The sequence below is a fragment of the Caldicoprobacter faecalis genome (assembly GCF_900115765.1).
GTDB classification, from domain to species: Bacteria; Bacillota; Clostridia; order Caldicoprobacterales; family Caldicoprobacteraceae; genus Caldicoprobacter; species Caldicoprobacter oshimai.
This window is the reverse complement of record NZ_FOXR01000008.1, coordinates 1-57671: the sequence shown is the minus strand read 5'-3', so window position 1 is coordinate 57671 and position 57671 is coordinate 1. Positions and strand designations below refer to the sequence as shown.

The 57671-nt window shown below is 43.0% G+C and carries 42 protein-coding genes, 3 tRNA genes, 1 pseudogene, 1 CRISPR repeat array and 1 other annotated feature (1 of these 48 running past the window's edge); of the genes and pseudogenes, 37 read left to right on the top strand and 9 right to left on the bottom strand.

Features of this window, described 5'->3' with window-relative positions; genetic code table 11:
- From ispD to BM241_RS13110, 8 genes and pseudogenes are all read left to right on the top strand, one after another.
- Nucleotides 1-230, top strand: the 3' end of a protein-coding gene (ispD, locus tag BM241_RS05000; RefSeq protein ID WP_025748547.1) for a 2-C-methyl-D-erythritol 4-phosphate cytidylyltransferase. 475 nt of this gene lie to the left of the window's left edge; 230 of the gene's 705 nt are visible here — the last part of the coding sequence; its start codon lies off the left edge, out of view; the stop codon is at nucleotides 228-230.
- On the top strand, nucleotides 227-694 hold the full coding sequence (ispF, locus tag BM241_RS04995; protein WP_025748546.1) for a 2-C-methyl-D-erythritol 2,4-cyclodiphosphate synthase: 468 nt from the start codon (nucleotides 227-229) through the stop codon (nucleotides 692-694). The genes ispD and ispF overlap by 4 nt, the downstream gene beginning before the upstream one ends.
- Nucleotides 695-875: 181 nt before the next feature.
- Nucleotides 876-1754 carry a DUF1002 domain-containing protein gene (locus tag BM241_RS04990; protein ID WP_025748545.1) on the top strand — a complete coding sequence of 293 codons (879 nt, stop codon included), beginning with the start codon at nucleotides 876-878 and terminating at the stop codon, nucleotides 1752-1754.
- A gap of 283 nt (nucleotides 1755-2037) precedes the next feature.
- Nucleotides 2038-2274 (top strand) — a binding site (T-box leader).
- 50 nt (nucleotides 2275-2324) lie between these two features.
- A pseudogene (gene cysE / locus BM241_RS04985) lies at nucleotides 2325-3005 on the top strand (serine O-acetyltransferase); the annotation flags it as partial.
- Nucleotides 2992-4398: a cysteine--tRNA ligase gene (gene cysS, locus BM241_RS04980; protein WP_092282185.1), complete on the top strand. Its 1407-nt coding sequence runs from the start codon at nucleotides 2992-2994 to the stop codon at nucleotides 4396-4398. The pseudogene cysE and the gene cysS, both read left to right, overlap by 14 nt.
- A gap of 300 nt (nucleotides 4399-4698) precedes the next feature.
- Entirely contained in the window at nucleotides 4699-6486 is a 1788-nt protein-coding gene (locus BM241_RS04975) for a bifunctional homocysteine S-methyltransferase/methylenetetrahydrofolate reductase (protein ID WP_092282184.1), read from the top strand.
- Nucleotides 6487-6560: 74 nt separating this feature from the next.
- A complete protein-coding gene (locus BM241_RS04970; RefSeq protein WP_025748542.1) occupies nucleotides 6561-9224 on the top strand; it encodes a homocysteine S-methyltransferase family protein in 2664 nt (887 codons plus the stop codon).
- Between the two features lie 125 nt (nucleotides 9225-9349).
- Nucleotides 9350-9496 (top strand): glycoside hydrolase family 30 beta sandwich domain-containing protein, encoded by a 147-nt coding sequence (locus tag BM241_RS13110; protein WP_169729765.1) that lies wholly within the window; start codon nucleotides 9350-9352, stop codon nucleotides 9494-9496.
- A gap of 41 nt (nucleotides 9497-9537) precedes the next feature.
- Here the strand turns inward: BM241_RS13110 and BM241_RS04960 are convergent, their stop codons facing one another.
- Nucleotides 9538-9966 carry a GNAT family N-acetyltransferase gene (locus tag BM241_RS04960; RefSeq protein ID WP_092282183.1) on the bottom strand — a complete coding sequence of 143 codons (429 nt, stop codon included), beginning with the start codon at nucleotides 9964-9966 and terminating at the stop codon, nucleotides 9538-9540.
- Between the two features lie 314 nt (nucleotides 9967-10280).
- Between BM241_RS04960 and BM241_RS04955 the strand changes: the two genes are divergently transcribed.
- The 8 genes from BM241_RS04955 (at nucleotide 10281) to BM241_RS04920 (ending at nucleotide 19008) form a co-directional block, all read left to right on the top strand.
- Nucleotides 10281-10766 carry an acyl-CoA thioesterase gene (locus BM241_RS04955; protein ID WP_242948256.1) on the top strand — a complete coding sequence of 162 codons (486 nt, stop codon included), beginning with the start codon at nucleotides 10281-10283 and terminating at the stop codon, nucleotides 10764-10766.
- A 46-nt stretch (nucleotides 10767-10812) separates the two neighbouring features.
- Nucleotides 10813-11424: a hypothetical protein gene (locus tag BM241_RS04950; protein ID WP_092282182.1), complete on the top strand. Its 612-nt coding sequence runs from the start codon at nucleotides 10813-10815 to the stop codon at nucleotides 11422-11424.
- Nucleotides 11425-11467: 43 nt separating this feature from the next.
- Entirely contained in the window at nucleotides 11468-12661 is a 1194-nt protein-coding gene (locus tag BM241_RS04945) for an MFS transporter (protein ID WP_025748538.1), read from the top strand.
- A 248-nt stretch (nucleotides 12662-12909) separates the two neighbouring features.
- Complete coding sequence (gene gcvT, locus BM241_RS04940) at nucleotides 12910-14004, top strand: glycine cleavage system aminomethyltransferase GcvT (protein WP_092282181.1); 1095 nt, start codon at nucleotides 12910-12912, stop codon at nucleotides 14002-14004.
- A gap of 181 nt (nucleotides 14005-14185) precedes the next feature.
- The gene (gene gcvH, locus BM241_RS04935; protein ID WP_025748536.1) at nucleotides 14186-14569 is read left to right on the top strand and encodes a glycine cleavage system protein GcvH; all 384 of its coding nucleotides are present in this window, start codon (nucleotides 14186-14188) and stop codon (nucleotides 14567-14569) included.
- Between the two features lie 2 nt (nucleotides 14570-14571).
- Nucleotides 14572-15912 (top strand): aminomethyl-transferring glycine dehydrogenase subunit GcvPA, encoded by a 1341-nt coding sequence (gene gcvPA / locus BM241_RS04930; RefSeq protein ID WP_092282180.1) that lies wholly within the window; start codon nucleotides 14572-14574, stop codon nucleotides 15910-15912.
- Between the two features lie 23 nt (nucleotides 15913-15935).
- Complete coding sequence (gene gcvPB, locus BM241_RS04925) at nucleotides 15936-17360, top strand: aminomethyl-transferring glycine dehydrogenase subunit GcvPB (RefSeq protein ID WP_035147394.1); 1425 nt, start codon at nucleotides 15936-15938, stop codon at nucleotides 17358-17360.
- A gap of 475 nt (nucleotides 17361-17835) precedes the next feature.
- The gene (locus tag BM241_RS04920) at nucleotides 17836-19008 is read left to right on the top strand and encodes a THUMP domain-containing class I SAM-dependent RNA methyltransferase (protein ID WP_092282179.1); all 1173 of its coding nucleotides are present in this window, start codon (nucleotides 17836-17838) and stop codon (nucleotides 19006-19008) included.
- Nucleotides 19009-19210: 202 nt separating this feature from the next.
- Here BM241_RS04920 and BM241_RS04915 read toward each other — a convergent pair whose 3' ends face one another.
- Both BM241_RS04915 and BM241_RS04910 read right to left on the bottom strand, forming a co-directional pair.
- Nucleotides 19211-21013, bottom strand: a complete 1803-nt coding sequence (locus BM241_RS04915; protein WP_092282178.1) for a phosphoenolpyruvate carboxykinase (GTP) — start codon at nucleotides 21011-21013, stop codon at nucleotides 19211-19213.
- 361 nt (nucleotides 21014-21374) lie between these two features.
- Nucleotides 21375-22166, bottom strand: coding sequence for a polysaccharide deacetylase family protein (locus tag BM241_RS04910; RefSeq protein ID WP_177206098.1), 792 nt, complete (start codon nucleotides 22164-22166; stop codon nucleotides 21375-21377).
- Between the two features lie 482 nt (nucleotides 22167-22648).
- On the opposite strand from BM241_RS04910, the gene BM241_RS04905 reads away from it, so the two are divergent.
- The 4 genes from BM241_RS04905 to BM241_RS04890 all read left to right on the top strand — a co-directional run bounded on the left by BM241_RS04905 (nucleotide 22649) and on the right by BM241_RS04890 (nucleotide 25107).
- Nucleotides 22649-23170, top strand: coding sequence for a transcription repressor NadR (locus BM241_RS04905; protein ID WP_025748532.1), 522 nt, complete (start codon nucleotides 22649-22651; stop codon nucleotides 23168-23170).
- A gap of 185 nt (nucleotides 23171-23355) precedes the next feature.
- Nucleotides 23356-24630 carry a serine--tRNA ligase gene (gene serS, locus BM241_RS04900; protein WP_025748531.1) on the top strand — a complete coding sequence of 425 codons (1275 nt, stop codon included), beginning with the start codon at nucleotides 23356-23358 and terminating at the stop codon, nucleotides 24628-24630.
- A 283-nt stretch (nucleotides 24631-24913) separates the two neighbouring features.
- Nucleotides 24914-25002: transfer RNA gene (locus tag BM241_RS04895), tRNA-Ser, on the top strand.
- A gap of 11 nt (nucleotides 25003-25013) precedes the next feature.
- A tRNA-Ser gene (locus tag BM241_RS04890) sits at nucleotides 25014-25107 on the top strand.
- A gap of 234 nt (nucleotides 25108-25341) precedes the next feature.
- Here the strand turns inward: BM241_RS04890 and BM241_RS04885 are convergent.
- On the bottom strand, nucleotides 25342-25632 hold the full coding sequence (locus BM241_RS04885; RefSeq protein WP_092282177.1) for a hypothetical protein: 291 nt from the start codon (nucleotides 25630-25632) through the stop codon (nucleotides 25342-25344).
- Complete coding sequence (locus BM241_RS04880) at nucleotides 25610-25834, bottom strand: helix-turn-helix transcriptional regulator (protein WP_025748529.1); 225 nt, start codon at nucleotides 25832-25834, stop codon at nucleotides 25610-25612. Before BM241_RS04880 ends, BM241_RS04885 begins: the two co-directional genes overlap by 23 nt.
- A gap of 173 nt (nucleotides 25835-26007) precedes the next feature.
- Here BM241_RS04880 and BM241_RS12195 point away from each other — a divergent pair, with 173 nt between their 5' ends.
- Nucleotides 26008-26166 (top strand): hydrogenase maturation nickel metallochaperone HypA, encoded by a 159-nt coding sequence (locus tag BM241_RS12195; protein WP_143094054.1) that lies wholly within the window; start codon nucleotides 26008-26010, stop codon nucleotides 26164-26166.
- A 69-nt stretch (nucleotides 26167-26235) separates the two neighbouring features.
- Here BM241_RS12195 and BM241_RS04875 read toward each other — a convergent pair whose 3' ends face one another.
- Complete coding sequence (locus BM241_RS04875) at nucleotides 26236-27420, bottom strand: MFS transporter (protein WP_092282176.1); 1185 nt, start codon at nucleotides 27418-27420, stop codon at nucleotides 26236-26238.
- Nucleotides 27421-27570: 150 nt separating this feature from the next.
- Between BM241_RS04875 and BM241_RS04870 the strand changes: the two genes are divergently transcribed.
- The 4 genes from BM241_RS04870 to BM241_RS04860 all read left to right on the top strand — a co-directional run bounded on the left by BM241_RS04870 (nucleotide 27571) and on the right by BM241_RS04860 (nucleotide 40068).
- On the top strand, nucleotides 27571-28665 hold the full coding sequence (locus tag BM241_RS04870) for an IS30 family transposase (protein ID WP_092282175.1): 1095 nt from the start codon (nucleotides 27571-27573) through the stop codon (nucleotides 28663-28665).
- Nucleotides 28666-29163: 498 nt separating this feature from the next.
- A CRISPR array of direct repeats spans nucleotides 29164-39006; the repeat unit is 30 nt; unit sequence GTTTTTAGTCTACCTATAAGGGATTGAAAC.
- Nucleotides 39007-39049: 43 nt separating this feature from the next.
- Complete coding sequence (locus tag BM241_RS12190; protein WP_025748527.1) at nucleotides 39050-39406, top strand: hypothetical protein; 357 nt, start codon at nucleotides 39050-39052, stop codon at nucleotides 39404-39406.
- The gene (locus BM241_RS04865; RefSeq protein WP_025748526.1) at nucleotides 39403-39657 is read left to right on the top strand and encodes a hypothetical protein; all 255 of its coding nucleotides are present in this window, start codon (nucleotides 39403-39405) and stop codon (nucleotides 39655-39657) included. The genes BM241_RS12190 and BM241_RS04865 overlap by 4 nt, the downstream gene beginning before the upstream one ends.
- 66 nt (nucleotides 39658-39723) lie before the next feature.
- A complete protein-coding gene (locus BM241_RS04860) occupies nucleotides 39724-40068 on the top strand; it encodes a hypothetical protein (protein ID WP_025748525.1) in 345 nt (114 codons plus the stop codon).
- Between the two features lie 75 nt (nucleotides 40069-40143).
- On the opposite strand, the gene BM241_RS04855 is transcribed toward BM241_RS04860, so the two are convergent.
- Nucleotides 40144-40220, bottom strand: a tRNA-Arg gene (locus BM241_RS04855).
- A gap of 170 nt (nucleotides 40221-40390) precedes the next feature.
- Here BM241_RS04855 and BM241_RS04850 point away from each other — a divergent pair.
- Nucleotides 40391-41185 (top strand): alpha/beta hydrolase, encoded by a 795-nt coding sequence (locus BM241_RS04850; RefSeq protein WP_092282174.1) that lies wholly within the window; start codon nucleotides 40391-40393, stop codon nucleotides 41183-41185.
- Between the two features lie 60 nt (nucleotides 41186-41245).
- On the opposite strand, the gene BM241_RS04845 is transcribed toward BM241_RS04850, so the two are convergent.
- Nucleotides 41246-41494 (bottom strand): spore coat protein, encoded by a 249-nt coding sequence (locus BM241_RS04845; protein WP_092282173.1) that lies wholly within the window; start codon nucleotides 41492-41494, stop codon nucleotides 41246-41248.
- 13 nt (nucleotides 41495-41507) lie between these two features.
- Nucleotides 41508-41711, bottom strand: coding sequence for a hypothetical protein (locus BM241_RS04840; protein ID WP_177206097.1), 204 nt, complete (start codon nucleotides 41709-41711; stop codon nucleotides 41508-41510).
- A gap of 134 nt (nucleotides 41712-41845) precedes the next feature.
- Here BM241_RS04840 and BM241_RS04835 point away from each other — a divergent pair, with 134 nt between their 5' ends.
- The 11 genes from BM241_RS04835 (at nucleotide 41846) to BM241_RS04785 (ending at nucleotide 57419) form a co-directional block, all read left to right on the top strand.
- Entirely contained in the window at nucleotides 41846-43144 is a 1299-nt protein-coding gene (locus BM241_RS04835) for a serpin family protein (RefSeq protein ID WP_092282171.1), read from the top strand.
- Between the two features lie 591 nt (nucleotides 43145-43735).
- Nucleotides 43736-45937, top strand: a complete 2202-nt coding sequence (locus BM241_RS04830) for a glycoside hydrolase family 3 C-terminal domain-containing protein (RefSeq protein WP_051456403.1) — start codon at nucleotides 43736-43738, stop codon at nucleotides 45935-45937.
- 243 nt (nucleotides 45938-46180) lie between these two features.
- A complete protein-coding gene (locus BM241_RS04825) occupies nucleotides 46181-47140 on the top strand; it encodes an ABC transporter permease (RefSeq protein ID WP_025748520.1) in 960 nt (319 codons plus the stop codon).
- Nucleotides 47141-47156: 16 nt separating this feature from the next.
- Complete coding sequence (locus BM241_RS04820; RefSeq protein WP_025748519.1) at nucleotides 47157-48029, top strand: carbohydrate ABC transporter permease; 873 nt, start codon at nucleotides 47157-47159, stop codon at nucleotides 48027-48029.
- 20 nt (nucleotides 48030-48049) lie between these two features.
- Nucleotides 48050-49612 carry an extracellular solute-binding protein gene (locus BM241_RS04815; RefSeq protein WP_025748518.1) on the top strand — a complete coding sequence of 521 codons (1563 nt, stop codon included), beginning with the start codon at nucleotides 48050-48052 and terminating at the stop codon, nucleotides 49610-49612.
- Nucleotides 49613-49691: 79 nt separating this feature from the next.
- Nucleotides 49692-50957: an FAD-dependent oxidoreductase gene (locus BM241_RS04810; RefSeq protein WP_025748517.1), complete on the top strand. Its 1266-nt coding sequence runs from the start codon at nucleotides 49692-49694 to the stop codon at nucleotides 50955-50957.
- A 455-nt stretch (nucleotides 50958-51412) separates the two neighbouring features.
- Nucleotides 51413-53680: a helix-turn-helix domain-containing protein gene (locus BM241_RS04805; RefSeq protein WP_092282170.1), complete on the top strand. Its 2268-nt coding sequence runs from the start codon at nucleotides 51413-51415 to the stop codon at nucleotides 53678-53680.
- A gap of 186 nt (nucleotides 53681-53866) precedes the next feature.
- Nucleotides 53867-54859: a glycoside hydrolase family 130 protein gene (locus BM241_RS04800; RefSeq protein WP_025748515.1), complete on the top strand. Its 993-nt coding sequence runs from the start codon at nucleotides 53867-53869 to the stop codon at nucleotides 54857-54859.
- A 217-nt stretch (nucleotides 54860-55076) separates the two neighbouring features.
- Nucleotides 55077-56237, top strand: coding sequence for a homocysteine biosynthesis protein (locus BM241_RS04795; protein WP_092282169.1), 1161 nt, complete (start codon nucleotides 55077-55079; stop codon nucleotides 56235-56237).
- Nucleotides 56238-56657, top strand: a complete 420-nt coding sequence (locus tag BM241_RS04790) for an NIL domain-containing protein (protein ID WP_242948252.1) — start codon at nucleotides 56238-56240, stop codon at nucleotides 56655-56657. It abuts the gene before it with no gap.
- A 39-nt stretch (nucleotides 56658-56696) separates the two neighbouring features.
- Nucleotides 56697-57419, top strand: a complete 723-nt coding sequence (locus tag BM241_RS04785; RefSeq protein WP_025748512.1) for a UPF0280 family protein — start codon at nucleotides 56697-56699, stop codon at nucleotides 57417-57419.
- The last annotated feature ends 252 nt before the right edge of the window (nucleotides 57420-57671 follow it).

Below are 57671 nucleotides of genomic sequence, written 5' to 3'. Positions count from 1 at the left end.
GGAGCGAGCTGTGGCAGGTGCAGACGCCCCAGGCTTTTAAATATCACCTCATATGGGAGGCCCATGAGAAGGCCCTACAGGATGGATTTTGTGGGACCGATGACGCGATACTGGTGGAACGGCTGGGGCATCCGGTTAAAATGGTGATGGGCAGCTATTGCAATATAAAGATTACGACGCGGGAGGATTTGATTTTGGCACGTGAATTTATTGCTGGAGGGTTGGTATGAGGATAGGAATGGGTTATGACGTGCATCCCCTGGTAGAAGGCAGGGATTTGATTCTGGGCGGGGTTTTTATCCCCTTTGAAAAAGGGCTCAAAGGCCATTCAGATGCCGACGTCCTGGTCCATGCCGTAATGGATGCTTTGCTTGGCGCGGCAGCAATGGGGGACATAGGCAAGCTGTTTCCGGATACCGATGAAAGATACAGGGGGATATCTAGCCTGGTTTTGCTGCGCTTGGTGGGCGAGCTCATAGCGCAAAGGTCATACCGTATAGAAAATATCGACTCGGTTGTGGTGGCTCAGAGGCCCAGGATAGCACCCTATATTGAACAGATGAGGGAGAATATAGCTCGCGAGCTTAACATTCAGCCCGACAGGGTCAGTGTTAAAGCGACTACCACAGAGGGATTGGGGTTTATAGGCGCCGGGGATGGCATAGCTGCCTATGCTGTGGTTCTGCTGGCTTAAATCCTCTTCAATATTGAGCTGAATTATTTCGCCTTCCGACTCGTATAATATTTGTAAGCACATATCAGGTGGGTTTGTCTGGGTATTAAAACAGGTTCGGTTTGAATATGCGGGCCAATATGCTTTGCGTGTTACATGCTGTCCGGGTATATTCTCAATAATGCCGATGGGAGGGTTTTAGATGAAAAAGTGGATAACGGCGTGCTTTTGTGCTGTGGCTTTGCTGATTGGCCAGTTGGCTTGTGTGCAGGCTCAAGTGGAAGAAGTGGTGAGCCTGGGGGCTGATTTAAACGAAAAACAGCAGGAGCAGATGCTGGAGCTGTTCGGCGTAAAGGCCGATGAGGTAAAGATAATAAAGGTGACCAACCAGGAGGAGCGGGACTATTTGGAAGGGCTTGTCTCGGACGATAAGATAGGAACCAGGGCTATATCCTGTGCCTATGTCAAGCCTTTGCCAGAGGGAGAAGGTCTGATGGTGGAGACCTACAACATAAGCTGGGTCACAAAGGAGATGTACGCCAATGCCATGGCCACAGCCGGGGTGGAGAACGCCCGGGTAGTGGCTGCGGCCCCGTTTATGGTGTCAGGCACCGCGGCGCTCACCGGCATAATGAAGGCTTTTGAAGAGGTATCGGGCAAAGAGCTGGATGAAGAGGCCAAGAAGGTTGCAAACGAAGAGCTGGTAACTACCGGCGAGCTGGGTGAGGACATCGGTAAGGATAAGGCTGCGGCTCTCATCAAGGAGATAAAGGAAAGAGTAATTCGGGAGAGGGTCAAAAATCCCGAAGACATCAAGAAGATAGTGTTGCAGATTGCCAAAGATCTCAATATAGAGCTCACTGAGGAACAGATCAATAGGATTATTGAGCTCATGGAAAAGATAAGCAAGCTGGATTTGGATATCGACAGGATAACCACACAGCTGGAAAACATCACACAGCGTTTGGACGACATACGGAGGACTGTGGAGGAAAACAAGGGATTGCTTCAGCGCATATGGGACGTTATCAGCCGGTTTATAAATTGGCTTCAAAGTCTCATTGAAAGGCTAGGGGTGTAGCCGTTATGTCATATATAGTGGAATTTGTGATTTTGCTGTAAAAAGTCTATTTTGCTGCTTAAAATGAGATCCGCAATTTTGAAGCCAAGATAACAGTAAGCGAAAGATTGAAAATTAAGCGCTGTTTTATCAAGTGAATATGCTGTCAGTGAGGTTTTTGCAGCAAAGTCAATTGTTGGGCAGATAGATGCCACCATTGACTTGTTTAGGGGAAATGTAATATAATGAATTACCACGATAAAAATAGTTTTAAGTAGATGAGGTGTGGTATAAATAAAAAAAGATAACGGCTGTGAACGGGAAGAGTAGGCATGTCAAATCCACAGAGAGGGGCAATGGCTGCGCTGAGAGTTGCCCTGGATACAGGACGTGCTGAAAGTGCGCCCGGGAGCTGTATCCCCGAAAGCGTCGTAGCCGAGTAGGGGGTACCGTTTGTGCCACGTTACGGCGATAGAGGTGGGGTATTGCTTGAAGGAGCATGCCCAATCAGAGTGGAACCGCGGAAGCCTTCGTCTCTGAATCCAGGGATGAAGGCTTTTATTTTTAACGGTAAAAGATTCCGCAAAAGGGGGGAGAATCATGTTTGACCGAATTCGCAAGGACATACAAGCTGTACTTGAAAGGGACCCTGCAGCCAGGAACGCTCTGGAGGTTATATTGTGTTATCCGGGATTTCATGCTATCCTATTGCATAGAATAGCGCACTGGTTTTATGGCAAGGGTTTTAAGCTTATAGCGCGGCTCATCTCGCAGTTTAACAGATTTATCACCGGTATAGAAATACATCCCGCCGCAAAAATTGGCGAGGGGTTGTTTATAGACCACGGAATGGGCGTGGTGATCGGGGAAACGGCTGAGATAGGGAATAATGTGACTATATATCAGGGTGCCACTTTGGGTGGGACTGGCAAGGAGACCGGAAAGCGCCATCCCACCATAGGGAACAACGTGGTGATAAGCGCCGGAGCCAAGGTTTTAGGACCTTTTAAGGTAGGCGATAATTCAAAGATTGGGGCCAATGCCGTGGTGCTAAGCGAGGTACCGCCAAATTGTACGGTGGTAGGTGTGCCGGGAAGGATAGTTAAAAAGGATAACAAGCGCGTTGCATCCGCCAGAGATGAGATTGACCTGGATCAGGTACGCCTGCCTGACCCGGTGGCTGAGCAGATTAAAGAAATATTGAATAGAATCAGTGCATTGGAAAAGAAAATAGAGGAATTGGAGGGTAGGTGGAAAAATGAGGTTGTATAATACGCTTACAAAGCGAAAAGAGGAATTTGTTCCCTTACATGAAGGGGAAGTGCGCATGTATTCCTGTGGGCCGACGGTGTACGACTATTTCCACATAGGCAACGCTCGCCCTTTCATCATATTTGATACCTTGAGAAGGTATTTGGAATACAAGGGCTATAAGGTGCTGTTTGTGCAAAACTTTACCGATATAGACGATAAGATGATCAAGCGCGCCAATGAAGAGGGCATTACCGTAAAGGAGCTGGGAGACCGGTTTATCAATGAGTACTTCAAAGATGCCGATGCCCTGGGCATAAAGAGGGCAACCTTCCATCCCAGGGCTACCCAGCACATTGGCGATATGATAGCTTTGATCAGGAAGTTGATTGAAAAGGGTGTGGCCTATGAGGTAAACGGCAACGTATATTTCGATACATCAGCTTTCCCGGAGTACGGTAAGCTGTCGGGTCAGAAGCTGGAGGAATTGGAAGCAGGAGCGCGCGTGGAGGTGGAAGAGGGCAAGAGAAATCCCATGGATTTTGCGCTGTGGAAGGCCCAGAAGCCGGGCGAGCCCGCGTGGGATAGCCCGTGGGGCAAGGGAAGGCCGGGCTGGCACATAGAGTGCTCGGTGATGGCCATGAAGTACCTGGGGCAGACCATTGACATACACGCCGGCGGCCAGGACCTCATATTCCCCCATCATGAAAACGAGATCGCTCAGAGCGAGGCGGCTACCGGCAAGCCTTTTGCAAGGTACTGGCTGCACAACGGATATATCAATGTAAATAACCAGAAAATGTCCAAGTCGCTGGGCAACTTCTTCACTGTTCGTGATATACTCAAGCAGTTTGATCCGGAAGTGGTGCGATTCTTCATGCTTTCGGCCCATTACCGCAATCCTATAAACTTTAGTGAGGATATGCTTAGGCAGGCACAGAGCGCCTTGGAACGCCTGTACAACTGCAAGGCCAATCTCTTGCATATGATGGAAAACGCTGTTGAAAGGGAGCTTTCGGAAGAAGAGATAGATTTCATCCAAAGGCTTGCAGGTTATAAGGTTAAATTCGAAGAGGCAATGGATGATGACATAAATACCGCTGATGCCTTGGCTGCCATCTTTGATATGGTAAGGGATATAAACTCTCAGCTGAGTGCCAGCAGTTCAAAGCAGGCTGTGGAGAGGGCCTATGCGCTTTTGGATGAGCTGACAGGCGTCCTGGGTCTTTTGCGAAAGGATCCCCGGCAGGAGCTTGACCCGGAGATTAAGGCTTTGATTGAAAAGAGACAGCAGGCACGCAAGGAAAAGAACTGGGCACTGGCTGATCAGATACGGGATGAACTTAGGGCCCGTGGAATTATACTTGAGGATACGCCGCAAGGAGTCAGGGTGCTTTTTAAGTATAAGGATTAACCCGTAAGGAGATATAATGAGAAGGAGTAACTGGGTAAATTGAGCAAAAACTTTGTCGAATTTTGGAACCCCTTTGCATTTATTGCAAAGAGGTTTATTCTTTATAATGTGGTAATAGTGGCATATAGGTCGTTTTATGATGTTCTCCAAAGGGTTAATTTTACTTGCTAACAATCTCGTCCTGGTTTAAACGGGGGTTGATGAGGAATAGGATTTTTGTACTTGTATTTGTCAAAGCATTTAAGGTAAAATGGATAATAATATCTGCTGGATGTAATGGTGATAAAGGAGTATTAAACCATGATAAAGGAGTACTTGCAGGACAATATACTATTGGCCGACGGTGCCATGGGGACCTATTACTCGCAGATAACCGGTGAGGATGCCGCTTTTTCGGAGCTGGCCAATGAGACAGAGCCAGAGGTCGTCAAGGCTATCCATGCTGAATATATCCAGGCGGGAGCAAGGCTAATAAGGACTAATACTTTTTCTGCAAATACCTTGGCACTGGATGTTTCCAGAGATCAAGTAAAGCGGATCATAGCAAAGGGTTATGAGATTGCACTGCAGGCTGCACGGGGCAGAGAGGTATTTGTTGCAGCAGATATGGGACCTATACCCGAGATGACGGCCGATAAAAAGGAAGTGGACCCCGAATTCATTTTGGATGAATACCGCTTCATAGTAGATGCCTTTATTGAAGCGGGAGCCGATATATTTGTATTGGAAACCCTGAGCAGTACCGATTATTTACGTGAGGTTACCGAGTATATAAAGAGCAAAAACAGTCAGGCTTTTATTTTGGTTCAGTTTGCCACAACGGTTGACGGCTATACCAGAAAGGGCATAAGCATTTCCAGGATCATTAAAGAGGTAAAGGCCATACCGTATATTGATGCGTACGGTTTTAACTGCGGTGCCGGGCCGGCGCACCTTTATCAAAACATAAGGGCTTTTGACTTTTCGGGGGATATAGTATCGGTTATGCCCAATGCCGGCTATCCCGAAATTGTTCATCAAAGAACGGTGTATACCCGTAATCCCGAGTATTTTTCAAACATCATGATGGATGTGGCCAGGCTGGGCGTAAAGATAGTAGGCGGCTGTTGCGGGACCACGCCGCTGCACATAAGCAAGATGCGGGACAAGCTGGCCGAGTTTGCGGGGGAGAAGCGTAGGGCATCTGCACCTGTACGCAAGGTCTGGCATATTACTATGGGAAAAAATGATTTTTACACCAAGCTTGTTGAGGGAAAATTCCCGGTTGTGGTCGAGCTTGACCCGCCTTTTGATGTGAGTGTGGAAAAGATTATGGAAGGGGCCGCGGTTTTAAAGCAAAACGGCGTCGATGCAGTTACCGTGGCCGATTCGCCTCTGGCTCGACCCCGACTGAATTCCATGATGCTGGCGGCCAAGATAAAGAGGGAAGTGGGCATAGAAGTAATACCCCATCTGTGCTGCAGGGACCATAATCTAATTGGCCTCAAGTCGTTGCTACTTGCGGGGTATGTGGAAGGGATACGTAATTTGCTGGTTGTGACCGGCGATCCCATACCGGGTGCCGAAAAGAGCTCTGTAAAAAGCGTGTTTGATTTGAACTCGTTCAAGCTCATGGCCCTTATACAGGAGATGAACAACGAGCTTTTCAGCCAGGATCCTTATATAGTAGGCGGGGCGTTGAATCTCAATGTTCAAAACAGGGATGCCGAGATATCTAGAATGGAGCGCAAAATGGAAAATGGGGCCCGGTTTTTCCTCACGCAACCCGTCTTTGCTTCTGAGGTCATAGAGTATCTGGCCAGGCTCAAGGCCAGGGAAAAGGTTAAAATCCTGGGTGGGGTTATGCCCATTGTGAGCTACAAAAATGCTCTGTTTTTGAACAACGAGATACCGGGGATATCCATACCTTCCCATTATATTGAGCGTTTTAGGCCGGATATGGACAGGCAGGAAGCTGAAGAGGTGGGGATCGAGATAGCGGTTGAGCTGATAAATAATATAAAGCAGCATGTTGACGGTCTATACTTGATAACGCCCTTCAACAGGGTGAATATGGTGGTCAGGGTTTTAAAGGGAAGCTTACTTTAAGAAGCCTAAAGAGGATACGGAGATGCTAGAATCAAAATTGAATGCCAGATGGATTAAAGAAAGGTTGGATGAGTATGAACTGGACGACTTTGAAGCAGTTGATGAATGAAAGGGTTATAGTGCTGGACGGGGCTATGGGTACCGAGCTTCAGAAAAAAGGGATGCCGCCGGGGATGTGCCCCGAGCTGTGGGCTTTGGAGCATCCTGATGTCCTGTTGGCTATACAGAAGGGTTATGTTGAAGCCGGTGCCCGTGTGCTATATACAGCTACCTTTGGTGCCAACCGCATAAAGCTGGAGGAATTTGGGCTGGGGGATAAAGTAATAGATATAAACCGCCAGCTGGCCCGGCTGTCCAGGCAGGCGGCTGGGGGGCATGCTCTTGTTGCTGGAGATATATCAAGTACAGGGCGGTATATTCATCCTATTGGTGACCTTTCGTTTGAAGAGGCGGTAGAGGTTTACAAGGAACAGGTAAGGGGATTGCTCGAGGGAGGAGTTGACCTGTTTATTATAGAGACCATGACCGACATTCAGGAAGCCAGGGCGGCTTTGCTGGCGGTGAAGGAAAGTTGCGGCCTTCCAGTATGGGTCACCATGACGTTTGAGGAAGGGGAGAGGACACTGACTGGTACTGATCCGGTCACGGCACTTATTACCCTTCAAAGCCTGGGTGCGGATGTGGTGGGGTGTAACTGTTCCACTGGCCCTGACAAGATGGTGAGCATTATAGAGCATATGAAGCCTTATGCTAAAGTGCCATTGCTAGCAAAACCTAATGCAGGGCTGCCAAAGCTGGCGAATGGCGTGACGGTATTTGAGATGGGGCCAGAAGAGTTTGGACGGTATGCCAGCCTGTTGGCACAGGTGGGGGCCAATTTGATAGGCGGATGCTGTGGCACCTCGGCGGAGTATGTGGTCGAGGTTGCGAGAAATGTAGAGGGGATAAAGCCGCTGCCTCCATCAAAACATCAAGGTTCACCGGTCACATCGGCCAGGAAGACGGTATTCATTGGAGCAGGTAATCCCTTTGTTGTGGTGGGCGAGAGGATAAATCCCACAGGAAAGCCGTCGCTGCAGGAGGCTTTAAAGCAAAAGCGCTATGCGTACGTCCGCCAGCTTGCAGTAGAACAGGTTGAAAAAGGGGCCGATATGCTGGATGTCAACGTAGGCATGCCGGGCATTGATGAGGCAAGTGCGATGGTGGACGTCATAGATACCTTGGTTACAGCGGTAGATGCGCCGCTGTGCCTGGATTCTTCCAATATTGAAGCGCTGGAGAGGGGGCTCAGAATCTATCCAGGTAGGGCCCTTGTCAATTCCATATCCCTTGAAAAGGACAAGATAGAGAAGCTATTGCCCGTTGCAGCCAAATACGGCGCCATGTTCATACTCCTGCCGCTTACCGATGAAGGCGTGCCATTGACGGCTCGTGAGAGGCAAAAGGTAGTAGAAGAAGTATTTGAACGTGCTGCACTGCTAGGGTATCAAAAGGAAGACATAGTGGTTGACGGGCTGGTGATGGCGGTTTCATCCAACCAGGGGCAGGCAGTTGAGACCTTGAGTTTAATAGACTGGTGCAGCAACAGATTTGGATGCAATACGATAGTGGGCCTATCCAATGTGTCCTTTGGGCTGCCCGAAAGGGGATGGCTGAATGCGGCTTTTCTGGCCATGGCGATGGGCAAGGGGCTTACCATGGCTATAGTCAATCCCTTGAACCAGCCGGTGATGAACGTTAAAATGGCCTCTGAAGTGCTGCTGGGTAGAGACGTGTACAGCCAGAAATATATAAAGTATTTCACACAGGCCGTCAGGGAACGAGGCGATAGTCGGATAAAGGTGCGAGATGACAGGCCGAGATCAGTGGAGTATAACGCCGAGAAGGGTAGGTCGCAGTATCAGGACGGCGCTGCTGGAGGTGCTGATGAAGGCGGCCGAGATGGCCAAAAAACTGTTAAACAAGGTGTTGATGGTAGCGCTGCCCACACTACTGAGGGTGTATTGGGGGGTATATTGAAAGAGACAGAAAGTAGGGCTGCCGGTAGGGATGATGTTGTCAAGGGCACGCTGAACGAAGCTGCAGAGAAGGAAAAAGCCGCGCAACAGGTTTTTGATGCCGTGGTTAAGGGCGACCATCACGGCATTGTGTCCATAGTAGAGGATGCTTTGGCCCGCGACATATCTCCGCGGATCCTGATGGATGAATATCTTATACCCGCCATAACCCATGTAGGTGAGCTGTTTGAGAGGAAAGAGTACTTCCTTCCACAGTTGCTTATGAGCGCTGAGGCTATGAAAAAGGCCTTTGAGCACATTGAACCCCTGCTCCAGGAAGAGGCTGCCGGTGCTTCTACAAAGGCAAAAAAGACAAAGGTGATACTGGCCACTGTCAAGGGTGATATACATGACATAGGGAAGAACATAGTGGCGCTCATGCTCAGGAATCATGGATTTGAAGTCATTGACCTTGGTAAAGATGTAAGCGCTGAGACCATAATCGAGAAGGCCAAGGAAACCGGCGCTCAGATCATTGGGCTGTCAGCCCTCATGACCACAACCATGGTTTATATGAAAGAAGTGATAGAACTGGCCAGGAAGGAAGGGCTCAAGTGCAAGTTCATGGTGGGTGGAGCGGCGGTCACCCGGCAGTTTGCCGATGAAATAGGGGCCGATGGATACGCCGAAGATGCCAACAGTGCGGTCAAGCTGGCAAAGAGGTTGGCGGAAGAGGGGTGACGTGAAAGGAGTAGAGATGTTTTGTATCTTGTATATATATCTAAATTGCAATATTAAATGCAACACTTTTTAAGGAAAAGTATGGAATAATTGTAAGGAAACTCGATGTTCCACCAAATTTTGATGTGGTTGCGTTTGAGAATCCAGATGGGACTGCTGTAGTGGTGGTTGCTAATACTGACACCTATGATTCGATGCTTAACCTTAAAGTAGGAGAGAAAGTTGTTTCATTGCGGGTATTACGAGAATCAGTTAGCACAGTGATTTTATAAATACGAGAGTTTTTAGTTCCTTTCTGGTGTTGTTTAAACTGTTATTTTTTTCTATAAGCCACCATGCTGATATGCCCAATTCCGGCTTCATCATAGGGTTCGCCATAAGGGATGAACCCTAATTTTTTGTAAAATTCCAGTGCAGAGGTCTGGGCGTGGATGTGCACTTCCTCTGCGCCCCATTCAAAGGCTTTTTGGAGCAGCAGCTTGACTATGAGGGAGCCTATGTGTTGCTTTCTGTACTCCTTCAGAACGGCGATCCGACCCAGATAATACCGGCCGCCCTGCTCAAATACCCTGCCCGTTCCCACTGGAATGCCATCCTGGTATACCACAAGGTGATGAGCTATGCCATCGATGTCATCTATCTCAATGTCGGCAGGTACATTTTGCTCTTCTACAAACACCTTGAAGCGTATCTTATATGCGTCTGTAAGGTCATCGGTACCTTTTAGCCATTTAATCTGCAATTTGCTTTCACCTTCCCTGTGCGTTTAATGGTTACAGTATGCTTTCGGTTGCTTGAACTATTTATTTGAATGCTTCAAGTATACAAAATCTAAGATACACCATGTAAAGATCCATGTCAATGACGTTAAAACGCAAATGCCCGTTTAAATTTTTATCTCCATGGTATATAATTCTTAGCATAGGCCAACTCAATATTTAAAGTTTTGCAGCGAGGAAAGATTTTTAGGCTTAGCACTATTTTAGCCAGATGAAAGTGACACAAACTAAGAACTATGACGAGCGTTAAACAAACTAATATGCAGAGGTGATAGTGGTGGAAGCAAAACCTGTCTCATATTCAAGGACCGTAATGTCGCAGATCGTACTGCCGGAGCAGGCCAACCCGGCTGGCAATATCCACGGCGGCGAAATAATGAAGATGATGGACAATACGGCATATGTGGTAGCCAGGAAGCACTGCAGGAGAAATGTGGTGACGGCGCGGGTGGACGAGCTGGAATTCTATCAGCCTATATTTGTAGGGCAGCTAGTGACCTGTAAAGGTCAGCTGGTATTCGTGGGAAGGAGCTCTATGGAAATAGCTGTGCGTGTAGAGGTAGAGGATTTAAGCAGCGATCAGCCGCCCATAACTGCTCTTACAGCATTTTTCACCATGGTGGCATTGGATGAACACGGGCGTCCGGTAGAGGTGCCGAGGCTGATACTGGAAACCGAGGAGGAAAAGAGGGCTTTTGAAGAAGGGAAGAGAAGGTATGAGATGTATAAGCATAAAAGGCAAAAGAAAGCGCAGCCAGAATAAGGATATTGGATGTGGGTAGGCTTAACGAAAATACGGGGGTATAGGGATGAAGATTGTTAAAGTGCCGGGGACGTTGTGGAAAGCGCCGGCCTATAAGACGACGGATACTCAAGGTGAAGCGCAACAAAAAGGCTATAGCGTTGAACAAGGGGATTTAAATGAAGGCAATTTAAATATAATAGTAAGGGGTAAGATTTTAAAGGGATTTCAACCGATAGATGTGCCTAACCCCATTTTAAGCAATACAAAGGTGAGTGGCAAAAGTAAATTGAGGGGCGGCTGGCAGCCGCCCTGGACGTATGATACCGAGGCAGGTGTATATCGGAATATACGTGACCTCATATTGCATGGGAGGATTGAAGAGGCTGAAGCTGCACTGGCTGCTCTGCCGATAAAGACTGCGCAGTGGTACTATCTCAATGGCATAGCGTTATGGGAAAAGGGGCTGTATACCGAAGGTTACAACAACATTCAACAGGCCGTCAACATGGCGCCCGAGAATAGGGAGTACAGGGAAGCATTGCACTGTATCTTGCAGGTATATCACCCTCTTCTTGTATTGCGCTTCTGTAAACGCGTTTTCAAGAAGGCTTTGCCTTTGATGTACATAATTTTAATTTTTTTATGTATCGCATGGTTGATATCCTATATCATCTAGTTGTAATATTTTGGTGATGATGAAAAAATGGAGGTATCAAATTTTGGTAAGCAGGGTTGATACAAATAAGCGGTTTATTACCCTGTCGATTTACGGTGCGTTTTTTCTCATTGGGCTGACTTTTACGGTCTTTGGGGCCACCATGCCTTTCTTGATAGAGCATTACCGCATTAACCTTGCGCAAGCGGGCTTGTTTGCCAGCTTCATGGCTATGGGCAGGATGCTGCTGGTTGTGTTGTGTGGCCTCCTGACGGATCGCATTGGGGCCAAATGGGTGGTGATACTGGGGACCCTATGCCTTACTCTTGGGCTTATAGGGGTGGGCAGCCTATCACAATTTTTTATTGCTCTTGTATTTGCATTTATTGCCGGTATAGGGCATGGAGCGGTCGATGCTGCGGGCAGCTCGACCATTATGGATATATATCCTGGCAGGTCCAGCGGCATGCTCAATAAGGCAAACATGTTTTTTGCCGTGGGATGCCTCATAGGGCCTTTGGTTTCGGGAACAATTTTGAGCTATACCGAATACTGGCGTGTGGTCTACTATATTAATGCCGCAATAGGCGTGATTATCACCTTGTTTCTTGTGTTTCAATCTTTTCCGCATTCAGATGGCGATTTAAAGCAAGCTGGTTCATGGCCGTATAGGATGCTGTTCACGTCAAGGTATTTGTGGCTGTTGAGCATGGTGATGTTCTTGTATTCAGGAGCTGGGCACAGCATCAATACCTGGATAAACAAGTATATGGGTGATGTGGTAAAGCTGCCGGTGTTTTTTGCTTCGGGGACTCTTGCTGTGTATAACTTGGGGCTGGCATCAGGCAGGTTTGTGTGCAGCATAGTGGCCGAGAAGCTGGGATATCATAGGGTGATATTTTTAAGCGTGCTGGGAGGCCTTGTATCTATGGTAGTGGCCCTGTTTAGCCCGTTTGTGGTCTTGACAATAACGGGGCTTGGGTTTACGGGCTTTTTCTTCGGGGGGTTGTTTCCTACCGCCATTGCTATAGCGGGGGGCATGTATCCTGAACAAAAAGGATTCATCACCGGGATGCTTGTTATGACGGCAGCGCTGGGGAGCATGAGTGTACCGGCAATCACGGGTTTGGTTTCCCAAGCCATAGGCCTGGAACGGGGAATGAGGTCCCTTGTCATCTGGGGCATCGCGCTGTTTGCTGTAGGGGTTTATATTTACAGGCACAAGCAGAAGGAAAAGCGCTGTGTGCAGAGTACATAGAGATTTATGCTGTGAGGGGCAGGCTTGTGATGTCATCCCCTTTTTATTTTTATGAAAATGTTGATAATCTTTTTAAAGATGCTGATGCCGTTTGATCGAAGTTCATACAGATTTAAAAATTTCAAGTAAACCGGAGTATGTATTAAACGAAGGTAAATGTAGGAAATGATAACCTAACCATGCCTTTTTTGTGCTACAATAAAGCTAAGTCGGCAGATTATTTTTTTGCGTTTTAAGGAGGTATTAAATTGAAAAAGACGCCGCTTTATGAGAAACATGTGTCTTTGGGAGCAAAGATGATGGAGTTTGGGGGCTGGATGATGCCGCTTCAGTATACGGGTATTTTGCAGGAGCATGAGGCAGTTCGCCAGCGGGCAGGGCTGTTCGATGTGTCCCATATGGGCGAGGTCATGATAAAAGGCAGGGGTGCTACCGAGTTCATTCAAAAGCTCATAACCAACGATATATCAGGTATGCGCGAATTTCAGGTTCTTTATTCGCCCATGTGCTATCCCGATGGTGGGACGGTGGACGACTTGCTGGTTTACAAATTCGATGCTCAGCACTATTTGCTTGTGGTCAATGCCGCCAACATCGAGGAGGACGTTGAGTGGATAGAGAGCCATAAGCCGCATGACGTGGAGGTTGAAGACCTATCTGAGCAGTATGCGCAGCTGGCCCTTCAGGGGCCAAAATCTCAGAAGGTTCTGCAAAGAATTGTGGATGTCCCGCTTGATAAGATTAAATTTTTCAGGTTTGTGGACGGTGTGAATATCGCCGGCGTATCCGCATTGATTTCGCGTACCGGGTATACCGGTGAGGATGGGTTTGAGATATATATACCAGCAGATGGTGCCTGTAAGGTGTGGGACACCATTGTGGATGCGGGAGCAGAATTCCATGTCATGCCTGCAGGGTTGGGTGCCCGGGATACGCTGAGGCTGGAGGCTGCATTGCCGCTTTACGGGCATGAGCTTTCCCCTGATATTTCGCCACTGGAAGCCGGGCTGGACAGGTTTGTCAAGCTTGATAAACCGGACTTTATAGGGCGGGAGGCGCTGATTGAGCAAAAGGGAAGCGGCATTTCACGAAAGTTGGTGGGCCTGGAAATGGTAGATAGAGGTATTCCACGGCAAGGCTATGAGGTTCAGGTGGAGGGCAGGAGCATAGGGTATGTTACCTCGGGCAGCTTTTCTCCAACCCTGAAAAAGAATATTGCTTTGGCTCTTATTGATGTCCGGTATGCGGCGCAGGGTTCTCAGGTAGATGTAATTGTGAGGAACAAGGCTTTGAAGGCTGAAGTGGTTAAAATTCCTTTTTATGCAAAACAATATAAAAAATAAAAGTTGCTCAAGGGGTGCGTTAAATGTTAAATTATAGATGGGCATCGTCTAAAATGTCTGCTTTATGACATCCAAAGGGCCATAGAGGGCTAGACTTTTTTGCGGCGAAGGTATAGTGTCCACACGTCGCGTTTATGGGGAGCATTTTGGCCATTATTATATAATAGGAGGTTTGATTAAGGTGAAAGTTATAAACGGTTTGAAGTATTCCAAGGACCACGAGTGGGTAAAAGTGGAGGGCAATAGGGCCATAATCGGGATTACCGACTACGCTCAGGATTCTTTGGGCGACATCGTATTTATCGACCTGCCAGAGGTGGGACGTACCGTCAGGGCAGGGGATGCTGTGGCTGTGGTGGAATCGGTGAAAGCGGCATCGGATGTGTATTCGCCGGTTTCGGGTACCGTTATAGAAGTTAATACCAGCCTTGAGGCTTCTCCAGAGCTTATAAACCAGGACCCGTATGAGAACTGGATTTTGGTATTGGAAATGTCGGACCCAGGGGAGCTGGGCTCCCTGATGGATGCTGAGGGCTATGAGCGGTTCTGTGAAGAGGAGGCATAAGGATGGGAAGATACATCCCCAATACGGACCAAGACCGGCAGGAAATGCTTGAAAAGCTGGGGCTACATAGCATTGAGCAGCTTTATGAGGACATTCCATGTCAGGTGCGATTAAAGGATGAGCTTGACCTCCCTGCAGCCTTATCCGAAATGGAACTGGTGCGCCACATGAAGGATATTGCGGCCAAGAATAAGACAGTTGATGAGTATATATGTTTCCTTGGCGCCGGGGCATACGACCGATATATCCCCAGCGTGGTTAAGCATGTGCTGGCACGCCAGGAATTTTATACGGCCTATACGCCCTATCAGCCCGAGATAAGCCAGGGAACGTTGCAGGCGATTTTCGAGTATCAGACCATGGTGTGCGAGCTGACAGGCATGGATGTAGCAAATGCTTCCATGTACGATGGAGCTTCGGCGCTGGCAGAGGCGGTGTGCATGGCCTGCCAGGCCACGGGCAGGGAAAAAGCATTGGTTGCTCGTTCTGTGCACCCTCAAAGTAGGGAAGTGGTTTACACATACAGTCGATTTAGAGGGATAAAGGTACACGAGGTAGGCTATGACGATGGCAGGGTGGACGCTCAGGAACTTAAGCGGTTGATGTCCGACGATGTGGCGGCTGTGGTGGTGCAAACCCCGAACTTCTTTGGAATTATAGAGATGCTTGACGAAATCGCCGAAGTGGTCCATCACTTTGGTGGTCTGTTGGTTGTCAGCGTAAATCCAATTTCGCTGGCCCTTCTTAAATCTCCGGGGAGTTGTGGAGCTGATATCGTGGTGGGAGAGGGTCAGTCTCTTGGCAACCCTCTCAATTTTGGTGGCCCGTATCTTGGATTTATGGCCACAACGCAGAGGTTGATGCGCAGGATTCCCGGTAGGATTGTGGGGCAGACGGTGGATTTATCAGGTAACAGGGCCTTCGTGCTCACCCTTCAGACAAGGGAACAGCACATCAGGAGGGAAAAGGCCACATCCAATATCTGTTCCAATCAAGCTTTGAATGCTCTGGCGGCAACCGTATATCTGTCTGTGCTGGGACGAGAGGGATTAAAAGAGGTGGCCTTGCTCTCCATGCGAAAGGCTCATTACGCCTTTGAAAAGCTGATCTCGGAAGCGGGTTGCAGCTCTATGTTTTCGGCGCCGTTTTTTGATGAGTTCGTGGTAAAAGTCCCTGTTCCGGTGGAAGAGCTGAACAGGGAGCTGCTGGAGCATGGTATCATTGGCGGTTACGCAGTGGAGAAAGATTATCCGGAGCTTCAAGGTGGGTGGCTGGTAGCGGTAACCGAGGAGAGGACCAAGGAGGAGATCGATGTGCTGGTCAGGGAGGTGGGCAGGCGGTGAAGGAGAGGCCTCTAATATTTGAGATGAGCAAACCCGGGCGCAAAGCGTATTCTCTTCCTGATTGCGATGTGCCGCACCTGGCGCTGGAGGATATGGTGCCAAGGGAGTGTTTGAGGGACGATGATGCCAGGTTACCAGAGGTCAGCGAGGTCGATGTTGTCCGGCATTTCACGCGCCTCTCGCAGCTCAATTACGGCGTGGACTCGGGATTTTATCCTCTGGGATCGTGTACCATGAAATACAATCCCAAGGTCAATGAGGATGTGGCTGCTTTGTCGGGGTTTACTCAGGTGCACCCCCTTCAGCCGGCTGAGACCGTTCAAGGATGCCTGGAGATACTGTACAGGATGGATAGGCTTTTGTCGGAGATCACCGGCATGGACAGTTTTTCGCTTCAGCCGGCTGCTGGGGCACACGGCGAGATGACGGGCCTCATGATAATAAAGGCGTACCATCAGCACTGCGGCGATGTAAAGCGTAATAAGATTGTTGTGCCCGATTCGGCTCACGGTACCAACCCGGCTTCGGCTGCCATGGTAGGCTTTGATGTGGTGGAGGTAAAATCCAACGATAGGGGAGAAGTTGATTTAGAAGCGCTTAAAGCTGTAGTGGACGATACCACGGCAGGGCTGATGCTGACCAACCCCAATACTTTGGGGCTGTTTGAGGGAAATATACTGGAGATAGCTGATATCGTCCACAAGGCCGGAGGCCTTCTCTATTACGATGGGGCTAACATGAACGCTATACTTGGAATAGCGCGGCCGGGCGATATGGGGTTTGACGTGGTACACCTCAACTTGCACAAGACCTTCAGCACGCCCCACGGCGGTGGCGGGCCTGGTTCAGGGCCTATAGGCGTTAAGAAGGAGCTCGAGCCATTCCTGCCGGTGCCGATGGTTGGGTTTAAGGATGGCAGGTATTATTTAGATTATGACAGGCCACTCTCCATAGGGCGAGTAAAGTCGTTTTACGGCAACTTTGGCGTCGTGGTCAAGGCCTATGCCTATATCATGTCCATGGGTGCAGAGGGGCTCAAGAAGGTATCCGAGTCGGCTGTTCTAAATGCCAATTACCTCATGGAGCTGCTGAAAGGGTACTACCTTGTACCTTACAACCGCAGGTGTATGCATGAGTTCGTCATATCGGCACAGAGGCAAAAGGAAAAGGGCGTGTCTGCTTTGGACATTGCCAAGCGATTGATGGATTTCGGGTTTCATCCGCCTACCATGTACTTCCCGCTTATAGTAAAGGAGGCATTGATGATTGAACCCACCGAAACCGAAAGCAAGGAAACGCTGGATGCCTTTGCTGATGCTTTAATTGAGATTGCGCGGGAAGTGGAGGAACAACCTGAAAAGGTAAAAGGTGCGCCCCACACCACGCCCGTCAGGCGGCTTGATGAGGTAAGGGCTGCCAGAAATCCTGTGCTGAGGTGGAAGCCGTAAAGGAATGTAGCATGTTGGAATAATGAATGCTGCGGCAGTGGGCGAACTGATGTATTTATATTTGAAAAAGCGGCTGAATCAAGTTCGGCTGTTTCCCCTGCGGTAGTTAAAAATTGGCTGGAGTAAATATGAAGTTTCCATTGAGTGAAACAGGTGATATCCTTGATTTTAGTGTAGAAAGTCTATTTTGCTATTCAAAACGAAGTATTTACAAAAGTGTAGCTGCAAAAGCAAGCTGTTTAATACTGCAGCTATTTTGAAATAAAAATGAGAGGACATCATTTTGGCGGTACACAAGCGGACGCTCAATTGCTGCGTGTAAAAAAATGCATACGTAAACGTTGCTTTATCAAGCTATATTTAATCAAATTAAATTTGCAGCAAAATTATCATTGAGTGTACGAAATATAGGAGAATATACAGAAAATACCAAAAAATAAATTGTGGAGCAATAAAAAGCAGGAGAGAATGGTGCATGGATACGTTTGAGGTCATCGCAACGGCTGCTTTTGGGGTAGAGGCTGTCGTAGCCCAGGAGGTAAGGGCTCTAGGCTATGAAAATGTCAGGGTGGATAACGGGAAGGTTACTTTTACGGCTGATGCGTTGGGGATTAGCCGTGCAAACCTGTGGCTGCGGTCAGCAGACAGGGTATTTATAAAAATGGGGGAATTTCCAGCCCTGACTTTTGAAGAGCTGTTTGAACAGGCCAAAGCCCTGCCCTGGGAAGATGTGCTGCCCGAAAATGCCTGTTTTCCCGTTATAGGTAAATCGGTCAAGTCGAAGCTGTTTAGCGTTCCTGACTGTCAGGCTATAGTGAAGGAGGCTATCGTGGAGCGGTTAAAGACGAAATACAAAAGGAACTGGTTTGAAGAGGATGGGCCCAGGTTTGTCATAGAAGTGGCGCTCCTGAAGGATGTAGCCACACTGGCCATAGACACTAGCGGTTCCGGCCTGCACAAGCGCGGTTACCGCCAGCTGGCAAGCAAAGCGCCGTTGAGGGAGACGTTGGCTGCTGCGTTGGTACAGCTCAGTTTTTGGAATCCCAACAGGCTGCTGGTGGACCCGTTCTGCGGTTCGGGTACTATTTTAATTGAGGCTGCGATGATGGGCCTTAACATAGCGCTGGGACTCAATAGGAGTTTTGATTCGGAGAAGTGGCCATGGATTCCTGCTGATATCTGGAAACGGGCAAGGGAAGAAGCACAGGATGCCATACGCCGCGATTTGCGCTTTAGACTGCTGGGCTATGACATCGATGGGAAAGTTTTGAAGGTGGCACGGCATAATGCAAAGCTGGCAGGCGTTGGGGAGCATATAGACTTTCATACTCAACCTTTGTCGAAGTTCAGCACCAAAAGGAAATACGGGTGTATTATCACGAACCCTCCTTATGGAGAAAGATTGGGCGACAAAAAAGAGGTGGAAGAGCTGTACAGGCAAATGGGGCAGGTCTTCAAACCCCTTGATACCTGGTCGCTGTATATACTGTCACCTTATGAAGGCTTTGAACGCCTTTTTGGGCGCAAAGCCGATCGCAAGAGAAAGCTGTACAACGGCAGAATAAAGGTGCATTATTACCAATTTTTTGGTCCCAGGCCTCTGGAACTGAATTCTGAGTCTGAGGATGGTTCAGGCGTGAACGGTTAAATATAGACTTTTAATAGATTGGAAAGGTCATGAAAGGTATTGCTGTCAGGTGTAAATGGCTATGTGAAGCATTTATAAAACCATTTAAAAAGTACAGTGGAAATTCCTGAGTGGTTTGGGACACAGCGTATGGCTTTTAGGTTGTTCGATTGCCGTTTAAGGAAGAAAAAATGAAAAGGACGGCCGATAAGGCCGTCCTTTTTTAACCATTATATTCGCGCAGCCGCTTTTCAAGAGCATCCAACTGATGAGCCAGCTCTTTGGGCAGCTTATTGCCGAAGGAAGCGTAATATTCGCGGATGGAGGCCACTTCGCGCAGCCACTCATCGCGGTCAACCTTCAGAAGTTCTTGCATAGCGCTGTTGCTTATGTCGAGCCCGGTTGTGTCAATGGCATCGGGCGTCGGCATGTACCCAATGGGGGTTTCGACCGCTTTGCCCTCGCCGGATACCCTCTCGAATATCCACTTGAGCACGCGGCTGTTTTCGCCAAATCCGGGCCACAACCAGTTGCCGTCCTTGTCTTTGCGGAACCAGTTCACAAAGAATATCTTGGGCAGCTTCTCGGGATCGGTCATCTTGCCGATGTTGAGCCAGTGCTGGAAGTAATCGCATATGTGGTATCCGCAGAAAGGACGCATGGCAAATGGATCGCGGCGCACCTTACCGATTTGGTCGGATATAATTGCTGCAGTGATTTCGGAGCCCATTATTGAACCCAGAAATACCCCGTGGTTCCAGTCAAAGCTTTCATGCACCAGTGGAACTGTGGTAGACCTGCGGCCGCCGAACAGTATAGCTGATATGGGTACTCCGTTGGGGTCTTCCCACTCGGGCGCAATTGATGGGCACTGGCTTGCAGGCGTTGTGAAACGGGCATTTGGATGCGCAGCCGGCGTGTCAGAACCCGGATACCAGTCATTGCCTCGCCAGTCAATGAGGTGCCCTGGGGGATCATAGCCAATGCCTTCCCACCATATATCGCCGTCGTCGGTTAGTGCGGTATTGGTGAATATGGTATTCTTGGCAATGGTCAGCATGGCATTGGGATTGGAGTGCATGGATGTACCAGGTGCCACGCCGAAGAATCCCGCCTCAGGATTGATGGCGTACAGCCTGCCATCCTTGCCAAACTTCATCCAGGCGATGTCGTCGCCTATGGTCTCTACCTTCCAGCCAGGAAGAGTGGGAACCATCATGGCAAGGTTGGTTTTACCGCAGGCGCTTGGGAAAGCTGCTGCAATGTATTTGCGTTCACCCTTGGGATTTGTAATGGCCAGTATAAGCATGTGCTCGGCCAGCCAGCCTTCATCGCGTGCCATTACCGAAGCTATACGGAGGGCAAAGCACTTCTTGCCCAGCAAGGCATTGCCGCCATAACCTGAACCATAGGACCAGATGGTTCTTTCCTCGGGGAAATGGCTGATGTATTTCTTTTCCATGGGGGCACACGGCCATGTAGTATCCTTTTGGCCTTCGGCAAGAGGTGCGCCCACCGAATGCAGACATGGCACAAACTCGCCGTCTTCTCCTAGCACGTCAAGCACCTTTTTGCCTATGCGGGTCATTATACGCATGTTAACCACAACGTAAGGGCTGTCGGTCAGCTCTACGCCTATCTTGGAAATAGGAGAACCAATGGGGCCCATGGAGAAGGGTATGACGTACATGGTCCTGCCTCTCATGCAGCCATCATACAGCTCGGTCATTGTCTTTTTGAGCTCTTCAGGATCTATCCAGTTGTTGGTCGGACCGGCGTCTTCCTTGCTTCTGGAGGCAATAAAAGTCCTGTCTTCAACGCGGGCCACATCCGATGGATGGCTTCTAAAGAGATAACACCCGGGTCTCTTCTCGGGGTTCAGAGGAGTTGCCATCCCTGAAGCTACCATTTCATTGAGAAGGCGCTGATATTCCTCTTCTGACCCGTCGCACCAGTAGATCCGATCAGGCTTGCACAGGTTGGCCATCTGATCTACCCATTCTTGCAGCTTCTTGTGTCTAGTCATTTTTATAACCCCTTTCTATTATATTGCAATTTTTGGTTAATAAATTAAGAGGGAATGTTGCCCTCTTTGTTTTCTCCCGTTTTTAATAAGCTGTATAGCAACTAAAACTATCCAAAAATCTTACCCAGTATAATAGTAATACAAACTCGAAAAAAATGCAAGCTTTTTAATGAAGTTTGCAAGAATTTTATATAAAAATTTCAACGCTAAACTCCAATGTTGAACAGGGCAATATGCGGTTTATGCAGCAAATCATGCAAATAAGGTGGTTGTAAGCCGTATGTTTTGCATTTGCCTTGCAGTTTTGTTGTAGCCATGAAATATATTAATGGTTAACTTGCGGGGTATCATGCGGAACTTGTTAAAAATTTATCAATTGTTCGATGGTTACAAATTCATATCCCTCTCTTTTAAGCGCGGAGATTATAAGGGGAAGGGCTTCTATAGTCCCGCGTCGGTTGTCATATCCGCCAGCACAGTGCATCAGTATAATGGCTCCGGGATGGACATTGCTGAGCACGCATTGCACAATTTCTTGTGGATTGCTGGTGTACCAGTCCATTGAGTCTATGGACCAGATAACTGCTTTATAGCCCAGCGCTTTGAGCGCTTCCATCTGCTGGGGTGTAATCAAACCATAGGGAGGTCTGAACACTTTGGCGGTTATTCCCATTTCCTGGAGTTTTGCCTGGTTTTTTTCTACCTCGCTTATCAATTCCGAGGTGGACACGGAGGTAGGCCTTATGTGGCTCCAGCTGTGGTTGGCGATCTCATGCCCATTTTTGATGGCCCGGTAAATCACTTCTCGGTGCTTGTCCATATTTTGGCCAATCACAAAAAATGTAGCCGGAATATTGTAATATTCCAGTATGTCAAGGACCTTTGTGGTGGCATAAGAATCAGGGCCGTCGTCGAAAGTCAGCGCGATCTTTTTCTCCTGGGTGGGCAGGCTGCTTAAAAAAGTTCCAGGGTATAGTTCGCACAGCTTTGCCGCTTCACTCCTGAATTTTTTTAGATGTACGCGTGTATTTTCATCCATATCGATAGGAGGTTCGGCTATAGGAGCAGAAGTAGTGTATGCGCGATTAGAATTTGTGCTGGATTTTATGCTTTTCAGTTCAACAGGGTCGGGGCCGGCTGTGATGGCCTCCATGTTTTTCACCACCAGAAGGTAAATAAAAAAATAGATTAGCATGGATATTTTGCGTGTCGGTTTCAAGTGCAATCGCCCCCATTGGCTTCTTTTGTATCAAGATATTATTGTGTCCTAAACTTTACTGTGTTATTCTTCAGCCCGTTTTTTATTTTAGGCCCCAATCTTTACGGAAATCTAAACAGCAGGTTGATTTGAAAATGTTAAATCTGGATTGTCCTGAGAGTTTAAGAGTTTAAACTGTGTAAATTATGCCTTACATAGACGAGTATCGCGCTAAACTGGCGCTCTATAGGTGAAAATGGTTTTGAAGATAGTAGGAGACAATCTAGAGTATATTTTCACTAGCTTCAAAGAACGGTACAGATTATGCCTGGAGACATAAAAGAATAAACGACGAATTTTTCACAAAAGCTGAGAAAAAGATGGTATAATTATTTGTGCAGGTGAAAGGCTTGTTTACAGACAGGGGGTATAAGGATATGTCAGCTGACGAAAGGCGGCAGGAGATTCTCAGGATAATAAAGGAAAGCAGTCAGCCTGTGACGGGTGCTTATCTGGCCGGGTTGTTGGGAGTAAGCAGGCAGGTCATCGTCCAGGATATAGCCATATTGAGAGCGGCTGGTGAAGAGATAATTGCTACACCTCAAGGGTATATAATTCCCAAGAATTTGTATCCCCGACGTTACCGGCGTGTAATAGCTTGTAAACACTCGGCTGAGGGTATTGAGGATGAATTGATGACCATAGTAGACTTAGGAGGAACTGTTCTAGATGTGAGCGTAGAACACAGGGTGTACGGGGAATTTAAGGCGCGGCTTATGATAAAGTCGCCCAGCGATGTGCGTGTATTCATGGAAACCATGAAAAGGGAAAAAGCAGAGCCATTATGTTCGCTGACAGAAGGGGTACACCTGCATACCATTGAAGCGGATGACCCTGCTGTGCTGGACAGGATCGAAGCGGCTTTAAGGGAGAAGGGATACCTTTTGAGCCGGGAATGAGCTTTAAAAGAGTTTTTGAGTGTTTCCAAAGGTTGCACAGTGTCCAAAATGTAGTATAATTAATATGAACTTAACAGGCTTTAAAGTATAGGGTAAAGAGCTGTTTAAGTAGGGTTTGTAAAAACTTTATATGGAGACAATATATAGCGGGTTAAGGTCGAGCTAATTTTATAGGAGGTGTTACTGTGCTGGACCCCAAATTTATAAGAAGCAATCCCGAACTGGTAAAGCAAAAGCTGGCTACAAAAAAGGAAGATGTAGATCTGGACAGGTTTCTGGAGCTGGACGAGAAGCGGAGGGCTTATATAGCTGAGGTTGAGAAGTTGAAGAACAGGAGGAATGTGGTAAGCGAGGAGATTGCCAGGTTAAAGAAGGAGAAAAAGGACGTTACCGAAATCATAAATGAGATGAGGAAGGTCTCGGATACCATAAAGGAATACGACGCCAAAATCAGGGAAATAGAAGAGCAGCTTGAAGAGGTGCTGCTTACCATTCCCAATCTGCCTCACGATTCGGTGCCCGTGGGCGACTCTGAAGAGCAAAATGTAGAGGTAAGGCGTTGGGGAGAACCGAGGAAATTTGATTTTGAACCAAAAGCCCACTGGGATATTGGAGAGGAGCTCAATATACTCGAGTTCAAGACTGCGGCAAAGGTGACGGGGTCCCGCTTTGTTTTTTACCGTGGTATGGGTGCTCGCCTGGAACGGGCTTTAATAAATTTCATGCTGGATGTCCATACAACACAGCACGGATATGTAGAAGTATTTCCGCCTTTTATGGTTCACAGGAAAAGCATGATAGGAACCGGCCAGCTACCCAAATTTGAAGAAGACGCTTTTAAAGTGGTAGACACCGATTACTTCCTTATCCCCACGGCAGAAGTGCCGGTCACCAACATGCACCGTGAAGAAATTCTAGATGGCAATATGTTGCCGCTTAAATATGTGGCTTACAGCGCATGCTTCAGAGCCGAAGCAGGAGCTGCTGGCAGGGATACTCGAGGTCTGATACGTCAGCACCAGTTTAACAAGGTTGAATTAGTTAAATTTGTAAGGCCGGAGGATTCGTACGATGAGCTTGAAAAGCTGGTAGCCGATGCCGAGAGGATACTGCAGCTTTTGGGTTTGCCCTACCGGGTGGTGCTCATGTGTACGGCTGATCTAGGCTTTACGGCGGCCAAGAAGTATGACCTTGAGGTATGGATGCCCAGCTACAACAGGTATGTGGAAGTCTCGTCTTGCAGCAATTTTGAAGACTATCAGGCGCGGAGGGCCAACATAAGATATCGAATGAGCCCCAAAGATAAGGCGGAGTATGTGCATACGCTCAATGGCTCGGGTTTGGCCATAGGGCGCACCCTGGCGGCTATTTTGGAAAACTATCAACAGGAAGACGGATCGGTTGTTATTCCCGAAAAGCTGGTTCCCTATATGGGTGGCGTTGAAAGGATCACCAAGTGATTTTTTCAATGCTCTCTTAATGATTTGTATTGGTGGTGGTTTAAACTTCAACGCTGTTTAATATGAAATTAATGTGGTGGGAAAGCAAAAAGGATAAATCTGTGCCTGTGAATCGCTATGTACTAATCTGGCTTATACTATGGGAGGAATAAGACATAATAGTTTAGAAGCATTGTGGCAGTATGGAGGCAGTGATTGCCGGATAAACTTGATAAAGGCGGGAAAACGTTGTTGACACAGAGTGGCTATTTTGCTATACTATATAACGCAAATAAGAAAACGCGGAGAGATGTCCGAGTGGCTTAAGGAGCTGGTCTTGAAAACCAGTGATGCCGAAAGGCACCGTGGGTTCGAATCCCACTCTCTCCGCCAGACGCCAATGAGGAGAAGTACCCAAGTAGGCCGAAGGGGCGCCCCTGCTAAGGGCGTAGGTCGGGTAAAACCGGCGCGAGGGTTCAAATCCCTCCTTCTCCGCCATAGAAAGAGGGTGCAGCTTAAAAGCTGCACCCTTTTATTTTTATTCTTAACTTCAGTTAAACATCGAGGGGAGATTTTACAGGTAATTATTACATTTTTCTATGATATTTGATTAAATAAAACACTTTTAGCATGATGGCAAGTAAATTGTATGTGAAAAACAGCAATATTATCCATATATCACTCTGCATCAATGTAATAACATTAGTATTGCTATATTGACATAGGAAGTCATTATATCAAAGGCTTTGGCTGTGTAGCCATGTTGTGTATCATGACGTTTCTTTCATCATTTTGTTCAATTTCTATTGATTTTAATAATTCAGGGTTGTTTTTTAAAGAGAAATGTACAATTAGTTTTCCCAGGTTATGACCAAAGATAAGATACCCTATTATCACTATACACACATAAAGGAATTTTTCTAAAGGCTTTTGTGGTTGTTTAAGTGTGAACGCCAGAGCTATACCTGCTACAATCAAAGCAAGTCCTATAATCGAAAAACTAATCGTTCTTTTGTGTCTCATACTGCTCTTCCTCCTCGTAGATAAAGATGTCTTCAATGGTCATTTCAAAGAAGCGAGCGATCTTAAAGGCTAATAGAATAGAAGGATTGTATCGGCCGTTTTCAATAGCTCCAATGGTTTGCCTTGATACCTCTAAAGCTTTGGCAAGTGCTTCCTGTGTTAACCCCCGTTGCTTACGTATTTCTTCTAGCCTGTTTTTCAAAAGACCACCCCATTTAAAATGTAAAGTAAACTTTCCGTTTAAATGTATCATAATAAAGAAAAAATGTCAAGTATGCTTTACATAAAAAGCGAATTTGTTTTTCTCGCAATATGAATATTTTGAGTTTAATTTGAAAGAATATATAAAAAATTGGTAAACAGGAGGTAAAACATATGCCTGGCAAAGTAAAGTGTGTGGTATGTGGTTATCCGACGGATGAAGATCTGGTGGCACAGTGTCCCGGTTGCAACAGCTATGTATGCGATGAATGCGCAGACCTTTATGATGGTTACTGCCAAAATTGCTTTAATAAGGCAAAAGAAGAGTATTGAACTAGCTGAAAAGGACCTCCTCCCTGTAAAATAGGAGGTCCTTCTGTTCTTTCTTTAATTTTGAAATTTTTAATGCCATTCTTGGTTGAGAAAGGATTCCGATGTTCTGCGCCTTTTCATTGCTAAAAATATATATGCAAAGGTCAGCGCTGTTATAAAAGCCATAACCGAATTATACAGGAACATGTTTTTTATTCCGTAGATATCACTTAAAAATCCTCCGACTAAACTTCCCGTGATTCTCGCTATGCCCATTCCTATGAGGTTGTTTATGGTTTGTCCCGATGTTTTGAGCTCTTTAGGTACTTCTTCGTTTATGTATACTGCCATCGAGTAGTATAGAACAATGAAAATTAAACCGTGCAAGAGCTGTAGAGGCAAGAATATATAGGCGTTTGTAATAATGGAAGTTAAAAACCATCTAATCGAGGCTACAAAGGTGGAAAATAGTAGTGCTTTTATAGTTCCCACTTTTTGGAGTATTTTATCGGCGTAAAGCAAAAACGGTATTTCGCTTATAGCGGATATAAAGTATGCCCATCCCAGCAAAGAACTACTTCCACCGAGCTGTTTAAAGTATATAGGGAAGTACGTGTAGTAAAAGCCAAGTGTTACCTGTACAAGAAAGTTCAATGCCATTAACGCTACCAAATTTTTATCGGAAAAAAGTTTTATGATGGAAACGCGCTGTTTGCCAAATTGATGCCCTTGGATGACAGGAAGCTTTAAAACGGTTAAAAAGGCTAAGCTCATAATCAGGACATTTAGAGTAAATATGCTTTTTATGTATTTCTGAGCGAAGAAGCCGGCTATAATCGACATTATGGCAAATCCTATTGTTCCTGCCATCCTTATTGGGCCAAATTTTTGGCGGGTTGTGCTCAAATATTCAAGTGTAATGGTATCGCTAATGGGAGCTATCGAGGTCTGAAAAAACGTAAAAATTGCAATTACAACCAATAGGTAATAGAAATTAGAAGATAAAGGATATAAGGCCATAATTAGGATGCTTGCTATGAACAGCAGCTTTAAAACCTGATTTTTGGATTTGGATCTATCGCTGACAATTCCCCAAAAAGGTTGAGCTATTATGGCTACAAAAGGTCCCAGCGACATGAGTACTCCTATTGAAGCCTTGCTGTATCCGATATGATCTAGGTAAACAGGTAGAAAAGTGCCATATATTGCGTTGTTCATAAATAAAATGGCGTAAAAGGCTATAAAAAAACAGTAAATCTTTTTTGTTTGTTCCATGTATTTCCCCTGCCTCTCCCTTATAATATATTTTATAGTGGTTCATTGTAAAATTAAATGCAACACCCAAAAAAATTATAGAACCATAGTGAGAAATCCTGTATGATATAGATATCCAAAAAATCACCAACCATACAGGGAGGTCTCACTATGGCTCAACATAATTGTACCACGAAACATCGCTCTTTTAAACACCTAAATGCTTACGAAAGAGGACAAATTGCTGCCCTGCGCAAAGAAGGCAAAAGCATGCGGTACATTGCAAAGCAGTTAGGCCAAGCTCCAAGTACTATCAGCAGGGAAATTAAACGTGGGACTGTTACTCAGCTTAAATCTGATTTATCTACTTATGAAGCGTACTTTCCCGAAGCAGGGCAGGCAGTATATGAAAAGAGACGTAAAAACTGTGGTGCTAAACTCAAACTCCCACATGTTAAGGACTTCATTAGATTTGCGGAGAAGAAGATGCTAGAGAAGAAAAAGTGGTCTTCAGACAGTATAGTGGGTTATTGTAAAAGGGATCCCAATTGGAAAGATAAGCCCATGGTTTGTACCAAAACTCTGTATAACTATATAGACAGAGGACTACTTAAAGTACGCAATATTGATTTGTTGCTTAAACCGAGGCTAAAACCCAGGGATAAGACGAAGAAAAGGGAGCCCAAACGGCTTATGGGTAAAAGCATAGATTTAAGGCCGAAGGAAGTAGAAACCAGGGAAGAGTTTGGACACTGGGAAATAGATACTGTAGTAGGTAAACGTTTTAATGACGCGGTTCTTTTGACATTGACGGAGAGGAAAACCAGGTATGAGCTCATATTTCTTCTGGATTCGAAGGATAGTGAATCAGTAAAGAGAGTGTTTATGGAACTTAAAGAAAGGTATGGTGAATTGTTTGTGGATGTATTCCGGAGTATAACAGCTGATAATGGTTCAGAATTTAGTGAATTATCAAGTATTTTAGAAAGTTACAGGAGTGAAGCATATTTTGCCCATCCTTACTCATCGTGGGAAAGGGCAAGCAATGAAAGGCAAAATGGGATTATAAGGCGTTTTATTCCCAAAGTCAAAGTGATAAAAGATGTACCGTTATCAGAGGTCAAGGAGATAGAAAGATGGATGAACCAATATCCCAGGAAGGTACTGAACTATAGTACAGCAGAGGAATGTTTTTACAGGGAGCTATTGAAAATATGCGAGGGGAAAGGCAAAGTGCTAGAGGAACAGTATGTCCAAGCAGGCTAATACAGCAGATATTTAAAGAGAAGAATGTAAATGATAGTGTATAGTTAAGGCCATTTGGCAAGGTATGCCAAATGGCCTAGGGACAATTATATCATTTGCGCACGTTGTCAAGGTCGGGTAGTATTTTCTCGCTTACGCTCGAAAATCTCCACCCTTCCCTTGACAACGTAAAGTTCTGCAATTTGTAAGAGTAAAAATTTGGATATCTATATCATACTTTTTCTTAAAAAGTGTTGCATTTAATATTGCAATTTAGATTTATGTTTGTTTGTGGTGTTTACTTTTGAGAGGAATAAATAGGATAGCTTGTTACTTTGAAATTGTCGTCGACCTTCAATAGTGCAAAAATCCCTGGAGATCGACGACAATTTTTTGTTTTTGCTTTTGCAATAGAATCTTTATTCTTTGGGAAATAAATGCTATAATAGACCTTAAAAGCAGTAGGTATAATAACTTTTACAAAAAATAACAAGCCTTATTAAAAGCGGCTTGTAACAGGTTTTTAGTCTACCTATAAGGGATTGAAACATTATATCGTTTTTATAAAAATGCCGCCTTAAATGGGTTTTTAGTCTACCTATAAGGGATTGAAACACAGCTGAAAGCACACTTACTCAACACGCCAATGAAAGTTTTTAGTCTACCTATAAGGGATTGAAACAAAATCCTGCAATTCGAGTTCTTCGATGCAATATCTACGTTTTTAGTCTACCTATAAGGGATTGAAACTCGGGATACAAGATTTTAAGAAACTCGCCGCATTTAGTTTTTAGTCTACCTATAAGGGATTGAAACTTGCCCAGTGCCTCATGGAGGGGTACAGCATTCCAGAGTTTTTAGTCTACCTATAAGGGATTGAAACCTGTTACCTCCGTTCTTGGAGCGCTTATCTCGGTAACAGTTTTTAGTCTACCTATAAGGGATTGAAACCCAAACAGTTCCAAAGTATGGGTACCAGCACTTAAGGTTTTTAGTCTACCTATAAGGGATTGAAACTATAAAGAAGGCCAAAATTAAAGCGATCTTGGACAAAGTTTTTAGTCTACCTATAAGGGATTGAAACATCTCCTGGGTTGAACGTTGCAGCAGTATCTATTTGAGTTTTTAGTCTACCTATAAGGGATTGAAACTAATGAGCCGTACCTGCAGACAAGGCTGGCCAGAGAGTTTTTAGTCTACCTATAAGGGATTGAAACTAGTCTCTTGGCGTGAATTCTTCTGCCTCCTCTGCGGTTTTTAGTCTACCTATAAGGGATTGAAACATATGCTGAAAACCGTAGCATTCCACGTCGACATGGGGTTTTTAGTCTACCTATAAGGGATTGAAACTATCTTTCTTGCCTGTGTTGGGTCGGGATTGTCCATAAGTTTTTAGTCTACCTATAAGGGATTGAAACTCGTTTTAGTCAGCCAGCAAAACAAATTCTGCTGGAGTTTTTAGTCTACCTATAAGGGATTGAAACGCAACCTCTTTCACCGTGTAACAGCGCGGTGTAAATGTTTTTAGTCTACCTATAAGGGATTGAAACTGGAGTCGCAAGCGATGAGGAAAAACACAAAAGTTATGTTTTTAGTCTACCTATAAGGGATTGAAACAAAAGAACATAAGCAGCACCGGCCGGGTTTTCCGTGTTTTTAGTCTACCTATAAGGGATTGAAACCGGCCTCCCAGGCACCCTGCCAATCGCCCGTAAAGAGTTTTTAGTCTACCTATAAGGGATTGAAACGTGGAAAGGTATCTCCGGCATGGCTAACTGGCTAAAGGTTTTTAGTCTACCTATAAGGGATTGAAACATTTTAGCCTACCTACAAGGGATTGAGGCGCCCGGTGTTTTTAGTCTACCTATAAGGGATTGAAACAACGTTCGGCAGGTGGATAATCCTTTAACCCATAACGTTTTTAGTCTACCTATAAGGGATTGAAACATTTTCTAAAATTAGATATTTTATTGCCAATCTTAGTTTTTAGTCTACCTATAAGGGATTGAAACCGCCAGACATTCATATCATCCAAATCAGTATTATCAGGTTTTTAGTCTACCTATAAGGGATTGAAACCAGTAAACAGGAGAAAATCAGAACTGATACCTTTGCGTTTTTAGTCTACCTATAAGGGATTGAAACATAAAGAATATGAGATAGATAGAATAATACAATTACGTTTTTAGTCTACCTATAAGGGATTGAAACCCGGGCGGCACTGCCAAAAAGTACCAGCTACATACCAGTTTTTAGTCTACCTATAAGGGATTGAAACCTAAATGGAATGAGATAGCGGCTAATGCAAAAAATGGTTTTTAGTCTACCTATAAGGGATTGAAACCGATGTCCATTACAACATCACCCACCCTGTTCCATCCGTTTTTAGTCTACCTATAAGGGATTGAAACATTGTAATATCCATTATTTTCATACCCAATCAACCTCGTTTTTAGTCTACCTATAAGGGATTGAAACATCTGTCGAACATAAAAACAAGCAATACGTCAAACAGTTTTTAGTCTACCTATAAGGGATTGAAACACACTATCCGCATTTTGCACTATTTCACTACCTAATGTTTTTAGTCTACCTATAAGGGATTGAAACATAATTTCGTCAACCATCGATATTTCGAGGTTATCTAGTTTTTAGTCTACCTATAAGGGATTGAAACTTTTTAATGTTGTCCCACGCATTTTTTGCATTAGCCGCGTTTTTAGTCTACCTATAAGGGATTGAAACTAAGGGCGGAGCTCTTGCGTGAGATGTATTGCTTCTGGTTTTTAGTCTACCTATAAGGGATTGAAACCTCAATTTCAATTACAGTGCAGAAACCTAAATACCAGTTTTTAGTCTACCTATAAGGGATTGAAACCCTTGCTATGCACAGATACCGCCGTGGCGATATAGAGTTTTTAGTCTACCTATAAGGGATTGAAACAGGCATCTGCTTTGTCTGGAGACGGCAGCCCACGCTTGGTTTTTAGTCTACCTATAAGGGATTGAAACGCAATAAGATCGCCCGGATAAGCGTTGTTATCCGTATGTTTTTAGTCTACCTATAAGGGATTGAAACCGGCCATTCGCTCTGGAAGTTTATGTAGCCAACTAGTTTTTAGTCTACCTATAAGGGATTGAAACACAAGGTCGCTGATGATAGGTGCGATGGTTTCCCACAGGTTTTTAGTCTACCTATAAGGGATTGAAACCAGCTCGTGAAGAGCTGCTCGTAGCAGTCCTGGCAGTTTTTAGTCTACCTATAAGGGATTGAAACTCCGAGCGGGACGGTGTATGTAGAAAATGTTGTGGCGTTTTTAGTCTACCTATAAGGGATTGAAACTCAAATTATTATCCCGAATTATCCGCTCCAATGCCTGCGTTTTTAGTCTACCTATAAGGGATTGAAACTCCTAATTGCTCAACGTCAATCTCGATGCAGAAACCGTTTTTAGTCTACCTATAAGGGATTGAAACCGGCTATTGTTGATTTATGGCAGACAAACGAAGAATGTTTTTAGTCTACCTATAAGGGATTGAAACGCCAGCTACCGATGGAATTCCACGCATTCACTAGCCAGTTTTTAGTCTACCTATAAGGGATTGAAACCTTTCTCAACCAGCACCCTCAAAATCTCTTCAAAGTTTTTAGTCTACCTATAAGGGATTGAAACCCCGAATGTCGGTTCCATGACCTACGTCACTCATTCGGTTTTTAGTCTACCTATAAGGGATTGAAACTGAAAACAATCGGCGCCATTCTTGGGTCCTTGGCAAGTTTTTAGTCTACCTATAAGGGATTGAAACATCTTTCCGACGGAGCTTTGGGTGCCCCGTAGAAAGGTTTTTAGTCTACCTATAAGGGATTGAAACTTTTAACCCCTCCATTTTTATTATTTTTGTTTTTGTTGTTTTTAGTCTACCTATAAGGGATTGAAACACATTTTTTACATCCATTTTTTATCCCTCCATTTTTTGGTTTTTAGTCTACCTATAAGGGATTGAAACATTGATTGATGCTGAAGGGAAGCCGATAAACTTGGGTTTTTAGTCTACCTATAAGGGATTGAAACCCAAGATCGCAACAGAAAAGAAAAAGGAAAGATAAGGGTTTTTAGTCTACCTATAAGGGATTGAAACTTGATGCAGGCAAGAAGGTTGTCATATTCGCAAGGTTTGTTTTTAGTCTACCTATAAGGGATTGAAACTACGCTGTACAAAATATTACCGGACAACACATACAAGTTTTTAGTCTACCTATAAGGGATTGAAACAGAATGCGACGTTACAGGCCATATGCCAAAGATGCATGTTTTTAGTCTACCTATAAGGGATTGAAACTGATGTATTGGAATAATTCGATTTCTACCAGCTTCTGGTTTTTAGTCTACCTATAAGGGATTGAAACTAGAACGCATGAAGTTATTACAAAAATTACTCTTAAAGTTTTTAGTCTACCTATAAGGGATTGAAACGGGCAAGCCCCGGCTGGACCTTGTCCCGCCGGGGATCGTTTTTAGTCTACCTATAAGGGATTGAAACTGGAAATGCGGATAGGCTTTGAGCGTAACAAAACACGTTTTTAGTCTACCTATAAGGGATTGAAACAGTGTATTTTATGATGCACAATATCGCCAGGCCTGCGTTTTTAGTCTACCTATAAGGGATTGAAACTATCTTTCTTATTTGATAAACGTTCAAGCCATCTTTGTTTTTAGTCTACCTATAAGGGATTGAAACACCTTTCACCTAGCATAATAACCCACCTTTTGTTTCGCGTTTTTAGTCTACCTATAAGGGATTGAAACGTAATATATACATCAAATGGTTCACCACGGGCACCAGTTTTTAGTCTACCTATAAGGGATTGAAACTCGAAACGGATATTTCGTCTCGATTAACACTTTGAGCGTTTTTAGTCTACCTATAAGGGATTGAAACCAAACGCTGCTGCTGGTATTGTAGCAGCGTTTAGTAAGTTTTTAGTCTACCTATAAGGGATTGAAACCCAATCATCGCCAAAGTAGGTGCTGTAACGATACCGCGTTTTTAGTCTACCTATAAGGGATTGAAACCGTCCGAACTCTTTAAGGGTGTAACTGGCTGGCTGCAAGTTTTTAGTCTACCTATAAGGGATTGAAACAGAGCAAGACAATTCGATTGGGCAGTGGACATTTTCGCGTTTTTAGTCTACCTATAAGGGATTGAAACTGACTTTTTGCAAATTGCCCCTCGAACAGGTGGAACCAGTTTTTAGTCTACCTATAAGGGATTGAAACCCGTTCTTAAGTAAATCATACTCGTGTGCCTCGGTAGGTTTTTAGTCTACCTATAAGGGATTGAAACTATATTTCCCGCAGGGCAGCCCTCTGCTCTTCCGAGTTTTTAGTCTACCTATAAGGGATTGAAACCCTTCTAGTTTTTGCTGTACCGATTCCTGATACGGGTTTTTAGTCTACCTATAAGGGATTGAAACATGTGGCATTGAACAAAATCCAAGGGGATTGGGACGAGTTTTTAGTCTACCTATAAGGGATTGAAACCTAGCCAGTCCCACGCATCTTTAATCGCTCTAGTAATGTTTTTAGTCTACCTATAAGGGATTGAAACTCGGCAAGGACAGCTCCACCAATCCCTACGGCGCAGGAGTTTTTAGTCTACCTATAAGGGATTGAAACGATACTGTGCTGAAGTAAAAATATGGAGGCCAGATAGGGTTTTTAGTCTACCTATAAGGGATTGAAACGAAGGTGAGGAGGATGAATCCGAACAATCTCAAGTACGTTTTTAGTCTACCTATAAGGGATTGAAACACATTTTGAATGGTGGTGCGACTGCTGCAAAACAGGAGTTTTTAGTCTACCTATAAGGGATTGAAACATATGCCCACTAACTTGATAAAGTTATTGATAATTGGGTTTTTAGTCTACCTATAAGGGATTGAAACTGTAAATCCTGAACGAAACTGAAAGAGTGTTGATTGTGTTTTTAGTCTACCTATAAGGGATTGAAACGCCCATATAGAACAACGCTAATTTGCCCCTCTGCGGTTTTTAGTCTACCTATAAGGGATTGAAACAAAGTATCCTTGATGCCGTTCCAAGCTTGTATCACTTTCGTTTTTAGTCTACCTATAAGGGATTGAAACCAAGGTACTGCTCTATAAACCGCTTTATCAAGTCCATAGTTTTTAGTCTACCTATAAGGGATTGAAACCATTATTAAGTCCCGGCATGTTTGTACCTTGCTGCCAGTTTTTAGTCTACCTATAAGGGATTGAAACCCGGCCGCCGTACTGCAATCCTCGGCGGCAGGCTCGCCGGTTTTTAGTCTACCTATAAGGGATTGAAACCAGTACGGCTCGTCGTCCACGTAGACGGCATTGTCCACGTTTTTAGTCTACCTATAAGGGATTGAAACTGCCTGCAAAGTTGTGGATGGCATAATCGAAGATGAGTTTTTAGTCTACCTATAAGGGATTGAAACTTCGCATTTGAGTGAATCTGGTTATCGCCACCGTTCCGTTTTTAGTCTACCTATAAGGGATTGAAACAAAATCCGTACTTTTCAAATCTTTGCAGCGCAGTTCGGTTTTTAGTCTACCTATAAGGGATTGAAACCCACCTCACCCGGCACTTATACCAGACGGTTGGCGCCGGTTTTTAGTCTACCTATAAGGGATTGAAACAAAAGTACCAGACACATACCAGTGCCGTCGCTATACCCGTTTTTAGTCTACCTATAAGGGATTGAAACCGCCGAGGCGGGCGAGGACCTGCGGCAGTGAAGTCGCCGGTTTTTAGTCTACCTATAAGGGATTGAAACCACCAGTATTGATTTCAAACTCGTTCCCTCTGTCATGTTTTTAGTCTACCTATAAGGGATTGAAACCCGTCCTTGAGGCTCACATACTGTAAGCCTTCTTTTTGTTTTTAGTCTACCTATAAGGGATTGAAACAGATATGGGACAGGGGTAAAACAGAGATCAGTAATATAGTTTTTAGTCTACCTATAAGGGATTGAAACAGTGTTTCCATGCCTCATCGAGGGCCTTAGCCATCGGTTTTTAGTCTACCTATAAGGGATTGAAACTCTTTTTGTACAAACTCACATTGCCCCGCCTTGCTAAGTTTTTAGTCTACCTATAAGGGATTGAAACTTAGCAATGCCCCTCCATATGCTGGACGCTGTAGAGTTTTTAGTCTACCTATAAGGGATTGAAACCATAGGACAAAATAGCACCAAATACGCCTTTAATACGTTTTTAGTCTACCTATAAGGGATTGAAACTCACTTCGCCTTCTTGATAAAAGCCAGTAATTCATCCGTTTTTAGTCTACCTATAAGGGATTGAAACTTTCTCTCCCTTCCCATAAACAATTTTCTCTTTCTCGTTTTTAGTCTACCTATAAGGGATTGAAACCTTTGACCTTATGTTCATCTGTTTCAGCCCATTGCCTGTTTTTAGTCTACCTATAAGGGATTGAAACACCCAAAGCGGATTATTTTATCTCCTCGCCAATCAAGTGTTTTTAGTCTACCTATAAGGGATTGAAACAAAGCTTTGGATTGTGTCTCAACCCAATCCTGAAAAGTTTTTAGTCTACCTATAAGGGATTGAAACTACCTTCACGTATATTTGGCGATGTCATAAAGAAATTCGTTTTTAGTCTACCTATAAGGGATTGAAACCTCAACCATAGGGTGTTTATAGTGCACAACTGGGGCGTTTTTAGTCTACCTATAAGGGATTGAAACCCTGCCCATGCACCTCCTGTTTGACGTCCAGCCTACGGGTTTTTAGTCTACCTATAAGGGATTGAAACATACCATTTTCGACTTGCCTGCCAGCTCCTTATACAAGTTTTTAGTCTACCTATAAGGGATTGAAACGAAAATCGGAAACAAGAACGCCGTGCCCGTGCATGGGTTTTTAGTCTACCTATAAGGGATTGAAACTTATTTTTTCGCAATAGCATTATACCCGGCGGGGGAAGTTTTTAGTCTACCTATAAGGGATTGAAACCCAGATGTCGCTGGGGGAGCCGTTGACGGGTTTTATCAAGTTTTTAGTCTACCTATAAGGGATTGAAACGCAGAAGGAGACAATGACATTGTTAAAGATGCGCTAAGTTTTTAGTCTACCTATAAGGGATTGAAACTTTCCACAATAGCCTTCTACTGTCACATGCCAACCGGGTTTTTAGTCTACCTATAAGGGATTGAAACGTGGAAAAATTCTGGCCGCAGCTCGTCACGTTTTCCGTTTTTAGTCTACCTATAAGGGATTGAAACTAAGAGAGAGAATCCGGGATTATTGTCGCTACCACAGTTTTTAGTCTACCTATAAGGGATTGAAACCTTATAGATTTTACCTGCGGTATAACCATAAATAAGTTTTTAGTCTACCTATAAGGGATTGAAACAAATTTTTGCCCAAAAACAAAAAAGCCGTGCATCTTTGTTTTTAGTCTACCTATAAGGGATTGAAACTAAACATGGTATTTTTCTTCGAATGCCTTATTGCCGAGTTTTTAGTCTACCTATAAGGGATTGAAACGCTGTATAAGGTGGTAGCTTAGGGCATGAAGTTCAAGTTTTTAGTCTACCTATAAGGGATTGAAACATTGGGACAAGTTACAGCAAACCATTAAAATAGCCGTAAGGTTTTTAGTCTACCTATAAGGGATTGAAACATTTTTTGTAAGATTTTCTCCAATTTATCCCTCCAAGTTTTTAGTCTACCTATAAGGGATTGAAACAAAAACGCAAGCAAATGTAAACTACCACATCCAGTTAGTTTTTAGTCTACCTATAAGGGATTGAAACATATCTGAAGCATTGATTTTGTTTAAGAATGCTTCAAGTTTTTAGTCTACCTATAAGGGATTGAAACGGCGTAAACCCGAAGCCATAGCATGCCCCCGACAACGTTTTTAGTCTACCTATAAGGGATTGAAACAAAGATTTGAGATGTATGAAGAAGATGACGATAAAGAAGTTTTTAGTCTACCTATAAGGGATTGAAACTGGTATGGTGGTAGCCGATAACGCTCGACTGCCGAGGGTTTTTAGTCTACCTATAAGGGATTGAAACTCTGTCTAAATGCTGCGTCCAGCTTGCCATCCCATGGTTTTTAGTCTACCTATAAGGGATTGAAACATTGCAGGTAACTTCGCTATCCGCCATATCCGCCAACGTTTTTAGTCTACCTATAAGGGATTGAAACCTGTCAACCCCGAAAGTGCAGTTCCGGCCGCTATTAGTTTTTAGTCTACCTATAAGGGATTGAAACCACGGTAAAAAAAGATTTGAATGCTGAAGCAAAATTGTTTTTAGTCTACCTATAAGGGATTGAAACGTTGGTATTGTGGGCTTGATTAATGCGTACAGGCACGGGTTTTTAGTCTACCTATAAGGGATTGAAACAGAAAGTCTTGCCGTCATAGGTTATTAGCCTGTATTGGTTTTTAGTCTACCTATAAGGGATTGAAACATATAATCTTTCATATGACTGACCTCACAAACACAGTGTTTTTAGTCTACCTATAAGGGATTGAAACAACAGCGTTGCTCTTCTGCTGGCTGCTCTAACTCGAGTTTTTAGTCTACCTATAAGGGATTGAAACTGTTTAGTACAGCAAGGGCATTGCATTGCTAGGTTTAGGTTTTTAGTCTACCTATAAGGGATTGAAACTTCGCAGTATTGCAGCTTGAACATGGCACCGACCTCGTTTTTAGTCTACCTATAAGGGATTGAAACATCCAAACAACATCAATGACCCGAGCATAACGCTCAAGTTTTTAGTCTACCTATAAGGGATTGAAACCATGTCAGCCTGGTTCTTTCCCCCCGGGTTTCGACACGTTTTTAGTCTACCTATAAGGGATTGAAACATCAGCCATCCAAATCCGAATATGCCGCATGTCAAGTTTTTAGTCTACCTATAAGGGATTGAAACCTCGTAAAAGTGAACATTGGGCTGTTTACCTACCGGAGTTTTTAGTCTACCTATAAGGGATTGAAACACCGTTCCCTAAACTGTTCCTGTGTCCAACCCAAATCGTTTTTAGTCTACCTATAAGGGATTGAAACATAGTCCCCTGACTAAAATTGCCATTCTTAACAATATGTTTTTAGTCTACCTATAAGGGATTGAAACAACTTTTTCATTGTTTATCCCACCTCTTTTTATTGGTTTTTAGTCTACCTATAAGGGATTGAAACCAATATGGATTATCACACATACCGTACCCAATAACAAGTTTTTAGTCTACCTATAAGGGATTGAAACACACCGCATTCTACCAGGCACACATTTGCCAGCCTTGTTTTTAGTCTACCTATAAGGGATTGAAACTGAAAAAGTAGGTGACAAGATAAACAATATCGATAAACATTATTTGAATGGGTTGGATAAATACCTTGCAAACTTTAATATCAACAACATAGTGAAAATTGATGAGGAAAGTGGTATAATTACTATTAAAGGTACCGCAAACAAAAGCACAAAAGCTTTTCCTAATGCAGTTATAGACTTAATTAATCCCAAATTGAACAAAATAATTCAGAGGAGATTTTACGATGAAAAAGGAAATGCGAAAATAGATATTGACCTTACAGACCATAATAAGCCATGGGCACATGATGTACCACATGTACATGAATGGATTGATGGCAAACGGTCGAAAAAATGGCGTAAGCCTACAGAACAGGAAAAAGAGTTTATAAAGGATATATGGGATGGTGATGATGTATGATGCCTTATGATAAATACAAAAATCTTAAAGAATTTATAACTGATATAGACGATGTTGGAGAGATAATATTCCAATATAACGGGAAAGAATATTCTTTGGATTATGATGGCGAGAAAATAAACATCGCAGAAAGTTATAAACAAGAGACGGAGCAAACATTTAACGGAATTGATGACTTTATTAATAATTTCAAACTGGACGGAAAGCCGATTAAAGATATCGTAACTGAGCTTGAGATAATAGCTCATTAGTAACCGCCAAGGCACGATATGCCAAGGTGGCATTTTTATGCCTTCTTGTAAGGGGGTGAGCATCAAATGGCAGAGAAGGTCAGCAACAAGCCTTGTGGGGATATAAAAGAGTCCGACTATGACCTTGAGCAATGGCACAGGTCTTGTCTAATTTACATTCACGACGGGCCACCGACGAGCAAGGAACAATGCAAGCTACCAGTGGGAGAACCGGATGGGATGCTAAATGTAAATGGTATAGTTGCAGCTGCAATCAGGATTTATCGTGTCAAAGCGCCAAGAGAAGATGTAAGAAAAACTGTACGGAGGCTTGTCAGTCTTTATAAAGAAGTTTTAGCCGCTCTTTTTTGTTTTGCGCGGTGGAATGGTTTTAGTAGAGTTTGTGTGTTATGTTTTGATTATATTTTTTGACTGTGGGAAAAGTGTGGGGAAACCCTATACGCGGGAAAAATTAAAACCCTGTAACACTTGATGTTACAGGGTTTCTGGCGTGCCCGGAGGGACTCGAACCCCCGACCTTCTGATTCGTAGTCAGACACTCTATCCAGCTGAGCTACGGGCACATCTTAGCGTAATTCATTTTAAACTATTTGTCTTGAGATGTCAACCATAAATCTCAAATTTTTGTTGTGAGCTTGTTATATATTTAAAATGAACGCTCCGAAATCATGATCATAAGCAATTTGTGTTATAATCTAATTTATCAAAATAGATTAAGTGAGAGGATTGGTTTATGGAAGAAATATTGCTTTGGCCTAACGGTGCGTCGGGGGCAAAAGGTGACACAAAAGAAGACACGCCGAGTATTGTACCTTACATCGTTAACAGTGGTGATGCCCGTGGTGCAATTATTATATGTCCTGGTGGTGGATACGTTAGGAGAGCTTGCCATGAAGGTGAACCTGTAGCATTATGGTTAAATAGTATTGGGATTTCGGCTTTTGTGCTTAATTATCGTGTTGCTCCCTCCTATAGATATCCGTATCCTTTCATGGACGTGCAGCGGGCAATACGTTATGTACGTTATCATGCGGCCGATTGGAATATTGAGCCCAATCATATTGGCGTAATGGGTTTTTCAGCAGGAGGGCATTTGGCATCTACTGTAGGGACTCATTTTGATGATGGACGTGCTGATGCTGAAGATCCAATTGATAGAATGAGCTGTCGGCCTGATGCTATGATATTGTGCTACCCTGTTATAACTTTTGGGGAATACCGCCATCATGGTTCTATGATAAACCTGATAGGGGAAAATCCATCCGATGAGCTGATAAAACTTTTGTCCAATGAGCTTCATGTAACGCCGGATACACCTCCTACATTTTTGTGGCATACCGCTGATGATCAAGCGGTTCCGGTGCAAAACAGCTTACTGTTTGCTGAAGCGTTGAGGCGGTGTGGTGTACCATTTGAATTGCACATATATCCTCACGGTCGACATGGCTTGGGGTTGGCGTTGGGAGAACCATCTGTAAGCAGCTGGACAGAGCTTTGTGCTCGTTGGCTTAAGAATTTAGGTTTTTAACTTGATACATTAAATTTGGGGAGGGCTTCAACCCTCCCCGGCTAACTTTTATATGCCTGGTTAACTCATCATAAATTGCGAGCGCATTTCTTGTATGTCAGCAGGGCTGGCCTGTTTTGCTGGTTGATAATATCCCTTTTGTTTAGCTACATTGAAAAGGTCGTACTGAAAGGTTTCACAGTTGTTTCTAAGTTGCTGAACCATTTGCCTGAACTGAGGATTTTCGGCTTCGGCAATTATATTGGCATAGGTGGTTATGCTGCTTTTGAGCATAGAAAGCACGTCATTGACCATATCTTTTTCTCTCATAGGTAAACCTCCTTTAGCTTAGTAATGACATTAACTGTTGTTTGGCTTTTTGGGCATCCTGAGCCGATTTTTGGAACATTTGTCTGATTTGTGGGTCATCAGCCTGCTGAGCATACATCTGTAACTTCTGGTATGCCGTTTCATGGGCACCTATTAGATGCCTCAAGTTTTGAAGCTCTAGTTGATTAAGCTGTGCCACATACAACACTCCTTTCATGAATTTGCTAGTTATAGTATCCTCGACTGGATTATTAATTATTCGTCATTCAAAAAAGGGAAAAATAATGCAACTTTTTAAGTTATGCTATCGTCTATTACATCGAACAGAAAACGATATAAGGAGGGAAAGCGATGAAAGATTTTACCAAATTCTTTATGTATATATTATTGGTTACAGTGATGCTCATGGCGGTTTCCTGCAGTTCAATTGGAAGATATTTTGGCGATTCCGGGCTGTTTGGCGGAGCTTCCATTGGGAGTTCACAATTGCTGCCTCCTGCCAAAGAGGTGGATAGCAGGTTGGTGGAAGCCAACACCAGGTTTGCATTTAAACTATTCAAGCAGCTCATTGAGCAGCAGCCTGGCGAAAACGTGTTCATTTCTCCTGCAAGTATTGCTATGGCGCTGGCAATGGCATACAACGGAGCGGATGGAGAAACAAAGAATGCCATGGCAGAGGTTTTGGAAGTACAGGGAATCGATATAGAGGATTTCAATAAGGCTTATGCAGACCTTAAAACCATTCTTCAAAACCCGGATCCTGACATTCAAGTGGTTATAGCCAATTCGCTATGGGCACGCAAGGGAATGTCTTTCTATGATGAGTTTCTAGACATAAACAGGAAGTTCTACGGTGCCGAGGTACAGGAGCTGGACTTTGATTCACCTAATGCTTCCAAAACTATAAACAACTGGGTGAAGAAGCAGACGAGAGACAAGATCGAGAAGATCGTTGGGGATACCATATCTCCCGATACCATCATGTTTCTCATAAACGCATTGTATTTCAAAGGGAGCTGGACAAATAAGTTTGACCCCAGTCTTACGCGAGAAGAGCCGTTTTCCCTGGACGATGGTACTCAAAAGGCTCACCCAATAATGTTCCAAACAGGGAAAGAATATCCCTATTACAAGGGGGAAAACTTCCAGGCTGTAAGCCTCACGTACGGCAATGGACGGGTAAGTATGGTGGTATTTTTGCCCGATGAGGGCGTTGACCTAAATGAGTTTTGCAGCGGCATAACCTTTGAAAAATGGGAGGAGTGGATGAGCTCACTCTCTAACACTCAGGGCGAAGTTGGACTGCCGAAATTTAAACTGGAGTATGAGGTTGAGCTCAACGAGGCATTAAAGGCTTTGGGCATGGAAGTGGCATTTGATGCTGAGAAAGCCAACTTCAGCAAGATGCATCCCATTGCGCCAGGAGCCAATGTGTATATAAGCAGCGTAAAGCACAAGACTTTTGTAGAGACCAATGAGCAAGGCACCGAAGCATCAGGAGCAACTTCGGTAGAGGTGGGGATAACGTCTTTGCCCGTCGATAACTTTAGCATGATAGTGAATCGTCCATTCTTCTTTGTAATACGCGATAATGAGACGGGGAGCTTGCTGTTCATGGGTGTCATCGTTGACCCGGTGTATGAGAAATAAAGCGTCATGTAAGATTTATGTTTATAAGATCAGCGATGGGCTCATTGGTTGTTATGGGAAACGGTGTGGTATTTGATCGTTCTATTATCAACAAATACGCAAGAAGACTCCATCTTCTACAAGATGGAGATGAATTGCTAAAAATGTGATATAATATTCCTTGGGTGATAGATAATGTACAAAACTCAGAAAAATTTTAAGGAAAGTAGCTGGCGAGTCTGCTGTGGAGCGGATAGTCAGTAGTGGGTGTGTGAACCACCCTGTGAGAATAAGGGTAGCTTAGACTACCAAACTTCTCATGAAGCCACCACCTCTATAGGTGGTTGGTAGTTCACAGGTGCCCTGCTTTAAATAACCGGTTTAAGGTGTTATGATTATACAGCAGGGCGCTTTTTATTGTTTTACCTAAGATGCATAATTTTCAAAAAAGAAATAAAATTAAGCAGAACAAATACTAAAAGTGTGGTAAAATATTTTTGAGCTTTAAACTAAGCTTTTTCTACATTATCTGTTATTGCGAATATCAGGAATAACAATATTAAAACATTGTAACCGATTCGTATTACGTCTTGTGATGAGGAGGGTTTGAAAATGAGCGATAATGCAAAACAAAACGAAAATGGCGGTATTCCAATCTACCTTGATCCGGATCAGCCTTTAGAAAAAAGGGTGGATGACCTGGTTTCGCGCCTCACGCTTGAGGAAAAAGTCTCGCAGATGATATATGCTTCATCCGCCATACCGCGCCTGGGCATCCCCGAATATAACTGGTGGAATGAATGTCTTCATGGCGTGGCCAGAGCAGGAATTGCCACCGTATTTCCACAGGCCATAGGGATGGCTGCTTCGTTTAACGATAAGCTTCTGTACAGGGTTGCGTGTGCCATATCTGATGAGGCTAGGGCCAAGCACCACGAGTTCGTGCGCCAGGGCGACAGGGGGATTTACAAAGGGTTGACATTTTGGTCTCCTAATATAAACATATTTCGCGACCCCAGGTGGGGAAGGGGTCAGGAAACCTACGGCGAGGATCCTTATTTGACCGGCCGAATGGGCGTGGCATTTGTAAAGGGTATACAGGGTGATCATCCTAAATATTTGAAGGCGATAGCCACACCCAAGCATTATGCGGTACATAGTGGTCCTGAACCTCTACGCCACTCCTTTGATGCCAGAGTCAGTCAGAAAGATTTGAGGGAGACATATTTGCCGGCGTTTAAGGAATGCGTAAAGGAAGGCAAGGCAGCATCCATAATGGGCGCGTATAATCGTACCAATGGAGAGCCATGTTGTGCCAGCCCGACGCTGCTTCAAAAGATTTTAAGGGATGAGTGGGGGTTTGACGGCTACGTTGTGTCTGACTGCGGAGCCATCTACGATATTCATGCTCACCACAAGGTGACCAATACTCCAGAGGAATCGGCGGCACTGGCTGTTAATGCCGGCTGTGACCTCAACTGCGGCAGGGTATTTGAAAGCTTGGTCAATGCGGTAAAGCAGGGACTTGTATCCGAAGAGACAATCGATAGAGCTGTGAAGCGACTCTTTAAAGCCAGATTTAAGCTTGGGATGTTTGACCCGCCGGAGAGGGTTCCCTATGCCCAGATACCCTATGAAGTGAATGATTGTGAGGAACACCGCAGGCTGGCTCTAGAAATGGCAAGAGAGTCGATGGTATTGCTCAAGAATGAAGGCGGACTGCTCCCGCTTAGGAAGGATTTGAAAGCGATTGCGGTAATTGGTCCCAATGCTGACAACAAGAAGGTGTTGCTGGGCAATTACAACGGTACGCCTTCTAAATATGTGACCGCTCTGGAGGGTATACGTGCGAAGGTTTCGCCTCAAACGAAAGTATATTACGCTGAAGGATGTGATCTTACCAGTACGCAGTCTAGTTACTGGGGACAGGAGGCTACTGCAGGTTTTGCGGAAGCTTTGGCTGCCGCTCAGAGGGCAGACGTGGTCATAATGTGCTTGGGGCTGTCGCCCGAGTTGGAAGGCGAGGAAGGGGATGCGGCGAGGTCCACAGCTGGAGGAGATAAAACCAGCCTGGATCTTCCTGGTATGCAGGAAGAGCTATTGAAGGCTGTATGTGCTACCGGCAAACCAGTTGTACTGGTGCTTTTCAGCGGTAGCCCAGTGTCCATAAACTGGGCACAGGAGAATGTGCCGGCTATATTGCAGGCCTGGTATCCGGGAGAAGAGGGTGGAACGGCAATTGCAGATGTACTTTTTGGTGATTACAATCCTGGTGGGAGGCTTCCGGTTACTTTTGTTAAATCCCTGGATCAGGTGCCGCCATTTACCGATTACAGCATGAAGGGCAGGACCTATAGATACATGGAGGATGAGCCATTGTACCCATTTGGGTATGGATTGAGCTACACAACTTTTGAATACAGTAACTTGAAGTTGAGTGCAGAAGTTATAGAAGCTGGGCAGTCCATTACTATTTCGGTGGATGTAAAGAATACCGGCAACATGGCTGGAGATGAAGTGGTACAGCTGTATTTAAAAGACTTGGAGGCATCGGTGGATGTGCCCATTCATGAGCTCAAAGGTTTTTCACGAATTAAGCTTCAGCCGGGTGAGACCACAACTGTCACATTCACGTTGACTCCTAGGCAGATGGCGCTTATAGACAACGACGGCAGATGCATCTTGGAGCCGGGCAGGTTTAGGGTCATGGTGGGAGGCAGGCAGCCGGATAAAAGAAGCGAAGCCCTTGCAAAGACCCCCATTCTTGTAGGCGAATTTGAGGTTAGGGGAGAACCTATGGAGCTGGAGTATTAAAAAACGGGTAAATTTTTACCCGTTTTTTAATTTTTTCCAAAATTTTTGCAGGTGTACTTTTGTTTGCTCTGAAGTATTACTGTAGTCAAAAAATAATAATCAAAAATTGATAATTACTAAATATATTTGATAGGATTGCTTATAAAATTGGCAATTCTTTTGTATTTTTAGAAGTAAAATTGTAATTATTGACGTAGCAATGCAAGATACATAAAATAAAAAGCAAAGAAAGGAGGAAATACTTTGTTAAATCATTATGCAGCAGTTAAACAACAGAGAAAGCAACCTAATATAGTTGTAAAGAAGTTTATCGTAACTATAAGTAAATATAAATATTTGTATTTGATGCTCATACCCGGGATTACTTTTTTTATCATATTTCATTATGTACCTATGTATGGTGCCATTATTGCTTTTAAAGAATATAATATAATGCAAGGGATACTAGGGAGTCCATGGGTAGGTTTTAAATACTTTAAACAGGCCTTTGAATCACCATTCTTCGGGCAAATTTTGTGGAATACTTTTATAATTAGCGTTTATAAACTCATATGGGGATTTCCAGCTCCTATAATATTAGCGTTGTTACTCAATGAAGTAAAGAACATGATATTTAGACGAACTATACAAACTATAAGCTATTTACCTCATTTTATATCGTGGGTAGTTATAGGTGGAATGTTTACCGATTTGCTTTCACCTCAAACAGGAGTAGTTAATAATATTATTAAAATGTTTGGCGGTCAGCCTATTTATTTTATGGCTTCTAAAGAATGGTTTAGAACTGTACTTGTGGTATCAAGCATTTGGAAAGAAGTAGGATGGAATTCAATCATATATTTAGCAGCATTATCTAGTATAGATCCACAATTATATGAAGCTTCTCAAATAGATGGAGCTAATCGGTGGCAACAAACTTGGTATATAACTTTGCCTGGTATTATGAGTACTATAGCAATTTTACTCATTTTAAGGTTAGGGAATATTTTAAATGCTGGGTTTGAACAAATATTTATAATGTATAATCCGTCAGTATATGAGGTAGCTGATATAATAGATACATGGGTATACAGAACTGGGATACAAGGTATGAGATATAGTTTGGCTACTGCAGTTGGCCTTTTCAAATCAGTGGTAGGATTTATATTGGTAGTTACATCTAATTGGATTGCGAAAAGAATGGGTGAATCGGGTATATGGTAAAGTTGGAGGTGATAGGGTGATAAAACAGACTACGGAAGAAAAAATTTGGGAAATAGTTATCTATTTTATTTTAATAGTTATAGCAATTGTAACGTTGTTCCCATTTCTGTATGTTCTTTTAGTATCAGTCACTCCAACAGTAGAGTTACCCAATGTAAGTAAAAATATACTTTATTTTCCTAAACAGGTGGATTTTACTGCATATAATCAAATTTTTCAGACTGACACCATACCACAAGGCTTTAAAATCAGTTTATTTATAACTGTTGTAGGTACGCTGTTGAGCTTGTTAATAACTGTGCTGACAGCTTACCCATTATCACGCAAAAATTTGCCTGGTAGAGAAGTTTTATTATTTATGATAGTGTTTACTATGTTATTCAATGGCGGCCTCATTCCTACATATTTGGTGGTAAAGAGTTTACGCCTTATCGATAAAATATGGGCATTGATAATACCGAGTTTGGTTAGTGCTTTTAATCTTATAATAATCAAAAATTACTTTCTTACCATTCCAGATAGTTTAGAAGAGTCGGTTAAGTTGGATGGTGCTAATGATTTTGTCATACTATTTAAAATAATGCTACCGTTATCGGCTCCTATGTTGGCCACTATAGCATTATTTTACGCGGTCGGTTATTGGAATTCTTTTTTCAATGCTATACTGTATATTAACAATACAAGATTGTATCCATTGCAAGTTGTCCTTAGACGAATATTATTTAGTGCAACTGGAGATCTAATTTTGGATATAGAAACTCACAAAGCGTCTATGTTGGCTGTACGTATGGCTGTGATAGCCGTTACTACTATACCCATATTAATGGTATATCCCTTTTTACAAAAGTATTTTACCCAGGGCATTCTTCTGGGTTCAATAAAAGAATAGAAAAGAAGGAGGTATATTTTATGAGGAAAAATTATAAATTATTTTTGGTTTTATTGGTTGTAAGCTTTGTCTTGACGGTATTGGCGGGGTGTGTGAACAGTTCGGATAAACCAGCTCAAGAAACTGTATCTGACGCAAAAAAAGGAGAAACTGATTCAAAAGGGCAAGATAGTTTAGCAGCTCAACAAGAAGAGCCTTATGAATTTGACTGGGTATTTGCATGGATGAGGGAATTGCCACCTGAGAATGATCCCATAAAGCAGGTTATTGAAAAGGATACTAATACCAAGTTTAATCCTGTGATTATACCGCTAAATGAATATGCAGAGAAAGTACAGGTAATGATAGCGGGTGGTGATTATCCTGAACTCATACAGTTTATACCAGGTATGGATTGGAAAACATTAGCAGAACAAGGAGCATTTATACCAATTGATGAACTGTTGCAATATGGACCTAATTTACAAAAAATTATACCTGAAGAAAATTGGAATTTGGTTAAAATGAAGGGTAAAATATGGGGAGTACCACTATTAAATGTGTTAAATCCTAGTCAATTATTTGTACGTCTTGATTGGATAGAAGAGCTGAGATTAGGGGATGGATGGGAAGATAAGCTAGGAGAAGAAAATTTTAAGACTATAGATGATTTTTATAATGTACTAAAAGCTTTCAAGGAACATAAAGGTGCTACATACACGTGCAGTGGTATAGGAGGATTAAGTCCATTATTTGGAGCGTTTGGTGTTATACCTGTAAGCGATTTTTATATAAAGGAAGGAAATGAGGTATTAAGAGTTACACAACATCCTAGGATGAAAGATGCGCTGGCATGGGTTAATAAGCTGTATAAGGAAGGATTAATTGATCCTGAATTTATAACCAATAAACAGGAACAACTAAATAATAAAGCTTTAGAGGGTAAGACAGGTATGTTGTATGATATATGGAATTTACCATTTAGATTGGAAGTTCAACATAATATAAAAGAAATTGATCCAAATGCTAAATGGGTTCGTACAAATCCTCCTAAAGGACCAGAAGGTCACGTATACTTAAGAGGAGATAGCCGTGTTATGGATGGAGTTTTTATGATATCATCTAAAGCCAAGGATCCCAAGCGGCTTATACAGTTCTTAGATTATCTCATTGATGGTAAGGGATATGAGGTTTCACAGTATGGTATAGAAGGTACTCATTTTGTACGCAAGGACGGCAAAATTGAGTTTACTGAAGAAGGCAAAGCCGAATGGGTAGCAGTATATGGAAAAATGCGGCATATATGGGATCCAGATTTTTGGTATGCCAAATATGACAAATATGCTGAAAATCTTGAAGATGCGGCTATGGAAAATCCAGTATTGCCTAATGTAGCTGAAGCCTTTACCCCAGGGCCCATATGGAAGCAGTATGGAGCTGATTTAAATCGCTATGAACAAGAAATGTTACTAAAGTTTATAATTGGAGAGGAACCTCTTGATAAATGGGATGAATATGTTAAGACAGCTAATGAAGTCTATCATGCCCAAGAAATCAGCGAAGAGATCATTGAGGGCTTAAAGGCCGATGGCAGATTAAACTAATTGTTAATAGAGGGGTGGTTTTCTACCATCCCTTTTGTGTATAATAACTGTATAGAACACAGATTAGGAGGGATTTATCATGAAACAATGCTATGATATCATAGTGGCTGGTGGAGGTCTAACTGGTGTAGCTGCTGCAGTTGCTGCTAAACGTTCAGGGGCGGAAAATGTATTGCTGATAGAACGGTATGGCTTTTTAGGCGGTATGGCTACAGCTGGACTTGTGAACCCCTTCATGAGCTATTTTAAAGCTAAACGCCCCTATACGGCGGAAAATCAACTTATATTTGGTATATTTCAAGAGATATTGGAAGAATTAGATAAATTAGGTGGGCTAAAAAATAGAACCGTGTTTGATGCCGAAATTATGAAATTAGTATTGAATCGAATAGTGCAAAAGGCAGGAGTAGAAATATTGCTACATACATTTGTAGAAGGCGTAATCAAAAGCGACGCTAACATTATAGAAAGCGTTCGGGTAGCTAATAAATCTGGTGTGTATGAAATAAAAGGAAAAATATTTATAGATTGTACAGGAGATGCTGATGTAGCCTATATGGCCGGTGTGCCTTGTAGAAAAGGTAGGGATGAAGATGGCTTTGCCCAGCCCATGACCATGTGTTTCAGGGTAGCCAATGTCGATCGCTCGCGAATGCCATCTAGGGATGAGATAAACCGGCTTTATAAAGGTGCTGTTGCTAGAGGGGAAATACATAACCCACGTGAAAATGTATTATTTTTTGATACAATGCAGCCTGATGTGATACATTTCAATACGACACGTATAGTAATGAAAGATGCTACCGATGCAGAGCAATTAACACAAGCTGAATTGGAAGCGAGGGAACAATGCTGGGAGATGTTTTATTTCCTTAAAAAATATGTTCCCGGCTTTGAAAATTCCTATTTTCAGGTATCAGCACCTCAAATTGGGGTACGTGAATCGCGCCGTATAGTTGGGAAATATGTATTAACTCAAGAAGATGTATTGAATGGACGCAAGTTTGAAGATTCCGTGTGCTACTGTGCTTATAATGTTGATATACATAATCCTGCTGGTTCAGGTACGGTAATAAAGTCATTGACAGAAGGTGATTATTATGGTATACCGTATAGATGCCTTTTGCCAATAAATGTAGATAATCTACTGGTAGCCGGTAGGCCTATTTCCAGCACTCATGAAGCCCATTCATCTTTAAGGGTAATGCCTACATGTACGGCTTTAGGACAGGCGGCTGGTACAGCAGCTGCTATGGCTATAAAGGAAGGTATATGGCCTTCTGAGCTGGATGCTCAGAAGTTGATAATGCAATTAAAAGCTGATGGAGCTATACGATTACAATGAGTATATGTAATGGTATTGAATAAAGGTAGATGTATGGGTTAATGTGTACAATATAATATTTGCAATGTTTTGAACTTTTCAGTATAAATTAATTTTTCAGCTTGTATTAACTGAGAGACTAATAGACCAACATGGTTTTAAGCTCTGGACTGGCAATATGCGCTCTGGAGCAATAATATTTTTAAAGTTATGATTTTGCTTCAGAGCGCTATGCATTCTCATGTAGCAATGGATGTAGGAGAACTATCTTGTTATATTACGCAATTAATAAGCTTATACTAGTCTCTATTTTTGCCTGGGCAACATTTTTACAAATTTCGGAATTAAACTACAGATATGCAATAGGCTAAGCCCTGTTGATAGAAATTTTAAAAATCAAATTTACACTATTTGTCATAATGATGAATATGTATTATAATTAAAAATATGAATTCTATAAATTGGAGGAGTATCAAATGGGCAGGGCTTATTACCGTCTGTTCATTTCATTTTTAGTGCTTGTAATTGTGCCCATGCTAGCATTTGGAATTTTTGCTTATAATATTTCTGTTTTATCTATACAACAAGAGGCTATAAAATTCAACAAAACGCTTCTGGACGTATATAAGGAAAAGATAGACGGTATATTAAATGAAATAGATGCTTCTTTTATCCAGAATGGATTGGTTATAGAAACTTTTGATGGGGTAAATTTGCCTTCTTCTACTGGTGATTATCTGGCCCAGAAAAAACTTATGAATATCAATCAATTTGTCACGCATTTGACGGCAAATAGCAGTGTTATAGACGATGTTGTGATATATTATAAACATGATAAAGTTTTTATTACATCTAATGGGCGATTCGATGAAAAAGGCTTTAAGAACGAAGATGTGGCTTTCCAGTTAAAAAATAATAATGCTAATGTATTATGGTTAGGTCCAAGATGGACTAAATCGAAGCGTTCGGGGCGTATTATACCGGTCATATCATATGTGAGACAGTTACCCCTTTTATCAGATTACAAGAAAGCTGCTTTTATAGTTGATATCGATTTATATTCACTGAGTTCAATGATGGAGTACTATGAAAATAATTATGAAAATCAAAGATTATATCTATTAGATTCCAATGGTGGTGTTGTTGCAGCTGCAAACAAGCAGCTCATAGGTAAGGATTTAAGTGTATATTCTTATATCTCTCAGATATTAAGTAAAGAAGAGGGGAATGAATTCAGAGATAATATAAATGGTGAACCCAGCATAATTTCTTTTTTGCCTTCCAGTATACCCGGTTGGAAATATGTTATAGTAACTCCTATACAGTCGTTAATGTCTGGTAGTATGCTTATTAGACGTGGTATAGTGGTTGTGACAATGTTTTTTATTGTAATGGGTATTGTCATTTCGCTTTTAATGAGTAAGCGACTATATAAACCGGTAAAATCTATTATTTTATCTTGGCAAGGCAACAATTATATAAATCGAAAAATCGATGAATATGCAGTTATAAACAATTATCTTTCTACTTTACAGCATCGCAATAAGGATTTAGAAAAACGATGGAAAAATATCTGGCCTGTGGTAAAAGATAAAATATTATTAGATATATTAAAAGGCAGAAACGTCATAGGTAATAATATAGCAGACGATCTTAGTTCTTATGGCATAAACATAAAATTTGATAATTTTGTTACGCTGGCAGCGGAAATTGACGATATGAAGAATATGAGCAATATAGATAAAGAGGTGTTTTTATTTAGTGTAAAAAATGTAGTTGAAGAGATAATTAATACAGAATATAAGGGTTTTGTAACATCTGAGGATTATACGGTAGTTTTTGTGGTGAATCTTCCTCAAGCTGAATATTATTTGGATTATAAGCGTACTGTTAGGTATTTATGCTTTGAGATAATGGATAGCATAAAAAAGTACATGGGATTCACTATAAGTATAGGGGTTAGTCGACTGTATCACAAGACTGATGAGCTAGGTAAATCTTATTTAGAAGCTGTAGAGGCTATAAAGTATCGTTTGCTATACGGAAAACATTCGGTTATCTTTATAGAAGATGTGGAGCCAGCTTCTGAAGGTGTTAATAGTTATCCATATGATAAGGAAAAGGAATTAGTTATGTATATAAAAGCAATGGATGTTAAAAGAGTTAGTATGATATTAGATGATATAGTAACATATCTTAAGAATAAGTCTTGTAATTATATAAGACAATTTTTTATTCAGTTAGTAGGCTATATAATGATATCTATATATGATATGGGGTATACAGAATCAGAATTATTCGAGGGACGTTTTTTGTATGGTGAATTAGATAGTTTGGAAACATTGAAGGATATAAGGCAATGGATGGAATGCTTATGCCGGGATATAATTACTTTTTTAGAGTACAAGCATAAAGAGGAAAGCAAGGATATAGTAATTAAGTGCAAGAATTATATAGATGAACATTTTAGTGATCCAGAAATTAGCTTGAGCGTTGTAGCTGAGAAATTGTACACAAGTGATTCATATTTAAGCAGGGTGTTTAAAGAAGAAGTTGGTATGACCTTTACGGAATATCTTACGTTAAAACGCATAGAGAGAGCAAAACAACTTTTGGAATTTACTGATATGACTATGAAAGAGATAGCTAAAAATATAGGTTTAAGCCTTCAAAGTTTTATGAGGGTGTTTAAGAAGTATGAACAAATGTCTCCTGGACAGTTTAGGGCTATTAAACGTAAATAGATTTTTAGTGGTTCATTGTGTCACCGCCGGTGTATAATTGACTCAGGAGTAACGAATATGTAGATTATTACATTTACCCGTAAAAATGGGACAATTAAAACGGTTATTGAAGTATAGAAAATTATCTATATTTTTTGGGTTTGGGAACGATAAACACAAGTATCTGAAGAGGAGAGTGAAATAAAAATGAGCAATCAATTAACACCGATTTTGAAATCCAGCCCAGTTATAAAACGTTATGAAAACAATCCTATATTGTCGTACAAAGATGTTCCTTATAAAGCTACTCTAATATTTAATGCAGGAGTTACCAAATACCAAGGTAAATATGTTATGGTATTTCGGAATGATTATGGTTCTATTGAGGAACAAAGATTAGAGGGGACAAACTTAGGGCTTGCTTTTAGTGACGACGGTATACATTGGGAAGTAAAGGATAAGCCGTGTTTTGAACTTAAGGATGATGAAATTTTACGTGCGTATGACCCTCGCTTAACAGTAATAGATGGGAAAGTATATATGTGTTTTGCGGTTGATACGAAACATGGAATTAGAGGAGGTATTGCTGTAACTGAAGATTTTGAGAAATTTGATATTCTTAGTATGACGGTTCCAGATAACCGTAATATGGTGTTATTTCCAGAAAAAATTGGTAATAAATATATGAGGTTGGAACGTCCATTTCCAGTCTATGGACGAGGGGGGAAGGATCGTTTTGATATTTGGATTTCTGACTCTCCTGACCTGGTGTACTGGGGAAATTCAAAGTTGTTGTTAGGGGTTGAAAATGTACCCTATGCTAACGATAAAATAGGGCCTGGTGCGCCACCTGTTAAGACGCCAGAAGGTTGGCTTGTAATCTTCCATGCGGTAGATATAGATCCAAATAGAGGGAAAAATGGTTGGGAACCTTTCTGGAAGAAGAGGTATTGTGCAGGGATAATGCTTTTGGACCTAGAGGATCCTTCTAAGGTAATTGGAGTTTACAAAGAACCTTTGATGGCACCTGAAGCTGATTATGAAGTTGAGGGAGGGTTTAGGAATCACGTTATATTTCCAGGAGGAATGATTCTGGAAGATGACGGAGAAGTCAAGATTTATTACGGTGCGGCTGACACTGTGGAGTGTCTTGCGACAGCTTATGTTGACGATTTAATAAGGCTGTGTAAAGGTGTTTAAATGTAGGTAATGATACAATGTAAGTTATTTACATAGAAAATTTTGGTTATGACAAACTATTGGATTAAAAAATTATAAAAATTTCTGTTAAAAAGTATGGTACAAAAGTTAAAGATATTGTACAATAGTATGTAATATTTATCAGGTTGATTTTTTATCCAGCACAAGTGTACTTAAAAAATATATGTGTTGTAAGATGTAAGGGGAGGGAGAAGGAATGGCTAAGACTTTTGACGAGATTAACGAGAAAATAAAAGATGGTAAAGTGGTTGTGCTGACTGCCGAAGAGTTCAAAGACCTGGTCGAAGAAAAGGGAGTTGCTCAGGCGGCAAAAGAGGTGGACGTGGTTACGACAGGGACTTTCAGCCCTATGTGCTCCAGCGGAGCTTTCATCAATTTTGGCCATTCAGACCCCCCTATCCGTATGAATAGGATATGGCTCAATGATGTGCCAGCCTATGGGGGATTGGCTGCAGTAGACACATATATAGGCGCTACCGAGCTGTCTGAGACGCAAGGTTTTGAATACGGTGGAGCGCATGTGATTCAGGATTTAATAGATGGAAAGAAGATCAAGCTGCGCGCAGAGTCGTATGGAACGGACTGTTATCCAAGGAAAGAGATAACCACGTACATTACCTTAGATGACTTGAACCAGGCGTATTTATTCAATCCCAGGAACGCGTATCAAAATTACAATGCTGCTACCAACTCATCGGATAGAATACTTTACACCTATATGGGTACCCTTCTGCCTCAATATGGGAATGTGACCTATTGTACATCGGGGGAGCTGAGCCCGTTGCTCAACGATCCCGAGCTCAGGACTATAGGTATTGGGACCAGGATATTCATCGGCGGTGCTCAGGGTTATGTTGCGTGGGAAGGTACGCAGTTTGTGAGAAATAAAGAAGTAATTAGGGATGGAGTTATTCAGTATTCAGGAGCCACCCTCGCGGTTGTAGGGGATATGAAGCAGATGAGCAGTCGGTTCATAAGGGCGGCCAGCTATGAAAAATACGGTACTACTCTGTTTGTGGGGATCGGCATTCCCATTCCGGTTTTGGATGAGGATATGGCTAAATTTTTAGCGGTACGCAATCGTGACATTTATACGCAGGTTGTAGACTACAGCGTGCCCAGCCGTTCGAGACCTGTGCTGCGCAAAGTTAGCTATGAAGAGCTGCGAAGTGGTACAATTGAGCTCAACGGTAAGAAAGTACCTACAGCACCGCTATCCAGCCTGAGAAAGGCGCGGGAGATTGCGCAGGTACTCAAGGAAATGATATTAAAAGGCGAGTTTTTACTGCAGGAACCTATACAGAAACTGCCTGAAGACCGGCGCTTTAACCCTTTGAAGGAAAGGGAGGTGAAGTAAGTGCAGTTGCAGAAGATAAAGCTGTTTATGTATTTTCCTCCTGAGAAGACCGACAAGCCCATAACCTATCGCCTGGTCAAGGATTATGACCTCATGTTCAATATCCTGCAGGCTCAGATCCAGCCCAACAAAAAAGGAAGGCTGATGGCTGAGCTTGAAGGTACTGCGGAAAACATAGAAAAGGGATTGCAGTATTTAAAGGAGCAGGGGGTACAATACAGGATATTCAACAAGAATATAATTTGGCATGAGGAGAAATGCGTTCACTGTGGTGCCTGCACCGCTGTCTGCCCGTCCAGGGCTTTGAGCATGGATAGAAATGAGTGGAAGCTGACCTTTGACCACAGCAAATGCCTGATATGCGAGCTGTGCGTCAAAACCTGTCCTCTAAATGCCATGGATGTGAATATTTTTCTGTAAAATATTTGTTTCGTATGTTTTTTAAATAGAAGTGGTGTTATGGCAGAAAAAAGGTTTTATAGAGAGTTATACAGGGCAAAGGATTTGGTGTATTTCAATGTAAAGGTGGAACAGACCGATCTGGATATCGGTGCACATTCAATGCTGCGTCAGGAGGCCCTACAGCTGGTCAAAAAATACAGAAAGGATATTGAAGATTACATCAGGAAAGATAGCAGGTTTTTAACCTCGCTGGTGCCAATTAAATGTTTGCCGGATGCACCGGCGATAGTGCGACGGATGTGCGATGCTGCGCAAAGGGCCGGCGTAGGGCCTATGGCAGCGGTTGCGGGTGCCATAAGCGAATTTGTCGGGATGGAACTATTGCAATACTCGCCCGAGGTGATTGTGGAAAACGGTGGGGATATCTTTCTCAAGAGCTTCCGCGAAAGGGTCATAGCCATATTTGCGGGCGCTTCTCCTTTGAGTCAAAAGATTGGGCTTAAAATCTCTGCGGAAGACACGCCAATAGGGGTTTGCACCTCATCGGGCAAGATAGGGCATTCGTTGAGCTTTGGCAGGGCCGATGCAGTGGTCATATTGTCCCATGATACTGCGCTGGCCGATGCAGCCGCTACCGCTGTGGGGAATGTTGTGAAGACTCCGGATGATATTGAAAAGGGTGTTCATCTTGCCAGGCGGATTCAAGGGGTTTTGGGTGTGGTAATTGTTGTAGATGACAAGATGGGTGCATGGGGAAAAGTGCGGTTGGTAAAGCTGTGAAGGACGAATAAAACAGGTGTTTTCCAGGTGCTTTCTTCGGTGTGGAATTTTCAATAGATCGGCAATTTCTATAGCGGGGTTATACCATAAAAATCATTGGGTAGTATAAAAAGCCAGGCTTTTGTTCAAAATAGTGTCTGAGATTTAAAAATATTGTTGTCAATAGTCTGTGAAAATGTCACCTCAAAAAGGATAATTTTATTCAGTAAAAATGTCAACTATGGGTTTTAAAAAATATTACAGAGATAATTT

What these genes read in the sequence shown, in the direction of transcription:
- BM241_RS04815 (WP_025748518.1), top strand. Translation starts at nt 48,050, where the DNA reads ATGAGGAAAAATTATAAATTATTTTTGGTTTTATTGGTTGTAAGCTTT.
- BM241_RS04875 (WP_092282176.1), bottom strand. Translation starts at nt 27,420, where the DNA reads ATGGAACAAACAAAAAAGATTTACTGTTTTTTTATAGCCTTTTACGCC.
- BM241_RS04830 (WP_051456403.1), top strand. Translation starts at nt 43,736, where the DNA reads ATGAGCGATAATGCAAAACAAAACGAAAATGGCGGTATTCCAATCTAC.
- BM241_RS12195 (WP_143094054.1), top strand. Translation starts at nt 26,008, where the DNA reads ATGCCTGGCAAAGTAAAGTGTGTGGTATGTGGTTATCCGACGGATGAA.
- BM241_RS04805 (WP_092282170.1), top strand. Translation starts at nt 51,413, where the DNA reads ATGGGCAGGGCTTATTACCGTCTGTTCATTTCATTTTTAGTGCTTGTA.
- BM241_RS04795 (WP_092282169.1), top strand. Translation starts at nt 55,077, where the DNA reads ATGGCTAAGACTTTTGACGAGATTAACGAGAAAATAAAAGATGGTAAA.
- BM241_RS04905 (WP_025748532.1), top strand. Translation starts at nt 22,649, where the DNA reads ATGTCAGCTGACGAAAGGCGGCAGGAGATTCTCAGGATAATAAAGGAA.
- BM241_RS04885 (WP_092282177.1), bottom strand. Translation starts at nt 25,632, where the DNA reads ATGAGACACAAAAGAACGATTAGTTTTTCGATTATAGGACTTGCTTTG.
- BM241_RS04865 (WP_025748526.1), top strand. Translation starts at nt 39,403, where the DNA reads ATGATGCCTTATGATAAATACAAAAATCTTAAAGAATTTATAACTGAT.
- gcvPB (WP_035147394.1), top strand. Translation starts at nt 15,936, where the DNA reads ATGAGCAAACCCGGGCGCAAAGCGTATTCTCTTCCTGATTGCGATGTG.
- BM241_RS04810 (WP_025748517.1), top strand. Translation starts at nt 49,692, where the DNA reads ATGAAACAATGCTATGATATCATAGTGGCTGGTGGAGGTCTAACTGGT.
- BM241_RS04870 (WP_092282175.1), top strand. Translation starts at nt 27,571, where the DNA reads ATGGCTCAACATAATTGTACCACGAAACATCGCTCTTTTAAACACCTA.
- BM241_RS04785 (WP_025748512.1), top strand. Translation starts at nt 56,697, where the DNA reads ATGGCAGAAAAAAGGTTTTATAGAGAGTTATACAGGGCAAAGGATTTG.
- BM241_RS04800 (WP_025748515.1), top strand. Translation starts at nt 53,867, where the DNA reads ATGAGCAATCAATTAACACCGATTTTGAAATCCAGCCCAGTTATAAAA.
- BM241_RS04920 (WP_092282179.1), top strand. Translation starts at nt 17,836, where the DNA reads ATGGATACGTTTGAGGTCATCGCAACGGCTGCTTTTGGGGTAGAGGCT.
- BM241_RS04850 (WP_092282174.1), top strand. Translation starts at nt 40,391, where the DNA reads ATGGAAGAAATATTGCTTTGGCCTAACGGTGCGTCGGGGGCAAAAGGT.
- ispF (WP_025748546.1), top strand. Translation starts at nt 227, where the DNA reads ATGAGGATAGGAATGGGTTATGACGTGCATCCCCTGGTAGAAGGCAGG.
- BM241_RS04950 (WP_092282182.1), top strand. Translation starts at nt 10,813, where the DNA reads ATGAAGATTGTTAAAGTGCCGGGGACGTTGTGGAAAGCGCCGGCCTAT.
- cysS (WP_092282185.1), top strand. Translation starts at nt 2,992, where the DNA reads ATGAGGTTGTATAATACGCTTACAAAGCGAAAAGAGGAATTTGTTCCC.
- BM241_RS04915 (WP_092282178.1), bottom strand. Translation starts at nt 21,013, where the DNA reads ATGACTAGACACAAGAAGCTGCAAGAATGGGTAGATCAGATGGCCAAC.
- BM241_RS04840 (WP_177206097.1), bottom strand. Translation starts at nt 41,711, where the DNA reads ATGAAAGGAGTGTTGTATGTGGCACAGCTTAATCAACTAGAGCTTCAA.
- BM241_RS04860 (WP_025748525.1), top strand. Translation starts at nt 39,724, where the DNA reads ATGGCAGAGAAGGTCAGCAACAAGCCTTGTGGGGATATAAAAGAGTCC.
- BM241_RS04835 (WP_092282171.1), top strand. Translation starts at nt 41,846, where the DNA reads ATGAAAGATTTTACCAAATTCTTTATGTATATATTATTGGTTACAGTG.
- BM241_RS04975 (WP_092282184.1), top strand. Translation starts at nt 4,699, where the DNA reads ATGATAAAGGAGTACTTGCAGGACAATATACTATTGGCCGACGGTGCC.
- BM241_RS04910 (WP_177206098.1), bottom strand. Translation starts at nt 22,166, where the DNA reads ATGGAGGCCATCACAGCCGGCCCCGACCCTGTTGAACTGAAAAGCATA.
- BM241_RS04845 (WP_092282173.1), bottom strand. Translation starts at nt 41,494, where the DNA reads ATGAGAGAAAAAGATATGGTCAATGACGTGCTTTCTATGCTCAAAAGC.
- gcvPA (WP_092282180.1), top strand. Translation starts at nt 14,572, where the DNA reads ATGGGAAGATACATCCCCAATACGGACCAAGACCGGCAGGAAATGCTT.
- BM241_RS04970 (WP_025748542.1), top strand. Translation starts at nt 6,561, where the DNA reads ATGAACTGGACGACTTTGAAGCAGTTGATGAATGAAAGGGTTATAGTG.
- BM241_RS04990 (WP_025748545.1), top strand. Translation starts at nt 876, where the DNA reads ATGAAAAAGTGGATAACGGCGTGCTTTTGTGCTGTGGCTTTGCTGATT.